Annotated in this window: 54 protein-coding genes and 1 pseudogene (1 of these 55 running past the window's edge); 18 read left to right on the top strand and 37 right to left on the bottom strand. The window is 68.7% G+C overall.

Annotated elements, in window-relative coordinates:
- Nucleotides 1-162: the 3' end of an enoyl-CoA hydratase-related protein gene (locus DK254_RS07200; protein WP_109933229.1), read on the top strand. 612 nt of this gene lie to the left of the window's left edge; only the last 162 of its 774 coding nucleotides appear in the window; the start codon falls outside the window, past its left edge; its stop codon occupies nt 160-162.
- Nucleotides 163-1001: 839 nt separating this feature from the next.
- On the opposite strand, the gene pyk is transcribed toward DK254_RS07200, so the two are convergent.
- The 3 genes from pyk to DK254_RS07185 all read right to left on the bottom strand — a co-directional run bounded on the left by pyk (nt 1002) and on the right by DK254_RS07185 (nt 4319).
- Entirely contained in the window at nt 1002-2453 is a 1452-nt protein-coding gene (gene pyk, locus DK254_RS07195) for a pyruvate kinase (RefSeq protein WP_109933228.1), read from the bottom strand.
- Nucleotides 2454-2518: 65 nt separating this feature from the next.
- Nucleotides 2519-3448, bottom strand: coding sequence for a universal stress protein (locus tag DK254_RS07190; RefSeq protein WP_109933227.1), 930 nt, complete (start codon nt 3446-3448; stop codon nt 2519-2521).
- Between the two features lie 64 nt (nt 3449-3512).
- On the bottom strand, nt 3513-4319 hold the full coding sequence (locus DK254_RS07185; RefSeq protein ID WP_109933226.1) for a lipopolysaccharide assembly protein LapB: 807 nt from the start codon (nt 4317-4319) through the stop codon (nt 3513-3515).
- Nucleotides 4320-4420: 101 nt separating this feature from the next.
- Between DK254_RS07185 and DK254_RS07180 the strand changes: the two genes are divergently transcribed.
- From DK254_RS07180 to DK254_RS07170, 3 genes are all read left to right on the top strand, one after another.
- Entirely contained in the window at nt 4421-4792 is a 372-nt protein-coding gene (locus DK254_RS07180) for a hypothetical protein (protein ID WP_109933225.1), read from the top strand.
- 76 nt (nt 4793-4868) lie between these two features.
- On the top strand, nt 4869-5294 hold the full coding sequence (locus DK254_RS07175) for a DUF4124 domain-containing protein (RefSeq protein ID WP_109933224.1): 426 nt from the start codon (nt 4869-4871) through the stop codon (nt 5292-5294).
- Nucleotides 5295-5353: 59 nt separating this feature from the next.
- Complete coding sequence (locus DK254_RS07170; RefSeq protein ID WP_109933223.1) at nt 5354-5713, top strand: PilZ domain-containing protein; 360 nt, start codon at nt 5354-5356, stop codon at nt 5711-5713.
- Nucleotides 5714-5972: 259 nt separating this feature from the next.
- Here the strand turns inward: DK254_RS07170 and DK254_RS07165 are convergent, their stop codons facing one another.
- From DK254_RS07165 to DK254_RS07135, 7 genes are all read right to left on the bottom strand, one after another.
- Nucleotides 5973-7304: a DUF58 domain-containing protein gene (locus DK254_RS07165; RefSeq protein WP_109933222.1), complete on the bottom strand. Its 1332-nt coding sequence runs from the start codon at nt 7302-7304 to the stop codon at nt 5973-5975.
- Complete coding sequence (locus DK254_RS07160) at nt 7301-8311, bottom strand: MoxR family ATPase (protein WP_109933221.1); 1011 nt, start codon at nt 8309-8311, stop codon at nt 7301-7303. The genes DK254_RS07165 and DK254_RS07160 overlap by 4 nt, the downstream gene beginning before the upstream one ends.
- Complete coding sequence (locus tag DK254_RS07155; protein WP_109933220.1) at nt 8308-9582, bottom strand: DUF4350 domain-containing protein; 1275 nt, start codon at nt 9580-9582, stop codon at nt 8308-8310. The genes DK254_RS07160 and DK254_RS07155 overlap by 4 nt, the downstream gene beginning before the upstream one ends.
- Entirely contained in the window at nt 9579-11150 is a 1572-nt protein-coding gene (locus DK254_RS07150) for a DUF4129 domain-containing protein (protein WP_109933219.1), read from the bottom strand. The genes DK254_RS07155 and DK254_RS07150 overlap by 4 nt, the downstream gene beginning before the upstream one ends.
- Entirely contained in the window at nt 11137-12120 is a 984-nt protein-coding gene (locus DK254_RS07145) for a stage II sporulation protein M (protein ID WP_109933940.1), read from the bottom strand. Before DK254_RS07145 ends, DK254_RS07150 begins: the two co-directional genes overlap by 14 nt.
- Complete coding sequence (locus DK254_RS07140) at nt 12117-12869, bottom strand: RDD family protein (RefSeq protein ID WP_371921124.1); 753 nt, start codon at nt 12867-12869, stop codon at nt 12117-12119. The genes DK254_RS07145 and DK254_RS07140 overlap by 4 nt, the downstream gene beginning before the upstream one ends.
- Before the next feature lie 106 nt (nt 12870-12975).
- The gene (locus tag DK254_RS07135; protein ID WP_109933218.1) at nt 12976-13731 is read right to left on the bottom strand and encodes a hypothetical protein; all 756 of its coding nucleotides are present in this window, start codon (nt 13729-13731) and stop codon (nt 12976-12978) included.
- Nucleotides 13732-13848: 117 nt separating this feature from the next.
- Between DK254_RS07135 and sbcB the strand changes: the two genes are divergently transcribed.
- On the top strand, nt 13849-15282 hold the full coding sequence (gene sbcB, locus DK254_RS07130) for an exodeoxyribonuclease I (protein WP_109933217.1): 1434 nt from the start codon (nt 13849-13851) through the stop codon (nt 15280-15282).
- 69 nt (nt 15283-15351) lie between these two features.
- On the opposite strand, the gene mvaT is transcribed toward sbcB, so the two are convergent.
- On the bottom strand, nt 15352-15726 hold the full coding sequence (mvaT, locus tag DK254_RS07125) for a histone-like nucleoid-structuring protein MvaT (RefSeq protein WP_074982273.1): 375 nt from the start codon (nt 15724-15726) through the stop codon (nt 15352-15354).
- A 251-nt stretch (nt 15727-15977) separates the two neighbouring features.
- Between mvaT and purU the strand changes: the two genes are divergently transcribed.
- From purU to DK254_RS07110, 3 genes are read left to right on the top strand one after another with little or no spacing between them, the layout of a single operon-like run.
- Nucleotides 15978-16829 (top strand): formyltetrahydrofolate deformylase, encoded by an 852-nt coding sequence (purU, locus tag DK254_RS07120; RefSeq protein ID WP_109933216.1) that lies wholly within the window; start codon nt 15978-15980, stop codon nt 16827-16829.
- Between the two features lie 41 nt (nt 16830-16870).
- Nucleotides 16871-17056: a hypothetical protein gene (locus DK254_RS07115; protein WP_109933215.1), complete on the top strand. Its 186-nt coding sequence runs from the start codon at nt 16871-16873 to the stop codon at nt 17054-17056.
- Between the two features lie 27 nt (nt 17057-17083).
- On the top strand, nt 17084-18067 hold the full coding sequence (locus DK254_RS07110) for a zinc-dependent alcohol dehydrogenase family protein (protein WP_109933214.1): 984 nt from the start codon (nt 17084-17086) through the stop codon (nt 18065-18067).
- A gap of 621 nt (nt 18068-18688) precedes the next feature.
- Here DK254_RS07110 and DK254_RS07105 read toward each other — a convergent pair.
- The 3 genes from DK254_RS07105 to upp form a co-directional block, all read right to left on the bottom strand.
- The gene (locus tag DK254_RS07105; protein ID WP_109933213.1) at nt 18689-19690 is read right to left on the bottom strand and encodes a lysylphosphatidylglycerol synthase transmembrane domain-containing protein; all 1002 of its coding nucleotides are present in this window, start codon (nt 19688-19690) and stop codon (nt 18689-18691) included.
- A gap of 210 nt (nt 19691-19900) precedes the next feature.
- The gene (locus DK254_RS07100; RefSeq protein WP_109933212.1) at nt 19901-21190 is read right to left on the bottom strand and encodes a uracil-xanthine permease family protein; all 1290 of its coding nucleotides are present in this window, start codon (nt 21188-21190) and stop codon (nt 19901-19903) included.
- 3 nt (nt 21191-21193) lie between these two features.
- Nucleotides 21194-21832, bottom strand: a complete 639-nt coding sequence (gene upp, locus DK254_RS07095; RefSeq protein ID WP_089389726.1) for a uracil phosphoribosyltransferase — start codon at nt 21830-21832, stop codon at nt 21194-21196.
- Between the two features lie 215 nt (nt 21833-22047).
- On the opposite strand from upp, the gene DK254_RS07090 reads away from it, so the two are divergent.
- Together DK254_RS07090 and DK254_RS07085 are read left to right on the top strand one after the other, a co-directional pair.
- Nucleotides 22048-22605, top strand: a complete 558-nt coding sequence (locus DK254_RS07090; protein ID WP_009615834.1) for a hypoxanthine-guanine phosphoribosyltransferase — start codon at nt 22048-22050, stop codon at nt 22603-22605.
- 3 nt (nt 22606-22608) lie between these two features.
- Nucleotides 22609-23085 (top strand): WbuC family cupin fold metalloprotein, encoded by a 477-nt coding sequence (locus DK254_RS07085; protein WP_089389725.1) that lies wholly within the window; start codon nt 22609-22611, stop codon nt 23083-23085.
- Between the two features lie 26 nt (nt 23086-23111).
- On the opposite strand, the gene DK254_RS07080 is transcribed toward DK254_RS07085, so the two are convergent.
- Both DK254_RS07080 and DK254_RS07075 read right to left on the bottom strand, forming a co-directional pair.
- On the bottom strand, nt 23112-24443 hold the full coding sequence (locus tag DK254_RS07080) for an IS4 family transposase (RefSeq protein ID WP_109932575.1): 1332 nt from the start codon (nt 24441-24443) through the stop codon (nt 23112-23114).
- A 122-nt stretch (nt 24444-24565) separates the two neighbouring features.
- Nucleotides 24566-25021, bottom strand: a complete 456-nt coding sequence (locus DK254_RS07075; RefSeq protein ID WP_109933211.1) for a MaoC family dehydratase — start codon at nt 25019-25021, stop codon at nt 24566-24568.
- A 152-nt stretch (nt 25022-25173) separates the two neighbouring features.
- On the opposite strand from DK254_RS07075, the gene DK254_RS07070 reads away from it, so the two are divergent.
- The 3 genes from DK254_RS07070 to DK254_RS07060 are packed head-to-tail and all read left to right on the top strand — an operon-like array spanning nt 25174 to nt 26857.
- Nucleotides 25174-25542 (top strand): CidA/LrgA family protein, encoded by a 369-nt coding sequence (locus DK254_RS07070; RefSeq protein WP_109933210.1) that lies wholly within the window; start codon nt 25174-25176, stop codon nt 25540-25542.
- Complete coding sequence (locus DK254_RS07065; protein ID WP_109933209.1) at nt 25535-26248, top strand: LrgB family protein; 714 nt, start codon at nt 25535-25537, stop codon at nt 26246-26248. Before DK254_RS07070 ends, DK254_RS07065 begins: the two co-directional genes overlap by 8 nt.
- Before the next feature lie 18 nt (nt 26249-26266).
- A complete protein-coding gene (locus DK254_RS07060) occupies nt 26267-26857 on the top strand; it encodes an LON peptidase substrate-binding domain-containing protein (RefSeq protein WP_089389676.1) in 591 nt (196 codons plus the stop codon).
- 166 nt (nt 26858-27023) lie between these two features.
- On the opposite strand, the gene prpD is transcribed toward DK254_RS07060, so the two are convergent.
- The 6 genes from prpD to DK254_RS07030 form a co-directional block, all read right to left on the bottom strand.
- Entirely contained in the window at nt 27024-28508 is a 1485-nt protein-coding gene (gene prpD / locus DK254_RS07055) for a 2-methylcitrate dehydratase (protein ID WP_109933208.1), read from the bottom strand.
- A 243-nt stretch (nt 28509-28751) separates the two neighbouring features.
- Nucleotides 28752-29939, bottom strand: a complete 1188-nt coding sequence (gene prpF / locus DK254_RS07050; protein WP_109933207.1) for a 2-methylaconitate cis-trans isomerase PrpF — start codon at nt 29937-29939, stop codon at nt 28752-28754.
- A 162-nt stretch (nt 29940-30101) separates the two neighbouring features.
- Nucleotides 30102-32711, bottom strand: a complete 2610-nt coding sequence (acnD, locus tag DK254_RS07045; RefSeq protein WP_109933939.1) for a Fe/S-dependent 2-methylisocitrate dehydratase AcnD — start codon at nt 32709-32711, stop codon at nt 30102-30104.
- 18 nt (nt 32712-32729) lie between these two features.
- Nucleotides 32730-33890: a 2-methylcitrate synthase gene (gene prpC / locus DK254_RS07040; protein WP_109933206.1), complete on the bottom strand. Its 1161-nt coding sequence runs from the start codon at nt 33888-33890 to the stop codon at nt 32730-32732.
- Nucleotides 33891-34062: 172 nt separating this feature from the next.
- A complete protein-coding gene (gene prpB / locus DK254_RS07035; protein ID WP_109933205.1) occupies nt 34063-34950 on the bottom strand; it encodes a methylisocitrate lyase in 888 nt (295 codons plus the stop codon).
- Nucleotides 34947-35669 carry a GntR family transcriptional regulator gene (locus DK254_RS07030; protein WP_089389670.1) on the bottom strand — a complete coding sequence of 241 codons (723 nt, stop codon included), beginning with the start codon at nt 35667-35669 and terminating at the stop codon, nt 34947-34949. Before DK254_RS07030 ends, prpB begins: the two co-directional genes overlap by 4 nt.
- A 196-nt stretch (nt 35670-35865) precedes the next feature.
- Here DK254_RS07030 and DK254_RS07025 point away from each other — a divergent pair, with 196 nt between their 5' ends.
- Entirely contained in the window at nt 35866-36477 is a 612-nt protein-coding gene (locus DK254_RS07025; RefSeq protein ID WP_109933204.1) for a class I SAM-dependent methyltransferase, read from the top strand.
- A gap of 7 nt (nt 36478-36484) precedes the next feature.
- On the opposite strand, the gene DK254_RS07020 is transcribed toward DK254_RS07025, so the two are convergent.
- From DK254_RS07020 to DK254_RS07010, 3 genes are all read right to left on the bottom strand, one after another.
- Nucleotides 36485-36724 carry a hypothetical protein gene (locus DK254_RS07020; RefSeq protein WP_009615991.1) on the bottom strand — a complete coding sequence of 80 codons (240 nt, stop codon included), beginning with the start codon at nt 36722-36724 and terminating at the stop codon, nt 36485-36487.
- A gap of 126 nt (nt 36725-36850) precedes the next feature.
- Complete coding sequence (locus DK254_RS07015) at nt 36851-37120, bottom strand: hypothetical protein (RefSeq protein ID WP_109933203.1); 270 nt, start codon at nt 37118-37120, stop codon at nt 36851-36853.
- Nucleotides 37121-37231: 111 nt separating this feature from the next.
- Nucleotides 37232-37684 (bottom strand): hypothetical protein, encoded by a 453-nt coding sequence (locus DK254_RS07010; RefSeq protein WP_109933202.1) that lies wholly within the window; start codon nt 37682-37684, stop codon nt 37232-37234.
- A 126-nt stretch (nt 37685-37810) separates the two neighbouring features.
- Here DK254_RS07010 and DK254_RS07005 point away from each other — a divergent pair.
- Nucleotides 37811-38096, top strand: a pseudogene (locus DK254_RS07005) (type II toxin-antitoxin system MqsR family toxin).
- 2 nt (nt 38097-38098) lie between these two features.
- Complete coding sequence (locus DK254_RS07000; protein ID WP_109933201.1) at nt 38099-38500, top strand: type II toxin-antitoxin system MqsA family antitoxin; 402 nt, start codon at nt 38099-38101, stop codon at nt 38498-38500.
- A 406-nt stretch (nt 38501-38906) separates the two neighbouring features.
- Here DK254_RS07000 and DK254_RS06995 read toward each other — a convergent pair whose 3' ends face one another.
- Together DK254_RS06995 and DK254_RS06990 are read right to left on the bottom strand one after the other, a co-directional pair.
- Nucleotides 38907-40442 (bottom strand): 3-hydroxyacyl-CoA dehydrogenase, encoded by a 1536-nt coding sequence (locus DK254_RS06995; protein WP_109933200.1) that lies wholly within the window; start codon nt 40440-40442, stop codon nt 38907-38909.
- Nucleotides 40443-40492: 50 nt separating this feature from the next.
- Nucleotides 40493-42124 (bottom strand): AMP-binding protein, encoded by a 1632-nt coding sequence (locus DK254_RS06990; protein WP_109933199.1) that lies wholly within the window; start codon nt 42122-42124, stop codon nt 40493-40495.
- A 182-nt stretch (nt 42125-42306) separates the two neighbouring features.
- Between DK254_RS06990 and DK254_RS06985 the strand changes: the two genes are divergently transcribed.
- Nucleotides 42307-43092 carry an IclR family transcriptional regulator gene (locus DK254_RS06985; protein ID WP_109933198.1) on the top strand — a complete coding sequence of 262 codons (786 nt, stop codon included), beginning with the start codon at nt 42307-42309 and terminating at the stop codon, nt 43090-43092.
- A 223-nt stretch (nt 43093-43315) separates the two neighbouring features.
- Here the strand turns inward: DK254_RS06985 and DK254_RS06980 are convergent, their stop codons facing one another.
- The 10 genes from DK254_RS06980 to zur all read right to left on the bottom strand — a co-directional run bounded on the left by DK254_RS06980 (nt 43316) and on the right by zur (nt 53503).
- Nucleotides 43316-44446, bottom strand: a complete 1131-nt coding sequence (locus DK254_RS06980) for an acyl-CoA dehydrogenase family protein (RefSeq protein ID WP_109933197.1) — start codon at nt 44444-44446, stop codon at nt 43316-43318.
- A 10-nt stretch (nt 44447-44456) separates the two neighbouring features.
- The gene (locus DK254_RS06975) at nt 44457-45647 is read right to left on the bottom strand and encodes an acyl-CoA dehydrogenase family protein (RefSeq protein ID WP_109933196.1); all 1191 of its coding nucleotides are present in this window, start codon (nt 45645-45647) and stop codon (nt 44457-44459) included.
- A 9-nt stretch (nt 45648-45656) separates the two neighbouring features.
- Nucleotides 45657-47738 carry a 3-hydroxyacyl-CoA dehydrogenase NAD-binding domain-containing protein gene (locus DK254_RS06970; RefSeq protein ID WP_109933195.1) on the bottom strand — a complete coding sequence of 694 codons (2082 nt, stop codon included), beginning with the start codon at nt 47736-47738 and terminating at the stop codon, nt 45657-45659.
- Between the two features lie 568 nt (nt 47739-48306).
- Nucleotides 48307-49089, bottom strand: a complete 783-nt coding sequence (locus DK254_RS06965) for a MetQ/NlpA family ABC transporter substrate-binding protein (RefSeq protein ID WP_089392767.1) — start codon at nt 49087-49089, stop codon at nt 48307-48309.
- Nucleotides 49090-49134: 45 nt separating this feature from the next.
- Nucleotides 49135-49800: a methionine ABC transporter permease gene (locus DK254_RS06960; protein ID WP_109933194.1), complete on the bottom strand. Its 666-nt coding sequence runs from the start codon at nt 49798-49800 to the stop codon at nt 49135-49137.
- Nucleotides 49797-50807 (bottom strand): methionine ABC transporter ATP-binding protein, encoded by a 1011-nt coding sequence (locus tag DK254_RS06955; protein WP_109933193.1) that lies wholly within the window; start codon nt 50805-50807, stop codon nt 49797-49799. The genes DK254_RS06960 and DK254_RS06955 overlap by 4 nt, the downstream gene beginning before the upstream one ends.
- A 178-nt stretch (nt 50808-50985) precedes the next feature.
- Entirely contained in the window at nt 50986-51360 is a 375-nt protein-coding gene (locus tag DK254_RS06950) for a hypothetical protein (RefSeq protein WP_109933192.1), read from the bottom strand.
- A 37-nt stretch (nt 51361-51397) separates the two neighbouring features.
- Nucleotides 51398-52186 carry a zinc ABC transporter permease subunit ZnuB gene (znuB, locus tag DK254_RS06945; protein ID WP_109933191.1) on the bottom strand — a complete coding sequence of 263 codons (789 nt, stop codon included), beginning with the start codon at nt 52184-52186 and terminating at the stop codon, nt 51398-51400.
- Nucleotides 52179-52997, bottom strand: a complete 819-nt coding sequence (znuC, locus tag DK254_RS06940; protein WP_109933190.1) for a zinc ABC transporter ATP-binding protein ZnuC — start codon at nt 52995-52997, stop codon at nt 52179-52181. Before znuC ends, znuB begins: the two co-directional genes overlap by 8 nt.
- Nucleotides 52997-53503: a zinc uptake transcriptional repressor Zur gene (gene zur / locus DK254_RS06935; RefSeq protein ID WP_089392773.1), complete on the bottom strand. Its 507-nt coding sequence runs from the start codon at nt 53501-53503 to the stop codon at nt 52997-52999. Before zur ends, znuC begins: the two co-directional genes overlap by 1 nt.
- A 70-nt stretch (nt 53504-53573) precedes the next feature.
- On the opposite strand from zur, the gene DK254_RS06930 reads away from it, so the two are divergent.
- Nucleotides 53574-54343, top strand: a 770-nt coding sequence (locus tag DK254_RS06930; RefSeq protein WP_109933938.1) for a zinc ABC transporter substrate-binding protein, incomplete at its 3' end; no start/stop codon positions are given.

Genomic DNA, 54343 nt, shown 5'->3' with positions numbered 1-54343 from the left:
CTGAGCAAGCGCCTGCTCAAGGCGCCATACATCGAGGAGCTGCGCAAGGTAGTGGCCCAGGAGGGCGAGCTGTTCGTCCAGCGCCTGAGCTCGCCGGAAGCCCTCGAGGCCCTGGGCGCCTTCACCCAGCGCCGCCAGCCGGACTTCTCGCGCTTCGCCTGAGCTGGCCAGCTGCCCACAGAAACTGTGGGCAGAGCTGTGCATAACCTTGGGGCCAACTGCCCGGGCGCCCGCTGCGCCTGGGTTGCGCGGCGTTGTGCGGTATTTGATCCATCGCCCGTTGCGCCGTCCTCCCGGTTCGTCGCAAGTGCCTGATTTCGTGGGATTGTCCGACAGCCGGGCAGCAGGCCGGGCTGTGCGATCAGCGCACGGTGCTTGCCCACAGTAACTGTGGGAAGGGCTGTGGATAAGCTTGGGGCGGAAGCGTTGGAGGCGCGTGGTTGCTGGGTTGCGCGGAGCTGTCCGGGTTTTGACCAGCGTGTGGGAGCCGTTGTCTTATAGGCTGCGCCGAGGTGCTCTTCGTAGGAGCGAGCTTGCTCGCGAATGAGCCTCGCAGTGAAGCCTGTTCGCGAGCAAGCTCGCTCCTACGAAAAGCCGTGCCCCCTGCAACGTAGGAAGCGGACGGTCTTGCCGACTGCGCCGAGGTGCTTTCGTAGGATGGGTTGAGTTTGCGAAACCCATGCGGTCGTGGCGGTGGAGGCGTGTGCCGGTTGGTCTTGGCGTGTGGCTTGGCCGCTGCCCTCTCCCTAACCCTCTCCCTGAAGGGAGAGGGGACCGTTGGGCAGACGCTGGTGCTCCTGAGTCAGCCGGCGACGCCGAAGGTTTCCGGCTGAAACCATTCCTTCTCTCGGCACGGACAAGCCCCCTCTCCCTTCAGGGCGGGGCGCGCAGCCGAGGGCTGGGGAGAGGGAGCGGAGTTGGGCGAAAGTAATGAACTACAGGTGACTTCCCCCAAAAACAAAGGCCGCCCAAAGGGCGGCCTCCGTCACTCACCATCCCACTCAGACCAACAGGTCCCCCACATGCAGCACCTTCATGGTGTTGGTGCCGCCCTGGGTGGTGTAGCTGTCGCCCTTGGTCAGGATCACCCAGTCGCCCTTGGTCACCACGCCGCGTTGCAGCAGCGCGTCCACGGCTTCCTGGCTGACGCGCTCCGGCGGCAGCGCGGCGGGGTCGAAGGGGATGGTCTCGACGCCGCGGAACAGCGCCACGCGGGCCTGGGTCTCGCGGTGCGGGGAGTAGGCGAAGATCGGCACCGAGGAGCGGATGCGCGACATGATCAGCGGGGTGTAGCCGCTCTCGGTGAGGCAGATGATCGCCTTGATGCCCGGGAAGTGGTTGGCGGTGTACATGGCCGCCAGGGCGATGCTCTCGTCGCAGCGCTCGAAGGTCTGGCCCAGGCGGTGGCTGGATTTCTTGGTGGTCGGGTGCTTTTCCGCGCCCTGGCAGATGCGCGCCATGGCCTGGACCGCTTCCACCGGGTATTCGCCGGCGGCGCTCTCGGCCGAGAGCATCACGGCGTCGGTGTAGTCGAGCACGGCGTTGGCCACGTCCGAGACTTCCGCGCGGGTCGGCATGGGGTTGTGGATCATCGACTCCATCATCTGCGTCGCGGTGATCACCGCCTTGTTGTAGCGGCGGGCGTGCAGGATGATTTTCTTCTGGATGCCGACCAGCTCGGCGTCGCCGATTTCCACGCCGAGGTCGCCGCGGGCCACCATCACCGCGTCGCTGGCGCGGATCAGGCCGTCCAGCGCCTCGTCGTCGGCCACCGCCTCGGCGCGTTCGATCTTGGCCACCAGCCAGGCCTTGCCGCCGGCCTCGAGGAGCAGGCTGCGGGCGTATTCCATGTCCTTGGCGTCACGCGGGAAGGACACGGCGACGTAGTCCAGGTCCATGCTCGCGGCCAGCTTGATGTCGGCCTTGTCCTTCTCGGTCAGGGCCGGCGCGGTCAGGCCGCCGCCGCGGCGGTTGATGCCCTTGTGGTCGGACAGCGGGCCGCCGATCAGCACTTCGCAGACCAGCTCGTCGGCCTTCACCTGCTTCACCACCATGACCACGCGGCCGTCGTCCAGCAGCAGCTCGTCGCCCACGCCGCAGTCCTTGACCAGGTCCGGGTAGTCGATGCCCACGACTTCCTGGGTACCGGCGTCGCGCGGGTGGCTGGTGGAGAAGCGGAAGCTGTCGCCCACGGCCAGTTCGATACGCTTGTTGGCGAACTTGGCGATGCGGATCTTCGGCCCCTGCAGGTCGCCGAGCAGGGCGACGAAGCGGCCATGCTTGGCGGCTAGGTCGCGCACCAGCTGGGCGCGGGCACGGTGCTCGTCGGGGGTGCCGTGGGAGAAGTTCAGGCGGGCGACGTCGATCCCGGCGAGGATCAGCTGCTCGAGGACTTCGGGGGACTGGCTGGCTGGGCCGAGGGTGGCGACTATCTTGGTGCGGCGGACGGACATGCGGGACTCCTTGGAAGACGAGCGTGCGGGCCGGCGGCGTGAGCCGGGCCGGCCCGGCGGCCATCTTACCCCTTTTCCGATGACGGTTCGCCTGCCGGCTTGAGCACCAGCAGGTCGCACTCGATTTCTTCCAGCACGCGCTCTGCGGTGTGGCCGATCAATGCGCTCTCCAGCTGGCCACGGGCCACCGCGCCCATCAGCAGCAGGTCGATGCCCTGGTTGCGGACGAACTCGGGGATCACCTCCTCGGGGAAGCCCTGCAGCAGGTGGGTGTCGCCGGCGGCCATGGCCGGGTGGGCGGCCATCAGCATGTGCAGGGCCTGGCGGTGGTGCGCCTCGGTGGCCTTCAGGTGCTCGTCGTAGCTGCCCAGCAACTGGGCGTCGAAGGCCAGGGTCTGCGGCAGCGCCACGTAGGCGTGCAGGTAGCTGGCGTGCAGGCCCAGGCGGCGGTTCAGCTCCAGCGCCGTGGCGATCAGTCGGCGGTCCAGCGCCGCCGGCTTGTCGCCCTCGTGCAGCGGGTCTAGGGCGGCGCACAGCTTGCGCCCCTCCCAGGCGCCGTGGTGGACCAGCCACAGCGGCGTCTCGCAGTGGCGGATCAGCTGCCAGTCGGTGTTGGTCAGGAACAGGCGCTTGAGCAGGCCGTGGCGGCTGCTGGACTTGAGCACCAGGTCGGGTTGGTGCTCGGCCACGGCGGCGAGTATCTCGCGGTACAACGGCTTGCCCCAGCGGGTGTGGCAGCGCGCGTCGATGCCGGCCTGGCGCAGCGGCGCGGCCAGCTTGTCGAGCCAGTCCAGGCGCTCGGTCTGCTGCAGGATGCGCACCCGCTCCAGCTCGTGCTGCGGGATCAGCAGGCCGTTGTCCAGCGCCGGGTTGTAGTCGCACACCAGCAGGGTCACGCTGGCGCCGCTGCGCTCGGCGATCCACTGGGCGCGGGTGAGGGCGGGCTGGTCGTCGCGGGTGGGGTCGATGACCACCAGCAGGTGCTGCAGTTTCATGGTCGGCTCCTCGCTTGGCTGCTGCCATTGCAGTGCAAGCGTAGCCGGCCCGGCTTGACCTGCGTCAGTCGCCGCCCTGGTTCAGCGCCTGGTCCAGGTGGCGCGCGGCCTTGTTCGCCAGCTCGCCGTCGGGGTAGTCCACCAGCAGGTGGCGCAGGTAGCCGATGGCCTTGGCGCGGCTGGGGTGCGGGTTGTCGGGGGCCATGTACATCAGGCCCAGCTGGTACAGCGCCTTCTGCTTGATGTCGGCGGGGATGGCCGGGTCGTTGACCGCCAGCAGGTACAGCTGCTCGGCCTCGGCGACGCGGTCCTTGAGCACGGCGCGGCGCGACAGCAGGGTCATGTCCGGGTCCAGGCTGGTCTTGTTCAGGTCCAGGTTCTGCTGCGGCTTCCAGGTGGCCAGCAGCTCGCGGGCGTTCTTCTGCACCGGTTCCCTGGCGCGCTGGCGGATCATCAGGATGCGCGCGTCGGCATGGCTGGCCGCGGCGGTGCCGGGGAACTCGCGGTCGATGCGCTGGAAGTAGTCCAGGGCCTTGGCGTCGTCGCGCTGGTCGTTGTAGCGGCTCATGTAGATCAGGCCGATCTGGTACAGGGCGATGGCGCGCACGTCGGGGCTGTAGCGGGTATTGTCGTAGCCGGTGAGGTAGAGCTTCTCGGCCTCGGCGCTCTTGCCGTCGCGGATGGCCTGGGCGCTGTAGGTGAGCAGGTCGCCTTCCTCTTCCACCGCGGCGGTCATGCGGTCGCTCTTGAGCTTCTTGTACTCGGCGACTTCGCCGGTGGTGACCTGGGCGACGAACAGCGGCGTGGTCGGCGAGCAGGCCGCCAGCAGGCCCAACAGGGCGACCAGGGGCAGGGCGGGGTGCAAGCGCATGGCATCTCCTTGGCGCCGGGGCGGGTTCCCTGCGCAGTCTAGTGATGCCCTTCAGCGCGGCCAAGGCGCGCCGATACAGTTCCCAACGGAGGATATGCCCCATGCGAATACTGTGCGTCCTGGCCCTGGCGGCGAGTGTTACCGGCTGCAACAGCTGGTCGACCAACAAGAACCTGGACAGCGCCTACCGCGCCTACGATCGCGGCGACTGCGAGCAGGTGATGCTCGACCTGTCGCGCACCGAGCGCAAGAGCCGCGCGCGGCCCTGGCTGCAGCCGGAGATCTCGATGCTCCGCGGCCTGTGCCTGGAGCGCCAGAAGTACTATGTCGACGCGGCGCAGACCTACGACTTCATCATCGCCCGCTACCCGAGCAGCGAATATGCCTACCGCGCCAAGGCGCGCCTGGAGACCCTGCGCCTCAACGGGCGGCTTGGCAGCGGGGCGGCACAACCGTTGCCGGCGCGTCCGTGACCGTCGGTCGTTGCCGGCTTGAGCGGGATGGGCCGCTCGCTAAGCTCAGGTAGCTGGCTTCAAGGAGGAGGTTGCGATGCGTTCGTTGCTGTGCCTGTGTATGGCCCTGGCCCCCTTGCTGGCAGCGGCCGACATCTATCGCTGGACCGATGCCCAGGGCAAGGTGCATTTCAGCGAAACCCCGCCGCCGGGGGCGCAGCGCGTCGAGGTCAGGCCGCAGGTGGTCGAGCGCGATGCCGCCACGCGCGAGCGCGAGGAGCGTACCCGCCAGTTCTACCAGGCGCGCAGCGAGGAACAGGCCGCCGCGCGCAGCCGCGCCGCCGAGCAGCAGGCCAAGGCGGGCGCCGAGTGCGATCGCCTGCGCGACCAGTTGGCGACATTGCAGCGCGGAGGTCGCTACTACTCCACAGATACCCGGGGCGAACGCCTCTACTATAGCGACGAGCAGATCGATGCCGCTCGTCGCTCGCTGGCCGCGCGGGTAGCCGAAGGCTGCCGTTAGTGCTGGCCGTGGCGGGGTTGCATCGTCATACTGGGTAAAAATCATAGCGAATAGCCATTATGCGTCATCAACGACACATAGAGCGCCATCAGCTGCCGTACTACCTGAAGGTGTTCAATAGCATCACCGACAAGCCCATGGGCTACCTGGGCAACGTATCGCTGGACGGCATGCTGCTGATCAGCCAGCTGCCGATGCTGGTGGGCGGGCGATTCGACATGCGCCTGAAGATCCCCGGGCAGGACGGCAAGGTCCAGCACATCGACTTCAGCGGCACCTGCCAGTGGTGCCACGAAGACGTCACCCCGGGCAGCTTCGATTCCGGCTTCAGCCTGGTGGCGCCGCCGCCGGAGTATGCCGAGCTGGTCGAAGCGCTGCGCCGTTATTTCAGTTTTCGCCGCCAGGTGGAGTCGGTCTGAGCAGCGGGATGCGCTGAACCGACCTGGGCGGTGGTGAAGGACAGGGAAACATCGGCGGTATGCGAATGATACGTGTAGGAGCGGGCCCTGCCCGCGATTCGCGCGCAGGGCGCGCTCCTACATGGGCGTGGCTTGTGGGGCGACCCGTAGGAGCGGATCTCATCCGCGAATCGCGCCGATACGCCAGGCTATCGCGGACAAGGTCCTACATCGATGCTTCCCTGGAACCTACGGGGTTTCCATCCACAATCGGTGCCCGTCACAGTGCTCCGGCGCGTTTCCAGCCCAGGTAGCGGCTGACCAGTTCCGGGCCCAGCTGGCTGGGGCGGGCGTCCAGCACCGGCACGCCGTTGGCCAGCAGCTTTTCGTGCAGGCCGGCGCGGGCGTTCAGGTAGTCCAGGGCGCCGCAATAGGTCAGGGCCTCGTCGTAGCCCTGCACCGGCGCCTGCCGCAACTGGTCGAGCACTTCCTCGCGCAGGCTGGCGACCAGCACGCGGTGCTGGCGGCCGAGGCGGCGCACCGCGCCCAGCAGTTCCTCGTCGTCCTCGTCGCGCAGGTTGGTCACCAGCACCACCAGGGCGCGGCGGCGCTGGCGCGTGAGCAGGGCCTGCACGGCGGCGGCGTAGTCCGCCGGGCGCTGGCTGCTGTCCAGGTCGTACACGGCGTTGAGCAGGGCGCCCAGCTGGGCGTTGCCCTTGGCCGGTGGCAGGTGCCGCGGGCGTTCGCCGGCGAAGGTCTGCAGGCCTACCGCGTCGCCCTGGCGCAGGGCCACGTAGGCCAGCAGCAGGCTGGCGTTGAGGGCGTGGTCGAAGTGCGAGAGGTCGCCGTCCTTGCTGCGCATGTGGCGGCCGCAGTCGAGCAGGAAGAGGATCTGCTGGTCGCGTTCGTCCTGGTATTCGCGGGCGATGGGCGTGCGCTTGCGCGCGGTGGCCTTCCAGTCGATCTGGCGCAGGGTGTCGCCGTCGCGGAACTCGCGCAACTGGTGGAATTCCAGGCCCAGGCCGCGGCGCTGCCCAGGGCGCACGCCGATGCGGCTGAGCCAGTGGTCCACGGCCATCAGCTCGGCGCCGTAGATGCGCGCGAAGTCGGGGTAGACGCGGGTTTCGTCGCGCACCTCGAGGAAGCGCCGGCCGCGCCACAGGTGCAGTGGGCTGGGCAGTTCCAGCTCGCAGCGGGGGAAGACGAAGTGGCCGCGCTGCAGCGGCCGCACGCGGTAGCCGACCTGGGTGGTCTCGCCCGGGTGCAGTTCCACGGCCAGGGGCAGGTGCTCGAAGTCCATGCCCGCGGGCAGGTGGTCGAACAGCGTCACCCGCAGGCGCTGGCGGAAGCCGTGCTGCAGTTGTAGGCGCACCTCGCTCCAGCGCCCCAGCGGCAGGTTGCCGGCCAGCTGGCGTTGCAGGCGCGGGCTGGGCAGGCGGCGCAGCCACAGGGCATCGCCCAGGGCCAGGCCGAGCAGGGCCAGCAGCAGGCCCCACCACAGCTCCTGCAGCCAGGCCGGCGCCGGGCTGCCCAGGGCCGTGGCGCTGCCCAGGCCGATGGCGGCCAGGGCCAGCGCGGCGAGCAGCGCGAGCAGGACGCGCGAGGGCTTCATAGGCGCGGCGCCGGTACCTGGTCGAGCAGCTGTTGCAGCACCTGGTCCACCGACAGGCCCTCGATGTCCAGCTCCGGCGACAGCCGCACGCGGTGGCGCAGCACCGCCAGGGCGCAGGCCTTGACGTCGTCGGGGAGGACGAAGTCGCCGCCGCGAAGCAGCGCGCGGGCGCGGGCGCAGCGCACCAGGGCGATGGAGGCGCGGGGGCCCGCGCCCAGGGCCAGGCCCGGCCAGCTGCGGGTGGTGCGGGCGATGCGCACGGCGTAGTCGAGCACCTGGTCGTCGATGGCCAGGTCGGCGGCGATCTTCTGCAGCGCCAGCACGTCCTTGTCCTTGAGCAGCGGGCGCAGCGGCGCCACCTCGAGCATGTCGCTGCGCGCCGAGCGCGTCACCTGGCGCACCAGGGTCTGTTCCTCGGCTTCCTGCGGGTAGTCCATGCGCAGCTTGAGCATGAAGCGGTCCAGCTCGGCCTCGGGCAGCGGGTAGGTGCCTTCCTGCTCGATGGGGTTCTGCGTGGCCAGCACCATGAACGGCTGCGGCACCGGCAGGGCGCGGCCCTCCAGGGTGACCTGGCGTTCCTGCATGACTTCCAGCAGCGCCGCCTGGGTCTTGGCCGGGGCGCGGTTGATCTCGTCGGCCAGCAGCAGGTTGGTGAAGGCCGGGCCCTTGCGCAGCTTGAACTGCTCGCTGGCCAGGTCGTACACGGCGTGGCCGGTGACGTCGCTGGGCATCAGGTCGGGGGTGAACTGGATGCGTGCGAAGGCGCCGTCGAAGCAACGGGCCAGGGCGCGCACCAGGAGGGTCTTGCCCAGCCCCGGCACGCCCTCGACCAGGATGTGGCCGCCGGCGAGCAGGGCGGTGAGCACGTCGTCGATCACCCCGGCCTGGCCGATCAGGGCCTTCTGCAGTTCGTGGCGCAGGGCCTGGGCCAGCTGGCTGGCGCGCTGGCGCTGGGCCGCCGGGTTGGCGGTCGGGGTGGCGCTGGGTTCGGGCGTCTGTTCGCTCATAGGGCATTCCTGAGGCTTTGCAGGTGGGCGACCTGGCGGGTGAATTCGGCGGCGCTCATGCGGGGCGCCGGGTAGGGCCGCATGGCCTGGCTGATGGCGCTGACCGGCAGGCGCGTCATGCGCCCGAGCAGTTGCCACTGTTCGGCGATCGGCAGGCGTTCGAAGCCCGGCTGGCGTTGCCGGGCGCGGCGCAGCACGTCGCGCTGCAGGCCTTGCACCAGGGCCACGTGGCCGCGCTGGCGGAGCAGGAAGTCGGCGCCGGCGCGCAGGTGCTCCACCAGTTGCCGGCGGGCGCGGCTGGGCACCGGTTGCAGCGGGCCCTGGCGCAGGCCGGCGCGCCACAGCAGCAGCGCCAGCAGCAGGGCGAGGGCCAGCAGCGCCTGGGGGTAGTTGCGCAGCAGCAGGTTCAGCAGGCTGTCGCCGTCGGCGCGGTAGACCAGGGTGACGGCGCTGTCCTGGGTCAGGTACCAGAGCAGCCAGGCGTTGTCGTAGGCGTCGAGGTTGGCGGTCTGCCAGATCCAGTTGTCGGTCAGCACCGTGACCAGGCCGTCGCCCAGCTGCAGTTGCAGCAGGTGGGTGGCGTCGTGGCTGTTGGCCCAGGCGTAGGCCAGGTTCTTCGAGTCGTAGAGGTGGTATTCGGTGTCGAAGCCGATGTAGGCCGGGGCCTGCTCGTTCTCCAGGTAGAGCTTGGTCAGGTCCGGGTAGGCGTCGGCGTCCTCTTCTTCCTCGGCCTTGGCCGGGTCCCCCGCGGGGGCAGCGGGCTGCTCGGCGCCCTTGGGCGGCGGCACCTTGCCCGGCGGCGCGGCCTCGCCGTCGGCTTCGGGCTTGTCGGCGCTGGCGCCCTTGTCCAGGTCCTCGGTCAGGTACTGCTGGATGCCCAGCGGGTCGAGCAGCAGGTCGCCGCTCTTGCCGTCCTTCTCGTCCCACAGGCGCTCGGCGGTGACGATCAGGTGGCCGCCGCGGCGCGTCCAGTCGAGCAGGGCGCGGTTCTGCGCGGGGGTGACGTTCTCGCGGCTGCCCAGCAGGACCAGGGTGCGGCCCCGGCTGGGCAGGCCGTCGAGCACTTCCAGGCCCTTGGCGCTGTCGACCTGCAGGCCGCGGCCGCGGAGGAAGCGTTCGGCGGCCAGGTAGGGGTTGGCGCGGGCCTCGGGGGAGGCGCCGTGCTCGATCTTCTCCGGGTAGGGCCGCAGGTGCTGGTACAGGTACCAGGCCACGGCGGCGCCGACCAGCAGCACCAGCACGCCGAGCAGCCAGCGGGTGGAGCGGCTCATGCCGGCGCTCCCGGGCCGAACAGCCGGCGCCAGCCGTCGCACAGCGCCTGGCGCAGCTCGCCGGGCGGCGGGCGGTGGCCATAGGCGAGGGCCTGCCAGTGCAGGGTCAGTTCCCGTGCGTAGCGGTCCAGCTCGGGCTGCTGCAGGCCTTCCACCTGGCCCAGCACCTCGCCTTCGGTGCTGGAGTCGCGCAGCGGCACCCGGTAGTCGTGCAGCAGGCGGCTGAGCAGGGCGCGGTAGAGCAGGCCCAGGGCCAGCCGGGGCTGTTCGTCCCAGAGCCGCTCGGCGGCGCTGGCGACGTCCTCGGGCAGGCTTTCGGGGGCCAGTTCCAGGCCGAACAGCACCGCCGGCGTCTCGCGCCGGGCCTTCTGCGGCAGGCCCAGGCGGGTGGCGAACAGGCGCAGCCATTCGCGGTAGCGCCACAGCAGCAGGACCACGGCGGCGACCAGCGCGGCCCACAGCAGCGTCTGCAGCGACTGCAGGACCAGGCCCAGCGGCCGCCAGTGGGCCAGGGCGTCGAAGAAGGCCTTGAGGTCGTCCTCGTTGCCCTTGCCGGCCTTCTCCTTGGGCGGCTCGCCCAGGCGCCAGCGGGTGACCGTCTCGCTGTTGCGGAAGGGCGGGGCGTCGAGCAGGGCGTCGACGGCCTGGCGCGACTGCTCGCTGGTCAGCTTCTGGTGCAGCAGGCGCGCGGCCTCGGGGCCGTTCGGGTCCTGGTTGGGGAGGGGGCAGCTGGTGGCGCTTTCCGCGGCCCAGGGCGCGCTGCCGGGCAGCAGGGCCAGGGCGCCGGCGCACACCAGCAGCAGGGCGTAGGCGCTGCCGACCAGGCGCTGGCGCAGGCGGCGGAACACCAGTTCGATGTCCCAGGCCTCCAGCTCGGTGCGGCGGTTGAGGTAGAGGGTGAAGCCGCAGGCCACGTAGACCGGTTCCCAGACCACCAGGACCAGGGCGTAGAGCAGGTTGGACAGGTGCTCCAGCCATTGCCAGTCGCCCTGCAGGGCATCCAGCAGGGCCTGCCATTTCCAGTCCGACAGCCACTGCTGCGGCAGCATCAGGTAGAGCAGCGCCATCAGCCCCAGGTACAGGGCCAGCTCGAAGTGCATGCCGACCACCGTCAGCCAGGTGGCGCCGCCGGCGTTGCGCTGGCCCAGCACCACCAGGCGCTGGCTGCGCGCCTGGCCGGCGAGGCCTTCGAGCTGCAGCACCGGCAGGTCGAAGCTGCGCGTCGGGCTGAAGCGCCGCCACAGCAGGCTGGGCAGCAGCTGGCGCCGGAGCAGGCCGGGGAAGGCGCGCAGGGCTTCGCGCAGCGTCGGGGTATCGGCGAACAGGGCGCGGGAGAGGATGTACAGCGGCAGGCGCTCGAAGGCCGGCTTCAGCCACCAGAAGACCAGGATGGCCAGGCTGGAGTAGTCCCAGAGCAGCAGGCTGAGCACGGCGAACACTGGCAGCGTGACCAGCGCCCAGCTGACCATCAGCAGCCCGGCGTGGCGCCGCGCCAGGAGCACGCCGAGGTCCAGCGCTTCCCAGGCGCTGCGCGGGCGGATCGCCACGCTGGCGTCAGTCAGGCGCATGGCGCTGGCGTCCGGCGAACAGGAAGTAGCTGCCCACCAGCAGCCAGAGCGCGGCGCCGACGCCGTACTTGACCGTGGCCGGGAAGCGCGTGAGCGAGGACCAGTAGCCCTCGACGAAGGCGGCGGCGAGCAGCAGCAGTATCACCCCGGCGACCAGCTGGATGGCCTTGGCCGCCGCCTGCCGCAGCGCCTCGCCGCGGCTCAGGCGCCCGGGGGCGAGCAGCGCCCAGCCGAGCTTGAGCCCGGCGGCGCCGGCGAAGGTGATGGCGGTCAGCTCGAAGGCGCCGTGGCCGATGACGAAGGACCAGAAGGTCTGCACGTAGCCGATCTGCGTCAGGTGGCCGGCCACCGCGCCTATCATCAGGCCGTTGAAGAACAGGAAGAACAGGCTGCCCAGGCCGAACAGCAGGCCGCTGGCGAAGGTCTGGAAGGCGATGCCGATGTTGTTCATCACGTAGAAGGCGAACATCTGCCAGTTGTCCCCGGCGCCGCGCTCGCCCAGCGGGCCCAGGCGCGCGGCGTCGGGGGCGTACATGCTTTCCATCTCCGCCACCCGCTCGGCGCTGAGCACGCTGTAGACCAGGTCGGGGAAGCAGTACACCAGCAGGCCCATGACCAGCAGGCTGCCGTAGAACAGCAGGCTGGCGACGGCGATGGCGCGCCACTGCTCGCGCACCAGGCGCGGGAAGCCGGCCAGCAGGAAGCCGATCAGCCGCGCGCCCAGGTGGCTGCGGTGGCGGTAGAACTGCTGGTGGCCGCGCATGGCCAGTTGCTGCAGGTGGTCGATCAGGTGGCTGCTGTAGCCGCGGTCCTGGGCCAGGGCCAGTTGCTGGCAGAGGCTGCGGTAGTCGCTGGCGAAGTCGCCGTCGCGGGTGGATTCCTCGCGCTTGCCGCCCTCCAGCTGTTCCAGGCGCTTGGCGAAGCGCTTCCAGTCGTTGCGGTGGCGTTGCTCGAACAGGCTCTGCTTCATGGCGCCAGGCCTCCGCCGAGCAGGCCGCTGGCGATGCCGGCCAGGCGCGCCTCGGCCTGTTCCGCGGGCACGCCCAGGGGCTCGGCGAGAATCCCCGCCAGTTCCTCGCGGCGCGCCGCCGACAGGCCCGCGGCGCGCTCGCTGAAACCGGTGACGGCGCGCTGCTCGGCCAGGCTCAGCGGGCACGGCGGCAGCAGCGGCGGCACCTGCGGGACCTGCGGCCGGCTTGGCGGCGGGTCGCGGTAGATCACCAGGGTGCCGGCGGCCAGGTCGCCCAGGCGCTTGAACGCCGGGTTGGACAGGCAGGCCAGCAGGCCCAGGGTGTAGCCGAAGGGCAGGATGTCGGCGAAGCGCAGCAGGTTGCGCAGCAGCGAGGCGGACCAGCCGACCGGCGTGCCGTCGTCGTGGACCACGCGTAGGCCCATGACCTGCTTGCCGGGCGAACGCCCCTGGTTGAGCACTTCGAACAGGACCATGTACCACCAGGTGACGAGGAAGGTGAGCAGCAGGCCGAGGCCGGTGCCGAGCTGGCCGAGGAAGGCCAGCAGGATGTACATCACCAGCATCAGCAGCACGCGGATGCCCAGGTCGATCAGGTAGGCCAGGGCGCGGGCCACCGGCCCGGCCGGGCGCAGCAAAAGGTCGATGCCTTCCGGGGTTTCCACCTGGTAGCGGGTGTCCAGCGGCGGGCTGGCGGGGCGTGGTGGCGCGGCGGCGATCAAGGGCGTTGGCAGTCGCTGAAGGGAAATCCAGATGCTAGGGGCTGTTGGCGTTCCTGCGCAACCCGCTGCGTGTCGAAACGCCAAGCGCTCCGAAAAGCGCCGCGCCGGCGAGGTCGCCGGGGCGGCGCGGGGCTCAGTTGGCCGGCGGCAGCACGCCGAAGATGGTGCGGTAGAGCACGCCGATGGCGATGAAGGCCAGCGGCAGCGTCCACACCAGGCCGATCAGCAGCGGGATGGCGCTGAGCATCATGATCAGGCCGAGCGCCAGGAACAGGCCGAAGACCTTGAACCAGTGCTGGCCGACGGCCTTGCGCGAGGCCTCCATGGCCTGCCAGGGCGACAGCCCGCGTTCCACCACCAGCGGGATGGCCAGGGCATAGGAGACGCCCAGGTAGATGCCCGGCAGCACCAGCAGGATCAGGCCCAGGTAGGTCAGCACGGTGATCGCAAGGCCGGTGACTAGCAGCGGGACGAACAGGCCGAAGTAGGCGAACAGCTCGTTGATGGTCGCCGGCTGGTCGGCGGCGCGGCGGATGCCGATCATGTTCAGCCCGGCCAGCAGCGGGTAGCAGAGCGCGCCGGCGAGGACGCTGACGATGATTTGCAGCGCGCCGGGTTCGGAGTCGTGGATCAGGCCCAGCAGGCCGAGGACGAAGGCGATGACGAAGCTCAGCAGGTTGACCGCCACGGCGTAGATGATGGCCGCGACCACCAGCGTGCCCTTCATGCCCTTGACCTTGCGCCAGGCTTCGCCCAGCACGTCGCCGATGCGGAAGTCATAGCCGCGGGCGAGGGCTTCCTCGATGCTGGGCGCGCCCGCGCCCGTGGGGTTCTGTTGCAGCTGGCTGGCCGGCGTGGCGTAGGGGTTCTGTTCGAATTCCTGGTTCATATGAGCCAATCCTTGGTGATGGTGAAAGAAACCGCGCCTACACCATAACCGATAGCGAGCTTCCGGGCAGCCCTTGGCGGGGTGGTAGACTGCCCGGCCAGGCCAAGGGAGAGCGCCATGACCGCCAGCATCTTCTGGTACGACTACGAGACCACCGGCATCGATCCACGCCGCGACCGCCCGTTGCAGGTCGCCGGCATCCGCACCGACGAGGCGCTCAACGAGATCGAGGCGCCGCTGAACTTCTACTGCCGCCCCAGCGACGACATTCTGCCGCACCCGGCGGCCTGCCTGATCACCGGCATCACCCCGCAGCGCCTGGAAGAGCAGGGCCTGGGCGAGGCCGAGTTCATGACCCGCCTGCACGCCGAGCTGTCGCGCCCGGGCACCTGCGTGGCCGGCTACAACACCCTGCGCTTCGACGACGAGGTCACCCGCTACAGCCTCTACCGCAACTTCTTCGACCCCTACGCCCGCGAATGGCAGGGCGGCAACAGCCGCTGGGACCTGATCGACCTGGTGCGCACCGCCTACGCGCTGCGCCCGGAAGGCATCCAGTGGCCGCTGAACGAGGAAGGGATGGTCACCCTGAAGCTGGAGCGCCTCACCGAGGCCAACGGCCTGGAGCACGGCCAGGCCCACGACGCCCTGTCCGACGTGCGCGCGACCATCGCCATGGCCCGGCTGGTCCGCCAGCGCCAGCCCAAGCTCTACGACTTCCTCTACCGCCTGCGCGGCAAGCACGCGGTGCTCGACCAGGTGCAACTGCTCAAGCCGCTGGTGCATGTGTCCGGGCGTTTCTCGGCGGCGCGCAGCTTCCTGTCGCTGGTGCTGCCCCTGGCCTGGCACCCGCGCAACCGCAATGCCCTGATCGTCTGCGACCTGGGGCTGGACCCGGCGCCGCTGCTGGAGCTGGATGCAGAGGCCCTGCGCCAGCGCCTGTACACCCGTCGCGAGGAACTGGGCGAGGGCGAGCTGCCGGTGCCGCTGAAGCTGGTGCACGTCAACCGCTGCCCGGTGCTGGCGCCGCTGGCGGTGCTGCGCGAGCAGGACCAGGCGCGCCTGGGCATCGACCTGGCGGCCTGGCGCGAACGCGAACGGCTGCTGGTCGAAGGTAAACCGCTGTGGCAGGACAAGCTGGCCGCGATATATGCGCAGGAGAACTTCGCCGGCAGCGAGGATCCGGAACAGCAGCTATATGACGGTTTTATCGGCGACCGTGACCGGCGGCTCTGCGAACAGGTACGCCAGGCGGACCCGGTGCGCCTCGGGCGAGAACAATGGCCATTCGACGATCCGCGCCTGGTGGAACTTCTGTTCCGTTATCGCGCGCGGAATTTTCCGGAAACTTTGTCTGCGGCCGAGCAGGAACAATGGCGGGAGTTCTGTCGTTGCCGACTGATGCTCGACGAGTACGGCGCGCCCAATACCCTCGCGAACTTCGAAGTGGCTTTGGCTGAACAGCTCGAAAATACTGGGCTGCAGGGCAGGGCATTGCTGCAGGAGTGGCAGGCATATGCCGCTGTCTTGCGTCAGCGTTATTGCCTTTAGTGTTCCGCGAGTTGTTCGCGGGCAATAAAAAACGCCAGCCGAAGCTGGCGTTTTCGCCTGGCGCGGGGTTCAGCCCAGCAGGGTGGCCCAGCTCTCGACGGTGTCGGCGCCCCACTTGGCCTTCCATTCCTTGAGCGTCTTGTGGTTGCCGCCCTTGGTTTCGATGACTTCGCCGTTGTGCGGGTTCTTGTATTGCTTGACCTTGCGCGCGCGCTTGCTGCCGGTGGCCTTGGCGGCACGCGGGGCCTTGCTCAGTTTGGCGTCCGGATCGAGCAGCGCGAGGATGTCACGCAGGGACTTGCCATAGCCACCCATGAGCGTGCGGAGTTTCTCTTCGAACTCCAGTTCCTTCTTCAGCTTGTCGTCCTTCTCCAGGGACTTGAGGCGCTCTTGAAGTTCCTTGATGGCTTCTTCGGTGGCGCGGTACTCATTGATCAGTGACATGTCGGGGTACCTTGTCTTGAGGTCAAGCGTGGCTGGAATATTAGTATTCCCAATAATAGTCAGGCGATTTGTTTGAGTAAACCATCAAGTAAAGTTTTCTCACTACTTAACGTAATATTTAAGTTGCCCGGATAGACGCATTGTCCCCGCAGTTAAATCCGGACGCGTCCGAATGTCCCCCGCCGGCGGTCGCGGTTTTCCCGGGCAGCCGCTAGAATGGCGGCCTTCGCGAAGTATCTGGAGCTACACCCATGCGCACTTTCCGACTGGTGATCGCCTGCCCCGACGGGGTCGGCATCGTCGCCAAGGTGAGTAATTTCCTGGCCACTTACAACGGCTGGATCACCGAGGCCAGTCATCACTCCGACAACGACAACGGCTGGTTCTTCATGCGTCACGAGATTCGTGCCGACTCCCTGCCGTTCGACCTCGACGGGTTCCGCCAGGCCTTCGCCCCCATCGCCCGCGAGTTCAACATGGCCTGGCGCATCACCGACTCGGCGGTGAAGAAGCGCGTGGTGCTGATGGCCAGCCGCGAGTCGCACTGCCTGGCCGACCTGCTGCACCGCTGGCACAGCGGCGAGCTGGACTGCGAGATCCCCTGCGTGATCGCCAACCACGACGACCTGCGCAGCATGGTCGAGTGGCACGGCATCCCGTACTTCCACGTGCCGGTGGACCCGAAGAACAAGCAGCCGGCCTTCGACGAGGTGTCGCGGCTGATCGACGAGCACCAGGCCGACAACGTGGTGCTGGCGCGCTACATGCAGATCCTGCCGCCGGACCTGTGCCAGAAATACCGCCACCAGGTGATCAACATCCACCACAGCTTCCTGCCCTCGTTCATCGGCGCCAAGCCCTACCACCAGGCCTCGCTGCGCGGCGTGAAGCTGATCGGCGCGACCTGCCACTACGTCACCGAGGAACTGGACGCCGGCCCGATCATCGAGCAGGACGTGGTGCGCGTCAGCCACCGCGACAACGTCGAGGAGATGGTGCGCCTGGGCAAGGACGTGGAAAAGATGGTGCTGGCGCGCGGTTTGCGCTATCACCTGGAAGACCGCGTGCTGGTGCACGACAACAAGACCGTGGTGTTCGACTGAGCCACGCTGGCCGGGCGAGCCTGCGATAGGAGAGCCCGGCCATGGCCGACGAAAAAGCCCCCGGTACCGCCACCCCGCCGCCCACCCTGGGCGAGGGCTGTACCAGCCGTTACGACCTCGACGCCCTGAGCGAGGAGGACGGCACCGAGTTCCCCGGTGCCGCCGAGCTCTGGCGCGAGCTGCAGGACGACCGGCCGCGCCCCGAGGCGCCGCCGAAGAAACCCTGATCGACTAGCCGTATGCGGAGGTGAGCCATGCGCGCCATGTTGCTCGAACAGGTGGGCCAGCCGCTGCGACTGCGCGAGCTGCCCGTGCCGCAACCCGGCCCCGGCGAGCTGCGCGTGCGCGTGGCGGCCTGCGGAGTGTGCCGCACCGACCTGCACGTGGTCGACGGCGAGCTGCCGGCGGTGCCCCTGCCGGTGATCCCCGGGCACGAGATCGTCGGCTACGTCGATGCCCTGGGCGAAGGCGTCGAGGGTTTCGCCCCGGGCCAGCGGGTCGGCGTGCCCTGGCTGGGGCATACCTGCGGCCACTGCCCGCCCTGCACCCATGACAGGGAAAACCTCTGCGACGCGCCGCAATTCACCGGCTACACCCGGCCGGGCGGCTATGCCGAATACGTGGTGGCCGACGCGCGCTTCACCTTCGCCCTGGGCGAGGCGGGCGACGACGCCGAGCTGGCGCCACTGCTGTGCGCCGGGCTGATCGGCTGGCGCTCGCTGGTCAAGGCCGGCGACGGCCGGCGCCTGGGCCTCTATGGCTTCGGCGCGGCGGCGCACATCGTGCTGCAGGTGGCGCGCTGGCAGGGGCGCGAGGTCTACGCCTTCAGCCGGCCCGGCGACCACGCCGCCGAGGCCTTCGCCCGTTCCCTGGGCGCCGCCTGGGCCGGCCCGTCCGACCAGGCGCCGCCGCAGATGCTGGACGCGGCGATCATCTACGCCCCGGCCGGCGAACTGGTGCCCGCCGCGCTGCGCGCCGTGCGCAAGGGCGGCCGGGTGGTCTGCGCCGGCATCCACATGAGCGACATCCCCAGCTTCCCCTATTCGATCCTGTGGGGCGAGCGCGAGCTGGTCTCGGTGGCCAACCTGACCCGCCGCGACGGCCTGGAGTTCTTCCCCGTGGCCGTCCGCGCCGGGGTGCGCACCGAGGTGCAGCGCTACCCGCTGGAGCAGGCCAACCAGGCCCTGGACGACCTGCGCCACGGGCGCTTCCAGGGCGCGGCGGTGCTGGTGCCGTAAGAGTAGCGGCATGGTGTGGATGCCTGGCCATCGCGGACGGCACCACCGCTGCCCCACCTGTAGGAGCGCGCCCTGCGCGCGAAATCGCGGGCAGGGCCCTACGACCATGCTCGACCGTAGGGCGAATAACCGCTCGCGGTTATCCGCCGCCGGCCGGAACGCCGGTGCCCGACGGCGGCGGATAACGCCGTAGGCGTTATGCGCCCTACGGGTTGCAAGGGGGCGGCATAGGAGGGGTTGGGCTTGCAATACCCAACTGCCCCACCCGCGCCATTCCCCTGTAGGAGCGCGCCCTGCGCGCGAAATCGCGGGCAGGGCCCTACGACCATGCTCGACCGTAGGGCGAATAACCGTTCGCGGTTATCCGCCGCCGGCCGGAACGCCGGTGCCCGACGGCGGCGGCGGATAACGCCTTAGGCGTTATGCGCCCTACGGGTTGCAAGGGGGCGGCATAGGAGGGGTTGAGCTTGCGATACCCAGCTGCCCCACCCGCGCCATTCCCCTGTAGGAGCGCGCCCTGCGCGCGAAATCGCGGGCAGGGCCCGCTCCTACGGTTGTCGTGAGGCATTGAGTTTCCTCGCAGGAGGACTCCGTCCGCGATACCGCCGGCAGGGCCGGCGCCTAAGCGTCGCGGTTGCGCAGGCCGACCAGGCGGCGCAGCAGCGGGCGGCCGGCCATGATGGCGAACACCGGCGCGCCCGCCACCAGGTAGAAGTAGTAGGTCACCACCCGCCAGACCAGGATGGCCGCGGCCGCGGTCGGCTTGCCCACCAGCGGGCTGAGCAGCGCCAGCGAGGTCAGCTCGGTGCCGCCGGCGCCGCCCGGCAGCAGGGTGGCCAGGCCGGCGGCCAGGGACAGCAGCTGGATCAGGAAGGTCCAGGCCCAGTGCAGTTCCACGCCCATGGCCTGGAGGATCAGGTAGAGCACCGAGAAGCGCAGCAGCCAGTGGCAGCTGGTGAGCAGGAACACCAGGGCCAGGCGCCGGCGTGGCTGCTTGAGGCTGGTGACGATGCTGTCGCGGAAGTGCAGCAGCTTGCGCGCCAGGTGCAGGCGCCGTCGCGGCCCGACGTGCAGGCGCGCCAGCAGGCGGCCGTTGGCGCGGATCACCCGGCGCTGGAAGCGCGCCAGCAGCACCACGCCGGCGAGGATGCCGCCCAGCAGCACGGCGCTGACCAGCAGCGAGGATTCCAGGTTCGGGCTCAGGCTGTGGGACAGCGTGTAGCACAGCACCACCAGCAGGGCGCTGAGGAAGAACAGCAGGTCGCTGAGCTGGTCGACGGCGAAGATCGCGCTGCTCTGTGCCGGGCGCAGGCCTCGGCGGGCCAGCAGGGCCATCAGCGTCAGCGGCGCGCCGCTGCCGCCGGGGGTGGCGTAGAAGGCGAACTCCGAGGCCATGATGATGCCGATCGACTGCCGCTGGCTCAGCGGCCCGGCGCGGCCGGCCAGCAGCACGCGCAGCTTCTGGGCATTGATCAGCCAGCACAGCAGGATCATGCCGAGCAACAGCAGCAGGCTGTCCAGCGGGAAGCGCGCCAGTTGCTCGAGCATCGGCCGGCCGCCCAGCACCAGCGGCACCAGCGAGGCGCCGAGCAGGGCGATCAGCAGCCACCAGGCACGGCTCATGGCCGGGCCTGCGGGCGGGTGGGGCGCGCTCCGTTCAGGGCGGGGCGCAGGGCGTTACGGCAGACGGAAATGACATTTACCTCCGGGACTGTGCGCTTCCCTCTTCTGTGGACTACCAGCTCTGGCAGGCGTTCGCAGTCGCCGAGGGGAGTCTACGGCAGCCTCGGCAGCGGCGCCCCGGTCCTTTCGTCGGTCCGGGGCGCCCGGGGCTCACGGGTGTTCGCTCTCTTTGGCGCCTTCCTCCAGCGCCTTGTTCTGCCAGCCTTCCTCGCCGGGCAGGATCAGGTTCAGGAGGATGGCGACGATGGCGCACAGGGCGATGCCCTTCAGGCCGAAGTCGTCCGGGCCCGTGCCCGAGCCGATCAGCACGCCGCCGATGCCGAACACCAGGGTCACCGAGACGATGCACAGGTTGCGCGCCTGGGACAGGTCGACCTTGTGGCGGATCAGGGTGTTCATGCCCACCGAGGCGATGGTGCCGAACAGCAGGCAGAGGATGCCGCCCATCACCGGCACCGGGATGCTCTGCAGGATGGCGCCGAACTTGCCGACGAAGGCCAGGCCGATGGCGAACGCCGCCGCCCAGGTCATGATCTTCGGGTTGTAGTTCTTGGTCAGCATCACCGCGCCGGTGACCTCGGCGTAGGTGGTGTTCGGCGGGCCGCCGAACAGGCCGGCGGCGGAGGTGGCGATGCCGTCGCCCAGCAGGGTGCGGTGCAGGCCCGGGGTCTTCAGGTAGTTCTTGCCGGTCACCCCGCCCACGGCGATCACCCCGCCGATGTGCTCGATGGCCGGGGCCAGGGCCACCGGGACGATGAACAGGATGGCCTGCCAGTTGAATTCCGGCGCGGTGAACTTCGGCAGTTCCAGCCAGGGCGCGGCAACGATCTTGGCCACGTCGACCACGCCGAACACGAAGGACAGCGCGTAGCCCACCAGCACGCCGCTGATGATCGGCACCAGGCGCAGCATGCCCTTGCCGAACACGGCGACGATCAGGGTGGTGACCAGCGCCGGCATGGAAATCAGCATGGCGGTGCGGTAGGGGATCAGCTCGGTGCCGTCGCCGGCCTTGCCCATGGCCATGTTGGCGGCGATCGGCGCCATGGCCAGGCCGATGGAGATGATCACCGGGCCGATCACCACCGGCGGCAGCAGGCGGTCGATGAAGCCGGTGCCCTTGATCTTCACCGCCAGGCCCAGGAAGGTGTAGACGAAACCGGCGGCGACCACCCCGCCCATGGTCGCGGCCAGGCCGAACTGGCCCTTGGCGAGGATGATCGGAGTGATGAAGGCGAAGCTGGAGGCCAGGAACACCGGCACCTGGCGCCCGGTCACCAACTGGAACATGAGGGTGCCGAAGCCGGCGGTGAACAGCGCCACGTTCGGGTCCAGGCCGGTGATCAGCGGCATCAGCACCAGGGCGCCGAAGGCCACGAAGAGCATCTGCGCGCCGGAAATGACCTGGCGCCACAGCGGGTCATTGAATTCGTCGGCCATGGATCAGGTGTCCTTCTGCTTGGTGCCGAAGATCTTGTCGCCGGCATCGCCCAGGCCGGGGATGATGTAGCCGTTCTCGTTCAGCCCCTGGTCGATCGAGGCGGTATAGATGATGACGTCCGGGTGCGCGTCGGCCACCGCCTTGATGCCCTCGGGCGCGGCCACCAGCACCATGGCGCGGATTTCCTTGCAGCCGGCCTTCTTCAGCAGGTCGATGGTGGCGACCATGGAGCCGCCGGTGGCCAGCATCGGGTCGATGATCAGCGCGCGGCGCTCGGCGATGTCCGGCGCCAGCTTCTCCAGGTAGGTGTGCGCCTGCAGGGTCTGTTCGTTGCGCGCCACGCCCACGGCGCTGACCTTGGCCCCGGGGATCAGGCTGAGCACGCCGTCGAGCATGCCGATGCCGGCGCGCAGGATGGGCACCACGGTGATCTTCTTGCCGGCGATCTTCTCCACCTGCACCGAGCCGGCCCAGCCGGGGATCTCGTAGTTCTCCAGCGGCAGGTCGGCGGTCGCTTCGTAGGTCAGCAGGGCGCCCACTTCCTGGGCCAGCTCGCGGAAATTCTTGGTGCTGATATCGTGGCGGCGCATCAGTCCGATCTTGTGGCGGATCAGGGGATGGCGAATCTCGTGCACGGGCATGGACGGGTCTCCGGGAGGGGGCTGGCAAAAAATTGCGGTAGCGTAAAGCATCTTAGGGGCAGTTGGCAGTCGGTGCGCGACAAATAGCCGCCGGCTACCGGCTGCGGGAACCCGCCTGGCCTGGCGCGGGATTGTCGGCGACTTTCGTCCGCCGGTACTTGCTCCAGGGCAGAGGGATGGGTACCTTTGCGCACTTTTTCCGGGAGAGCCCGCCAATGTCCGTCGATCTCGCGCACATCCGCCAAGTCATGGCCGAAGCCGATTGCCTGTACAACGACGCCGAAGTGGACGCCGCCATCGGCCGCGTCGCCCAGGCGATCAACGCGGACCTGGCCGAGCGCAACCCGGTGGTGTTCTGCGTGATGAACGGCGGGCTGATCTTCTCCGGCAAGCTGCTGCCGAAGCTGGACTTCCCCCTGGAGCTGTCCTACCTGCACGCCACCCGCTACCGCAACGAGACCACCGGCGGCGAGCTGTTCTGGAAGGCCAAGCCGGAAATCTCCTTCATCGACCGCGACGTGCTGATCGTCGACGACATCCTCGACGAAGGGCACACCCTCTCGGCGATCATCGACTTCTGCCGCCACGCCGGCGCCCGCGAGGTGCACACCGCGGTGCTGATCGACAAGGACCACGACCGCAAGGCGCGCCCGGACCTGAAGGCCAACTACGTCGGCCTGTCCTGCGTGGACCGCTACATCTTCGGCTACGGCATGGACTACAAGGGCTACTGGCGCAACGCCCCGGGCATCTTCGCCGTCAAGGGCCTCTGAGCCGTGGCCGGGCCGCGTTTCCTCGACCAGGCCCTGTTCGCCGAATTGGCCGGGCAGGCGGCCGCCAACCCGCGCCGCCGCCAGCACCACAACCTGCACGCGATGGACGAGCCCTGCCACCGGCTGCTCAATGCGCTGCAGCCGGACACCTACGTGCAGCCGCACTGCCACCGCAGCCCCGACAAGGCCGAGAGCATCATCGTGCTCAGGGGGCGCCTGGGCCTGCTGGTCTTCTCCGAGGCCGGCGAGCTGCTCGCCACCCGCGAGCTGTCGCCCGAGGGCGACTGCCCCGGCGTGGACCTGCCGCCGGGCACCTTCCATGCCCTGGTGGCGCTGGCGCCGGACAGCCTGATCTTCGAATGCAAGGCCGGCCCCTACCAGGCCCTGGCCGACGACGAGCGCGGCGCCTGGGCCCCGCGCGAGGGCGAGCCCGGCGCGGCCGGGTACCTGGCCTGGATGCGGGCGCAGTTTTCGGCCTGACACCCGCGTCATGCGGGTAATGCTGTTCACTTAAGCGGAGCAGCATTGCGGTTCACCGGATAGCGGGTCTTCGAAATCTTCACCGCCCTTGGTCTTGCCGGCCTTGGGCGGCGATCCAGGAATAGCCCGCCGATCCCGGCCCGCAACTCCGCCAGGCGCCTTCCAGTGGCGGAAATCGGATTGGCTGCTGCCATCACGATCAGTTGAACGGCGATGTAATGAGCCACCGGCTTGAAGCGTATCTCGGATGCGGAACGGCCGAACGCTACCGCCGCCTGGCTCGCCTCACGGCGAATGACGTTGTAGCTCAGCAGCAACCCCCAGACTTCCTGATAGATCAGCTCAACCTTCTTGCTGCGCAGGGTGACCGCGTTCTGTTGCAGGGAACTCTTGATATCTCGGAAGCCCAGTTCGATCTCCCAGCGCTCCTGGTACAGATCGGCAACGGCCTTGGCGCTGTAGCGCTCGGCTGGCAGAGAGGTCAGCACGGTTTTCAGCTTGCCCTGACGTTCGTAGCTGACTTCACGTACCTCCCAGTAGGCCGGCAGCGCCGGGTTACGCTTTCGAGCCTGTGCCGACACCTTCATGCGCAGCAGGCGATCACGCTTGCCGTAACGGACCAGTTCTTCACCGACCAGGCCCTTGCGAGCCGGGATCAACCAGTGGCGGTTCGCCCCCGTCGTGGCGACGCCCAACAGCAAATCGGCACTCCAGAAGCCCTTGTCGAACAGGGTTACCGAGTGATCGGGGATTTGCTGAAGAAACTCGTCGGCCAAACGCATTTCACTGCGCCGGTAGGGGCTCAACTGGGCATCCAGGATCACGTGCGAGCGTACGTTCATCAACGCAACCAGGCGCATCATGGGAAACGGCGTCTGGCGGTCGGTGGCGGTGTTGCCGGAACCGAAATGCTTGCGCAGTTCAGTGCTGTCCGGGGTGCGCAGGAGTGCGCCATCCACCGCCAGGACCCGCAGATCCTGCCAGTTGTCTCCGTCATAGCGTTCGCACCCCCACTGCTTGCCGGTTTTGCGGAACAACCACTCGACCGGATCGGCGCCGAGCCGCTTACGGGCTTGGCTGATACCACTTCTCGCCAGCAGGTGGTCGGAAGCCAGGCCCTGAGCGCAGATATTCAGGCGCCTGGCCACTTCATGGACGGGCTCATCGCGGAACAACGCCATGCCCAGTACCAGCCAGAGCACCTGATCGGTAGGCAGACGCCGCCGCCGAATGCTGGCCTGTGAGGAAAGATGCAGTGCCGACTCCACCCACTCGATTGGAATGTTCTGGGTGAAGGTGCTCAGGTCGGAGAAGTTGAACAGGTCGCCCAGATCGAGCAGGTGCTGTTGGAAAGACATAAAAAATCCGATGCCAGAAGTCTGGCACCGGATTCTTGGGGAACACCTGCCGTGGCTCAAATGCTTAAGTGAACAGCATTACCGCGGGCGCGGGCTTTTTTGTGGGAGGCCGGGGGCCGGCGTCAGACGAAGGCCAGGCTCAGGGATTCGGCGATGTAGGCCGGCTTGGGCAGGCCCTCGATCTCCAGGGTGCAGCGCGCCTTGATCAGCCACTGCCCGGGGTTCTTCTCGTTGACGTCGAGGATGGTCACCTGCAGGCGCACCCGCGAGTCCACCGGCACCGGCTGGATGAAGCGCACGCTGTCCAGGCCGTAGTTGACCACCATCTTCGGGTTTTCCGGGAGCACCAGCAGGCCTTCGCAGAGCTTGGGAATCAGCGACAGGGAGAGGAAGCCGTGGGCGATGGTGCCGCCGAACGGGGTCTTCTTCGCCTTCTCCGGGTCCACGTGGATGAACTGGTGGTCCTCGGTGCATTCGGCGAACTGGTTGATGCGGTTCTGGTCGACGGTGAGCCAGTCGGAATGGCCCAGGTCCTTGCCAATGTAGTCCTTGAGGGTGCTGACGGGAACGAAAGGCATGTTTTCCTCCGCGAACGCGTGTTGTTGTTTTGGGCGTGCGATGCAGCATGGCACAGGTCGATGACGGCTGCGCACCTATGCTTGAAGCGAATGCCGTGCCATAGGCCGGGCGTACTTGGGCATAATGTCGGGCTTTTTCACAGGAGGTTGCCATGCTGCTTCGCGGCCTGACCTGGCTGGTGCTGTTCCAACTGCTGGGCACCGGCCTGAATGTTCTCATCCTGCCGATGATCCCCGGCCCCATCATTGGGCTGGTGCTGCTGCTGGCGTTCCTGCTGGTGCGTGGCGAGGTGGGCGAGCCGATCACCGAGGCGGCGTCCTCGCTGCTGCGCTACCTGCCGCTGCTGCTGGTGCCGCCGGCGGTGGGGGTGATGGTCTACGGCCGCCAGCTGCTGGCGGACTTCTGGCCGCTGGCCGGGGCCCTGGCGCTGTCGCTGCTGGGCTCGTTCCTGTTCGCCGGCTGGCTGATGCAGAAGCTGATCGACCGCCAGCGCGGCCACAAGGAGGCCCGCGATGCTTGACTGGCAAGGCGCCTGGCAGGCGGTCATCCACCACCCGCTGTTCTGCATCGGCATCACCCTGGCGGCCTACCAGCTGGCGCTGGCCGGCTACGAGCGCACGCGCTGGGTGTTCCTGCAGCCGGTGCTGGTGTCCATGGCGATGGTGATCCTGGTGCTGCTGGGCACCGGCATCGACTACCAGACCTACAGCGCCGGGGTCAGCGTGCTGACCGTGCTGCTCGGCCCGGCCACCGTGGCCCTGGCGGTGCCGTTGTTCCTCAACCTCAGGCGCATCCGCCAGCTGTTCTGGCCGACCCTGGCGACCCTGCTGGTGGCCGGCCTGCTGGCCACCGTGGCCGGCATCGGCCTGGGCTGGCTGTTCGGCCTGCGCGGCGAGCTGCTGATGAGCCTGGCGCCGAAGTCGGTGACCTCGCCCATCGCCATGCTGGTGGCCAACCAGATCGGCGGCGTGGCGGCGCTGGCGGCGGTGTTCGTGCTGATCACCGGGGTGCTCGGCGCCATCCTCGGCCCGGAGCTGCTGCGCCGCATCGGCGTGCGCCACCCGGCCGCCCAGGGCATGGCGCTGGGCATGACCGCCCATGCCGTGGGCACTTCCCGGGCCCTGCAGGAGGGCGAGGAATGTGGCGCCTTCGCCGCCCTGGCGATGAGCCTGATGGGCGTGGCCACCGCAGTGCTGCTACCGTTGGCGGTAGCCTTGATCGCCTGAAGCAGGAAGATTCACATCATGAAGTTGCCGCTCTTCCCCCTCAACACCGTGCTGTTCCCCGGCTGCCGCCTGGACCTGCAGATCTTCGAGGCGCGCTACCTGGACATGATCGGCCGCTGCATGAAGCAGGGCGGCGGCTTCGGCGTGGTGTCCATCGTCGAAGGCCGCGAGGTGGGCGAGGCCCCCGAGGCGTTCGGCAAGGTCGGCTGCGAGGCGCTGATCCGCGACTGGCAGCAGCTGCCCAACGGCCTGCTGGGCATCCGCGTCGAGGGTGGCCGGCGCTTCCGCGTGCTGGATACGCAGGTGCAGCCGGACCAGCTGCTGGTAGCCGACGTGGCCTGGCTGGAGGAGCTGCCCGACCAGCCGCTGACCGAGGAGCACGACGACCTGGCGGCGCTGCTCGGCGCCTTGTCGCTGCACCCGATGGTCGCCACCCTGGAGATGGGCGGCGAGGTCAGTGGCCAGCAGGAGCTGGCCTGCCAACTGGCCTACCTGCTGCCCTTCGAGCCGGAGCAGAAGCAGGTGCTGCTGGAGATGGACGACCCCACGGTGCGCCTGGCGCGCATCCAGGTGCTGCTGGAGCAGTTGCAGGGGGATCTGCTGGCCTGAGCGTTGTGGCCGCCCTGTAGGAGCGGATCTCATCCGCGAATCGCGCCGTTGGTTCCGGCTATCGCGGACAAGGTCCTACGGGGAGAGAATGCCATGCCTCACGGCAACCTGTAGGAGCGGGCCCTGCCCGCGATTCGCGCGCAGGGCGCGCTCCTACAAGAGCGCTTCAGATCACCAGCAAGTCCATGAACCTATGCACCGGCGTGGCCTCCAGCTGCGCCGGGTCGTTGCACAGCGCGGCTATCCGCGCGCAGCGCTGCGGGGCGAAGCGGGTGGCCAGGGCGTTGCGGAACTTGGCTTCCAGCAGCGGAATGCCTTCGGCGCGCCGGCGGCGGTGGCCCACCGGGTATTCCACCTCGATCTTCGGCGTGCTGCTGCCGTCGCTGAAGAACACCTGCACGGCGTTGGCGATGCTGCGCTTGTCCGCCTCCAGGTACTCGCGGGTGTAGCGCGCATCCTCCACCACTTCCATCTTCTCGCGCAGGCGGTCGATCAGCGGGTGCGCGGCGTGGAAGGCGTCCTCGTAGTGTTCCGCTTCCAGGGTGCCGTAGATCAGCGGCACGGCGACCATGTACTGGATGCAGTGGTCGCGGTCGGCGGCGTTGGCCAGCGGGCCGGTCTTGGAGATGATGCGGATCGCCGATTCCTGGGTGGCGATGACGATGCGGGTGATCTCGCTGATGCGGTTGCGCACCAGCGGGTGCAACTGCACCGCGGCTTCCACGGCGGTCTGCGCGTGGAACTCGGCGGGGAAGCTGATCTTGAATAGCACGTTCTCCATCACGTAGCTGGCGAAGGGCTGCGGCAGGCGGAACCGGCGCTGGTCGTCGGGCTTGAGCGCCAGGTCCTTGTTGGTATGGCTGAACAGCACGTCGTAGAAGCCCCATTGCGGCGCGCTGAGCACGCCGGGGATGCCCATCTCGCCGCGCAGGGCGATGTCCGCCAGGCGCAGGCCGCGGCTGCTGGCGTCGCCGGCGGCCCAGGACTTGCGCGAACCGGCGTTGGGCGCGTGGCGGTAGGTGCGCAACGCCTGGCCGTCGACGCAGGCGTGGGAGAGGGCGGAAAGCAGCTGCTCGCGGTCGGCGCCGAGCAATCGTGCGCTCACGGCCGTGGAGGCGAGCTTGACCAGGAACACGTGGTCCAGGCCGACGCGGTTGAAGGCGTTCTCCAGGGCGAACACGCCCTGGATCTCGTGGGCCAGGACCATGGACTCCAGCACGTCGCCCATGCTCGGCGGCGGCTCGCCCCTGGCCTGGGCCAGCTGCGCCAGGTGGTCGGCGATGGCGAGGATGGCGCCGAGGTTGTCCGACGGGTGGCCCCATTCGGCGGCCAGCCAGGTGTCGTTGTAGTCCAGCCAGCGCACCAGCGCGCCTATGTCCCAGGCTGCCTTGACCGGGTCCAGGCAGAAGCGCGTGCCCGGCACCCGGGAGCCGTGGGGCACCACAGTGCCGTCCACCTGGGGGCCGAGCAGCTTGGTGCATTCGGGGAAGCGTAGCGCCAGCAGGGCGCAGGCCAGGCTGTCCATCAGGCACAGCCGCGCGGTGTCACGGGCCTCGGCGGAGTCGACGCGGTAGGTCAGGACGTAGTCGGCGATCTGCTGCAGGACGACGTCGTAGTCGGGGCGGGTGTTCGGATCGGCGTTGGTGCTCATGGCGTGCTCCTTCGCGGTAATCCGGGAGAGTCTAGACGCTGGAGGCGGATACCCTTGGCAACGGAGCCATCACGGACGTAGGGCGTATAACCGTTCGCGGTTATACGCCGCTACACCGACCTCGTGCCCGGCTCCTCGGCCGAGCCCGGAGTGCCTTGAAACAGGCGCTCCGTGGCCAAACCCGGTACGCGCCTGAAACCAAGGTCAAACGGCGGATAACGTGGAACGTTATCCGCCCTACGCTCAGAAGGCGTCGCCCGGCACCCGCACCCAGCCTTCCATGAGGATGCGCGCGCTGCGGCTCATGATGGCCTTGGTCACCGTCCATTCGCCGTCCACCCGTTTGGCCTCGGCGCCCACGCGCAGGGTGCCGGAGGGGTGGCCGAAGCGTACGGCGGTGCGCTCGCCGCCACCGGCGGCCAGGTTCACCAGGGTGCCCGGCACGGCGGCGGCGGTGCCGATGGCCACGGCGGCGGTGCCCATCATGGCGTGGTGCAGCTTGCCCATGGACAGCGCGCGCACCAGCAGGTCGACGTCGCCGGCCTGCACCTGCTTGCCGCTGGAGGTGCGGTAGTCCTTGGGCGGGGAGACGAAGGCGATCTTCGGCGTGTGCTGGCGGGTGGCCGCTTCTTCCGGGGTCTTGATCAGGCCCATGCGCAGGGCGCCGGCGATGCGGATCTTTTCGAAGCGCGCCAGTTGCTCGGGATCGGAGTTGATGTCCTCGCGCAGCTCGGTGCCCTTGTAGCCGATGTCCTCGGCGTTGACGAACACGGTGGGGATGCCGGCGCTGATCATGGTCGCCTTGAAGGTGCCGACGCCGGGCACTTCCAGGTCGTCCACCAGGTTGCCGGTGGGGAACATGGAGCCGCCTTCCTCGCCGTCGTCGGACGGGTCGAGGAACTCCAGCACGATCTCGGCGGCGGGGAAGGTCACCCCGTCCAGCTCGAAGTCGCCGGTCTCCTGGACCTGGCCGTTGGTCACCGGCACGTGGGCGATGATGGTCTTGTTGATGTTGGCCTGCCAGATGCGCACCACGCAGGTGCCGTTGTCCGGGATGCGCGCCGGGTCGACCAGGCCGGCGTGGATGGCGAAGGCGCCGGCGGCGGTGGAGAGGTTGCCGCAGTTGCCGCTCCAGTCGACGAAGGCCTTGTCGATGGAAATCTGCCCGTAGAGGTAGTCGACGTCGTGGTCGGGCTGGCTGCTCTTGGACAGGATCACGCACTTGCTGGTGCTGGAGGTGGCGCCGCCCATGCCGTCGATGTGCGCCGAGTACGGGTCGGGGCTGCCGATCACGCGCATGAACAGCTTGTCGCGCGCCGCGCCCGGCACCTGGCAACGCTCGGGCAGGTCCTGCAGGCGGAAGAACACGCCCTTGCTGGTGCCGCCGCGGATGTAGGTGGCGGGGATTTTCACTTGGGGTACGTGGGGCATGGGGTCGCTACCTGAAAGTTCGAGGGGGGCAACCCTCTTCCCCCGCCCTCTCCCTGAAGGGAGAGGGAGCCGTCCGTGCCGGCTGACGCATTGGTTTCATCCTGCGCCGAACGGTCCCCTCTCCCTTCAGGGAGAGGGTCAGGGAGAGGGGCTCTTGTTACATCACGCCGCGGACGACTCGAGGAAGTCCTTGGCGAAGCGCTGCAGCACGCCGCCGGCCTTGTACACGCTGACGTCGGCGGCGGTGTCCAGGCGGCAGGTCACCGGTACCCGGACCACTTCACCGTTGCGCCGGTTGACCACCAGGGTCAGGTCGCAGCGCGGCGACAGTTCGCCCTCGATGTCGTAGGTCTCGGTGCCGTCCAGGCCCAGTGTCAGGCGCGTGGTGCCCGGCTTGAACTCCACCGGCAGCACGCCCATGCCCACCAGGTTGGTGCGGTGGATGCGCTCGAAGCCCTCGGCCACGATCACCTCGACGCCTGCCAGGCGCACGCCCTTGGCCGCCCAGTCGCGGGACGAGCCCTGGCCGTAGTCGGCGCCGGCGACGATGATCAGGTTCTGCTTGCGGTTCATGTAGGTTTCGATGGCTTCCCACATGCGCATCACCTTGCCTTCCGGCTCCACGCGGGCCAGCGAACCCTTCTTCACCGCGCCATCCACGACCGCCATCTCGTTGACCAGCTGCGGGTTGGCGAAGGTGGCGCGCTGCGCGGTCAGGTGGTCGCCGCGGTGGGTGGCGTAGGAGTTGAAGTCCTCCTCCGGCAGGCCCATCTTGTGCAGGTACTCACCAGCGGCCGAGTTCATCAGGATGGCGTTGGACGGCGACAGGTGATCGGTGGTGATGTTGTCCGGCAGGATCGCCAGCGGCAGCATGCCCTTGAGCGTGCGCTCGCCGGCCAGCGCGCCTTCCCAGTACGGCGGGCGGCGGATGTAGGTGGACATCGGGCGCCAGTCGTACAGCGGGCTGTCGGCTTCCTTCACGCTGCCCAGGTCGAACATCGGGATGTACACCTGGCGGAACTGTTCCGGCTTCACGCTGCTGGCGACGATGGCATCGATCTCTTCGTCGGACGGCCACAGGTCCTTCAGGGTGATGGGGTTGCCGTTGGCGTCGGTGCCCAGCGGGTCCTGCTCGATGTCGAAGCGCACGGTGCCGGCGATGGCGTAGGCCACCACCAGCGGCGGCGAGGCGAGGAAAGCCTGCTTGGCGTAGGGGTGGATGCGCCCGTCGAAGTTGCGGTTGCCCGAGAGCACGGCGGTGGCATACAGGTCGCGGTCGATGATTTCCTGCTGGATCTTCGGCTCCAGCGCCCCGGACATGCCGTTGCAGGTGGTGCAGGCGTAGGCGACGATGCCGAAGCCGAGTTTCTCCAGCTCGGTCAGCAGGCCGGCCTCTTCCAGGTACAGCCTGGCGACTTTCGAGCCTGGGGCAAAGGAAGTCTTCACCCAGGGCTTGCGCACCAGGCCCAGCGCGTTGGCCTTCTTCGCCAGCAGGCCGGCGGCCACCACGTTGCGCGGGTTGGAGGTATTGGTGCAACTGGTGATGGCGGCGATGATCACCGCGCCGTCGGGCATCAGGCCGTGGGCCTCTTCGTCGCGGCCGGATTCCAGCTTGGCCTCGTCGGCGATGCCGCGCTCGGCCAGCGCCGAGGTCGGCAGGCGGCGGTGCGGGTTGGACGGGCCTGCCATGTTGCGCACCACGCTGCCCAGGTCGAAGGTCAGCACGCGCTCGTACTCGGCGGTCTTCAGGGCGTCGCCCCACAGGCCGAGGGTCTTCGCGTAGTTCTCCACCAGCGCTACCTGCTCGGGCTCGCGGCCGGTGAGCTTGAGGTAGTCGATGGTCTGCTGGTCGATGTAGAACATCGAGGCGGTGGCGCCGTATTCCGGGCACATGTTGGAGATGGTCGCGCGGTCGCCGACCGACAGGCTGTCGGCCCCTTCGCCGAAGAACTCGACGTAGGCACCGACCACGCGTTCCTTGCGCAGGAACTCGGTCAGCGCCAGGACGATGTCGGTGGCGGTGATGCCCGGCTGGCGCTTGCCGGTCAGCTCGACGCCGACGATGTCGGGCAGGCGCATCATCGACGGGTGGCCGAGCATCACGGTTTCCGCTTCCAGGCCGCCGACGCCGATGGCGATCACGCCCAGGGCGTCCACGTGCGGGGTGTGCGAGTCGGTGCCGACGCAGGTGTCGGGGAAGGCCACGCCGCCGCGCGCCTGGATCACCGGGCTCATCTTCTCCAGGTTGATCTGGTGCATGATGCCGTTGCCGGCGGGGATCACGTCGACGTTCTTGAACGCGGTCTTGGTCCACTCGATGAAGTGGAAGCGGTCCTCGTTGCGACGGTCCTCGATGGCGCGGTTCTTCTCGAAGGCCTCGGGGTCGAAGCCGGGGGCTTCCACGGCCAGGGAATGGTCGACGATCAGTTGCGTCGGCACCACCGGGTTGACCTTGGACGGGTCGCCGCCCTGGTCGGCGATGGCGTCGCGCAGGCCGGCCAGGTCGACCAGCGCGGTCTGCCCGAGGATGTCGTGGCAGACCACGCGCGCCGGGTACCAGGGGAAGTCGAGGTCGCGCTTGCGGTAGATCAGTTGTTCCAGCGCGGCAGTCAGCAGTTCCGGCTCGCAGCGGCGCACCAGCTGCTCGGCCAGCACGCGCGAGGTGTACGGGAGTTTGTCCCAGGCACCAGCCTGGATCTCTTCGACGGCCGCACGGGCGTCGAAGTAGTCCAGTTGTGTGCCGGGCAGGCTTTTACGGTATTTGCTGTTCATCAGGCTATTCACCATTGTTCAGGGGCGGTCCTTGAGCGGAACGAACTTCAGGTCCTCGGGACCGGTGTAGTTGGCGCTCGGGCGGATGATCTTGCCGTCGATGCGCTGCTCGATGACGTGGGCGGACCAGCCGGCGGTACGGGCGATCACGAACAGCGGGGTGAACATGGCGGTGGGCACGCCCATCATGTGGTAGCTGACGGCGCTGAACCAGTCGAGGTTGGGGAACATCTTCTTGATTTCCCACATCACGCTTTCCAGGCGCTCGGCGATGTCGTACATCTTGCTGTTGCCCTGCTCGGCGGACAGCTCGCGGGCGACTTCCTTGATCACCTTGTTGCGCGGGTCGGACACGGTGTAGACCGGGTGGCCGAAGCCGATCACCACTTCCTTCTTCTCGACGCGGGCGCGGATGTCGGCTTCCGCCTCGTCCGGGTTGTCGTAGCGCTTCTGGATCTCGAAGGCCACCTCGTTGGCGCCGCCGTGTTTCGGGCCGCGCAGGGCGCCGATGGCGCCGGCGATGCAGGAGTACATGTCGGAGCCGGTGCCGGCGATGACGCGCGAGGTGAAGGTGGAGGCGTTGAACTCGTGCTCGGCGTACAGGTTCAGCGAGGTGTGCATGGCGCGCACCCAGGACTCGCGCGGCTTCTCGCCGTGCAGCAGGTGCAGGAAGTGGCCGCCGATGGAGTCGTCGTCGGTCTCCACGTCGATGCGCTTGCCGTTGTGGCTGTAGTGGTACCAGTACAGCAGGGCGGAGCCGAGGGAGGCCATCAGCTTGTCGGCGATGTCGCGGGCGCCGGGGTGGTTGTGGTCGTCCTTCTCGGGCGACAGGCAGCCGAGCACGGACACGGCGGTGCGCATCACGTCCATCGGGTGGGCCGACGGCGGCAGGGTTTCCAGGGCGGCCTTGACGCCCGCCGGCAGGCCGCGCAGGGCCTTCAGCTTGGCCTTGTAGCCGGCCAGTTCGGCGGCGTTGGGCAGCTTGCCGTGGACCAGCAGGTGGGCGATTTCCTCGAATTCGCAGCGGTTGGCGAAATCGAGCACGTCATAGCCACGGTAGTGCAGGTCGTTGCCGGTGCGGCCGACGGTGCACAGGGCGGTGTTGCCGGCGGCGGTGCCGCTCAGGGCCACGGATTTCTTCGGCTTGAAGCCGGTGGTGGTTTCGGCGGTAGCGCTCATCGCGTCTCTCCTCATCAAATCCGGTTGCTTGTTCTTGTTGCGCCAGTGTGGGCCGGGCGCTCGGTTCGAGTCTGGTCGGCGGATAATGCCTGTGGCGTTATGCGCCCTACGGTCTTTCAGGTTTGGGCGTAGGGCGAATAACGCGCAGCGTTATCCGCCGTTGTCGCCCGGGTTACTTCTTGCCGGCAGCGAACAGCGCGTCGAGCTTCTGCTCGAAGGCGTGGTAGCCGATGCGGTCGTACAGCTCCGCACGAGTCTGCATCAGGTCGATGACGTCTTTCTGATGGCCCTGCTGGCGGATCGCGGTGTACACCGCCTCGGCGGCCTTGTTGGCGGCACGGAAGGCCGACAGCGGGTAGAGCTGGATGGCCACGCCGACCGAGGCCAGCTCGTCGCGGGTGAACAGCGGGGTGGCGCCGAACTCGGTGATGTTGGCCAGCACCGGCACGCCCAGGGCCTCGACGAAGCGCTGGTAGGTCGGCAGGTCGTAGGCGGCCTCGGCGAAGATGCCGTCGGCACCGGCTTCCACGTAGCGCAGGCAGCGCTCGATGGCGGCGTCCACACCCTCGGCCTGGATGGCGTCGGTACGGGCGATGAGGAAGAAGTTCGGATCGGTCCTGGCGTCGGCGGCGGCCTTCACGCGGTCGGCCATTTCCTCGGTGGAGACGATTTCCTTGCCCGGACGGTGGCCGCAGCGCTTGGCGCCGACCTGGTCCTCGATGTGCGCGGCGGCGGCGCCGGCCTTGATCAGGCTCTTGACCGTGCGCTCGATGTTGAAGGCGCTGGGGCCGAAGCCGGTGTCGATGTCCACCAGCAGCGGCAGGTCGCAGACGTCGGTGATGCGGCGCACGTCGGTGAGCACGTCGTCCAGGGTGTTGATGCCCAGGTCCGGCAGGCCCAGGGAGCCGGCGGCGACACCGCCGCCGGAGAGGTAGATGGCCTTGAAGCCGGCGCGCTTGGCGAGCAGGGCGTGGTTGGCGTTGATCGCACCGATCACCTGCAGCGGTTTCTCTTCGGCAAGGGCGGTACGGAAACGCTGGCCGGGGGAAAGCAGACTCATGACTCACCTCGTTCGTTGGCTGTCTTGGCTTGGGCGTCCAGGTAGTGACGCTCGATGTTGCGCTTGGAAGCGCCGATGTGACGGCGCATCAGCAGTTCGGCCAGTTCGCCGTCACGGTCGGCGATGGCATCGAGAATGCGGTGGTGCTCGGCGAAGGCCTGGCGCGGCCGGTTCGGCGTGGCGGAGAACTGCAGCCGGTACATGCGTACCAGCTGGTACAGCTCGCCGCAGAGCATGCGGGTGAGGGTGCGGTTGCCGCTGCCCTGGATTATCCGGTAGTGGAAGTCGTAGTCGCCTTCCTGCTGGTAGTAGCCGCGCCCGGCCTGGAAGGCCTCGTCGCGCTCGTGGGTGTCGAGCACCCGGCGCAGTTCGTCGATCTCGGCCTGGCTCATGCGTTCGGCGGCCAGGCGGCAGGCCATGCCTTCCAGGGATTCGCGGATCTCGTACAGCTCGATCAGCTCGGCATGGCTCAGCGACACCACCCGCGCGCCGACGTGGGGCACGCGCACCAGCAGCTTCTGCCCTTCCAGGCGGTGGATCGCCTCGCGCAGCGGGCCGCGGCTGATGCCGTAGGTGCGCGCCAGCTCCGGCTCGGAGATCTTGCTGCCCGGGGCGATATCGCCCTTGACGATGGCCGACTGGATCTTGCGGAACACGTGTTCCGACAGGGTCTCGCCGTCGCCTTCGACGTCGCTGGGCAGGAGCAGGGATTCGTTCATGGTGTCGACAATCCACATCAGGTGCGGCGGAAATTAACCTCGAATATTTGTCCGGTCAAGTGGATTGTCGACAATCGTCTAATAGGCGGCCGGGTTATGCGCAAAGCGTCCAGGGAATCCTGCGGATGGCCGAAAAGCCCCGCGCGGCGCGACCTGCACTGCGCTAGGCTGGGCGAAACCGCAAGGGGGGAAGACGATGGGCGTCTACGACCGCTACCTGCTGCCATGGCTGATCGACTGCGCCTGCGGCATGGGCCAGGTGATGAAGCAGCGCTCGCTGCTGGTGCCGCGGGCCCGCGGCCGGGTGCTGGAGATCGGCATCGGCACCGGGCTGAACCTGGGTTTCTACGATGCGGGGAAAGTGTCGACAATCGTCGGCGTCGACCCGGCGGCGCAGATGCAGGGCCTGGCGCGCAAGCGCGCGGCGGGCATCGGCATCCCGGTGGAGATGGTGGCGCTGGAACTGGGGCAGATTCGCGCCGATGCCGGCAGCTTCGACTCCGTCGTCTGCACCTTCACCCTCTGCACCATCCCGGACGTGCTGGCGGCGCTGCGGGAGATGCGCCGGGTGCTCAAGCCGGGCGGCGAGTTCCTCTTCTGCGAGCACGGCCTGGCGCCGGACGCCGGCGTGCGCGCCTGGCAGCACCGCCTGACGCCGATCTGGAAGCCCCTGGCCGGCGGCTGCCACCTGGACCGCGACATCCCGGCGCTGATCGCGGCCGGCGGCTTCCAGGTGCGCGAGCTGAGCCGCGAGTACCTGCCGGGGCCGCGGCCGATGACCTATGTCTACAAGGGGATGGCCGACTGAGGTGGCCTCAGGCCGGCACCGGGCCCAGGGCCATGACCCGCAGGATGTGCACGCTGCGGATGAACAGGTCGGCCACCGGGCCGCGGCGGTCGGCGCGGCAGTCGTCCAGGCGCACCAGGCTGGGGGCGCAGCCGGCCAGCAGGTCGAAGTAGTCGCGCAGTTGCATGCGCCCGCGCAGGCGGTGCGGGCGCTGGGCGTTGTCCAGGGTTTCCAGTTCGACCCAGAGGGTGTCTTGATCCGGTTGCATGGTGGGCTCTCGCACGGCGCTGCTGCCGAAGGCTGCGTAGGAAGTTGCCGAAGATTCCTCTGTGACTGACGCCATGGCGCCCGGTTCCCCGGGCGCTTGTGAATCGTGGCGATATTCAGCTTCGGTTCAGCCAGGCCCGCGCCCGGGCACGTTTCGGCGCGGCGCCCAGGCGGCTGCGTCGCTGTCGTCGGTGCGGACCACCCAGCGGATGTTCACCCCGCGGATGAACAGGTCGCTCTGGCCATGCAGGTCTGTCAGGCGGACCAAGGCGGGCGTGTCGCCCAGCAGCAGGTCGTGGTAGTCGTTCAGGCTGATGCGCCCGCGCAGGATGCGCGGGGCGTGGTTGGGCAGGTGGGTTTCGAGTTCCACCGGCAGGCTGTCGTGATCGTGAGGCATGGCGGGCGCCGCTGGGTGCAATGAGCCCGCAACTGTAGGTTCGGCCCGGCGCCCGGCCTAGTGGAGATTCACCGCTGCTTCTGTAGGAAAAAGCCTGGGTTGCTTGTCGGCTCAGAGACCTTCGTCATCACGCACCAGCACGCAATGGCAGCCATCTTCCTCTTCGTGCCAGTCGTGCAGGAAGTACATCTGTACCTTGTCCGGGCTCGGCATCACGGCGACGAAATCACCGATCTCCGGGACGAAGAAGGCCTTGCTGCCGGGCTCGGCCTCGCATTCCACCAGGGCGCTGAAGAAGGCCGCCGGGTCGGCATCCTCGAAGAACGCCTCGCGCTCGGCGGCGTCCCAGTCGGCGGGCGCCTCGAAGGGGCCGAGAATGAGCACCCTGGCGTCGCCCAGGTCCAGTTCCTCGGCGTCCGGGTCGTTGTCGTCGGGGCGGTAGAAGCAGGCATCCACCGCCTTCGCATTGGCCAGCACGGCCTGGCGCGCGGCCAGGCGCCGCTGCGGATCGACGCCGGCGTCGGCGCAGAGCTGGTTCCAGAAGGCTTCGGATTTGGCGGACATGGGGTGGCTCCGGCGGGGCGGCGATGGGGAAGGCGGCTAGTGTCCCGGAGCTTGCGTGGGAGTGCAATGCGGCAGGCTGGAATTAACCAAGTTGCTAAATGGCCAGGGTTTGTCTAGCCTTGCTCGATGGAGAAATCGACGCCTCATTGCCGTCTCGACCGAGTCAAGTCGCTGCTTGCCCAGGGCAGGGTTCGCGCGACCTATTCCGCGCTCTCCGGCGGCGCGGCGCTTCGCCGACATGCTGGCGGTCATCGAGGCCCTGGCGCCCCGTGATTTCCACAAGAGCATGACGACTCACGCCGATCATCGTGTCTGGCAGGACGTCTACCGACCTTCGACCGCCGTGGGTCGGATCTATCTGAAGTTGACCGTCATAGACGATGTGCTTGTCGTGTCCTTCAAGGAGCTATGAGCATGAAATGTCCCCTCTGCGGTGGAGCCGAACTGCTCCACGAGACCCGCGACCTTCCCTATGCCTACAAGGGGGAGAGCACCCTGATAACGGCTGTGCGCGGTGAGTTCTGCCCGGCCTGTGGCGAGGCGGTGCTGGACGCCGACGAGTCGGCGCGGGTGAGTGCCCAGATGCTGGCCTTCAACAAGCAGGTGAACGCTTCGATGGTCGATCCGGGGTTCATTGCCGCCGTGCGCAAGAAGCTGGCGCTGGACCAGCGCGAGGCCGCGGAGATCTTCGGTGGCGGCGTGAACGCGTTCTCCCGCTACGAGAATGGCAAGACGCGCCCGCCGTTGGCGCTGGTCAAGCTGTTCAAGGTGCTCGACCGCCATCCCGAATTGCTGGAAGAGGTGCGCTCGGGGTAAGGGGCCTCTCCTACACCTTCCGGCAAATATGACACCCCGTAGGATGGGTTGTGCCGATGGGCGGTTCGGTGCGATGGGGCGGGCAATCGCGGACAGAGTCCGCTCCTACGTTGCAGGCGAGCATGGCTTCTCGTAGGAGCGAGCTTGCTCGCGAACAAAGACGGTGCCATGCGGTTCGCGAGCAAGCTCGCTCCTACAAAGAGCATCTCGGCGCGGGCCACAAGACAGTTGCTCCTACGTCCGTGCTCGACCGTAGGGCGAATAACCGTTCGCGGTTATCCGCCGCCGGCCGGAACGCCGGTGCCCGACGGCCGCGGCGGATAACGCCGTAGGCGTTATGCGCCCTACGGGTTGGAAAGAGGCGGCGCAGCCTGCAAGACAGTTGCTCCTACAAGGGGCTCCGGGGTCAGTCCGCGGCATCCGGGGCGTGCAGCGGCAGGTCCAGTTGCACGCGACGGCGCAGCCAGGGGCTGGGGCGGTAGCGCGGTTCGCCGTAGCAGGCCTGCAGGCCCTGGAGGATGGTGAGGATGCGCGCGGCGCCGTAGTGCTCGCCGAAGGCCAGCGGGCCGAAGGGGTAGCCCAGGGCCAGTTGCACCGCGCGGTCGAGTGTCACCGGGGTGGCGATGCCGCGCTGGGCGATCTCGCAGCCCAGGTTGACGACGCTGGCGATCACCCGCTGGGTGACGAAGCCGGCGGAGTCGTTGATCACCTCCACCGGCACGCCGTCGGCGCCCAGGGCCTGGCGCGCCTGGGCCTCCAGCTGCGGGTCGAGGGCCGGCTGGCGCATCAGCACGCGGCGCTTGTCGAGGTCGCCGAAGCTTTCCAGGGCCAGGCTGCGCTCCGGCGGCAGGCCGAGGGCATCGATGCGGGTGCTGGCATCCTCGCCCAGCGGGGTGACCAGGCAGATGGCCCGGGCCGAGGGCGCCTCGGCGCTCTCCAGCACAAGGCCGGCCTGGATCAGCAGCTGGCCGACGTGGTGGCGCAGTTCCGGGTCCTGGCTGTCGAGCCAGAACGGGCGGTCCAGCAGCACCGGTTCGGCTTGCGGCTCGGCCTCGCGGATCGGCTGGCCATCCTGGTAGCGGTAGAAGCCCTCGCCGCTCTTGCGCCCCAGCAGGCCGGCGGCCACCCGCTGCGCCGCCAGGGGCGAGGGCAGGTAGCGCGGGTCCTGGTAGAACTGCTGGTACAGCGATTCCATCACCGCCTGGGAAACGTCCAGCCCGGTCAGGTCGAACAGCTCGAAGGGGCCCATGCGGAAGCCCGCGCCGTCGCGCAGGATGCGGTCGATCTGCGCGGCGCTGGCGATGCCCTCGCCGAGGATGCGCAGGGCCTCGGTGCTGTAGGCGCGGCCGGCGTGGTTGACGATGAAGCCGGGGCTGTCCGGGCTCACCGCCGGGAAGTGCCCGGCCTGCTCGGCGAGGCGTGAGAGGCGCGTCACCACCGCCTCGGCGGTGCGCTGGCCGCGCACCACCTCGACGATGCGCATCAGCGGCGCCGGGTTGAAGAAGTGGAAGCCGGCGACCCGCTCGGGGTGGCGGCAGCGCGCGGCGATGCGGGTGATCGACAGCGACGAGGTGTTGCTGGCCAGCACCGCGTCCTCGGCCACCCGCGCCTCCAGTTCGGCGAACAGCGCCTGCTTGGCGCCCAGGTCCTCGACTATGGCCTCGATCAGCAGGTCGCAGCCGGCCAGCTCGTCCAGGCCGTGGGCCGGGCGCAGGCGCTGCAGGGTGGCGGCCAGGGCATCGGCGTCGAGCCTGCCCTTGGCGGCGGCGCGTTCGAGCAGCTCGCGGTTGAACGCCAGGGCCTGCTGGATGCTCTCGGCGCGGCTGTCGTAGAGCTGCACCGGCACCCCGGCGCTGGCGAACAGCTGGGCGATGCCGCGGCCCATGGCGCCGGCGCCGATCACGCCGATGCGCCGGAACGCGGGAAGGTTGCTCTCTGGCATGGGCTGGTGGCCCCCGTCTGACTGGCTTGTCTTCACCTTAGTCGCTGGGGTCACGCCGTGGGGTTCCGTTGTTTTTCCAGGTCGCGCAGCTGGCGGCGGAGCATCTTGCCCACCGAGGTCTTGGGCAGCTCGTCGAGAATCTCGACGAAGCTCGGCACCTTGTAGCCGGTGAGGTGCTCGCGGCAGTGGGCGATGATGGCGGCGGCGTCCAGGGCCGGGTCGCGCAGGCTGACGAACAGCTTCACCGACTCGCCCTTGCGCAGGTCCGGCACGCCGATGGCGATGCACTCGCGCACGCCGGGGTGGCGCATCACCGCGTCCTCCACCTCGTTGGGGAAGACGTTGAAGCCCGACACCAGGATCATGTCCTTCTTGCGGTCGACGATCTTCAGCAGGCCGTTGGCGTCCTGCAGGGCGATGTCGCCGGTGCGCAGCCAGCCGTCGGCGTCCAGCACCTGGGCGGTCTCCTCCGGGCGCTGCCAGTAGCCGAGCATCACCTGCGGGCCGCGCAGGCACAGTTCGCCGGGCACCTCGGGCGGGCAGTCGTTGCCTTCCTCGTCGAGGATGCGCACCTGGGTATCGATCAGCGGCTGGCCGACGAAGCCTTCGCGGTAGGGCGTCAGCCGGGTGTTGGTGCACACCACGGGCGATGCCTCGGTCAGGCCGAAACCCTCCAGCACCGGGGCGCCGGTGAGCGCCTGCCAGCGCCGGCCGACTTCCAGGTTCAGCGGCGCGCCGCCGCTGGTCACCCACTTCAGGTGGCTGAAGTCGAGGCTTTCGAAGGCCGGGTGGTTCATCAGCCCGACGAACAGGCTGTTCAGCCCGCTGAGCAGGCTGAAGGGGTAGCGGCGCATGGCCTCGATGATCTCGTCGAGGTTGCGGCCGTCGCGGATCACCACGGTGTGCAGGCCCATGGCCACGGAGCTCAGGCAGTTCGTGGAGAAGGCCATGATGTGGTACAGCGGCAGCGGCGCGATGCGCACGTCGGTGGCCGGGTCGAGCAGGCCCGGGCGCATGAACAGCTCCAGGGTCTGGATGACGTTGGCCAGCAGGTTGTAGTGGGTCAGCATGGCGCCCTTGGAGAGGCCGGTGGTGCCGCCGGTGTACTGCAGCAGGGCCAGGCGCTCCAGGCCCGGCTCGGCGTCCAGCGGCGGGGCCTCGGCGCCCAGGCGCAGGGCCTGCATGAAGCGGCTGGCGTCGGGTTCGTCGCAGGCGTACTGCGGGGCTTCCAGGTCCTCCACCGAGGTCAGCAGCACCTGGCGCACCGCGCTTTCGCCCTGGACCTTGCGCAGCAGCGGCAGCAGGCGGTCGAGCAGCAGGATGGCCACGGCGCCCGAGTCGCGCAGCTGGTGGCTCAGCTCGCCGGCGGTGTACTGCGGGTTGGTGTTGACCAGCACCAGCCCGGCCTTGAGCGCGCCGAAGGCGGCGATGGGGTATTGCAGGGAATTGGGCAGCATCAGCGCCAGGCGCTCGCCGGGCTGCAGGCCGGCGCAGTGGCGCAGGTAGCGGGCGAAGGCGTCGGCCTGGCGTTCCAGCCCGGCGAAGTCCAGGCTGCCGCCGGCGCAGGAGAAGGCCGGGCGCCCGGGGTGTTCGCGGCTGGCGTCGCGCAGCAGGTCGTGGACGTTGCGGTAACCGCGCGCGGCGAATTGCGCGGCGACATGACTTTCGGCAGTGACGGGCATCGGCGCCCTCCATCAGTGAATTGTTGTTCTGCTCTGCGAAACATGATGTCGAAATCGATGGTATGCGATAGCCTTTGGGCATGCAATGGCGTGTCGCCCCTGCTGTCCGCGGCATGCCGATCTGCTATCGTTCGCCCGCGCCGGACGCCGCTCCGGCCCCCATTTCCCGATGCCGAGGCAGCATGAGCGACGATTTCGAAGACTCCAGCGCACCCAAGGACCGCAAGTTCGTCGAGGCCCTGGCCCGCGGCCTGGACGTGCTGCGCGCCTTCACCCACGGCTCGGTGGTGCTGGGCAACCAGGAGATCGCGCGGATCACCGGGCTGCCCAAGCCGACCGTGTCGCGCATGACGTACACGCTGACCAGGCTCGGCTACCTCAGCTACTCGCAGCAGCACGAGAAGTACCAGCTGGATTCCGGCGTGCTCGCCCTGGGCTACGCCTACGTGTCGAACCTGCGCGTGCGCCAGCTGGCCAAGCCGTACATGGAGGCCTTCGCCCGCCGCACCAACACCACCGTGGGCCTGACCTGCCGCGACTGGCTGTCGATGATCTACGTGGAGAACTGCCGCCCGCCGGAAGCCACCTCCCTGCGCATGGACGCCGGCGTGCGCCTGCCGCTGGCCACCACCGCCGCCGGCCGCGCCTACCTGGCGGCGACCCCGGAGCAGGAGCGCGAGCACTTGCTGCAGGCCCTGGAGGCCCGCCACGAGGGCGACTGGGCGACGCTGCGCACGTCGCTGGAGCACTCCTTCGAGGAATACCGCGAGCACGGCTTCTGCCTCTCCCTCGGCGACTGGGACCGCAACGTGCGCGCCGCCGGCGTGCCGTTGCGCCTGGCCGACGGCGGGCTGATGGCGCTGACCTGCGGCGCGCCCTCGTTCCAGCTCAGCGAGGAGACGCTCAAGGGCACCCTGGCCCACGAGCTGGAGATGCTGGCGCGGGATATCGAGAGCCTCGGCGCCTGATTCGCTTCGTGAGCATGTCGTAGGGCGTATAACGCGGAGCGTTATACGCCGCCTGGCCAGGGTTTCAGGGCGTTGCGAGTTCGACCTCGGCGTCGGCCTTCAGGCGCGGTGTAGCGGCGTATAACCGCGAACGGTTATACGCCCTACGTCACTTCGTGAGCACGCCGCTTCCCCCACCCCAACCCTCTCCTGGAGGGTTGGGGTGGGGGGCCGTAGGCCTACCTCAGGCCACCTCCATCAACCCCGCATAGGCCTTCAGGTGATGGTCGTCGTCGCCCAGCTGGTGGCCGAGCATCACCAGGCGCTTGGCGTGGTGCGCCAGCACGTATTCCCAGGTCATGCCGATGCCGCCGTGCAGCTGGATCGCCTGTTCGGCGATGTAGCGCCCGGCGCGGGTGACGATGAACTTGGCCGCCGCCAGGGTGCGGCTGCGCTCGGCGCCGTCTTCCTGGTCGGCCACGCAGGCGGCGAGGATGGCCATGGACGTGGCCTGTTCCAGCTCGCTGCGCATGTCCACCATGCGGTGCTGCAGCACCTGGAACTTGCCGATGGGCACGCCGAACTGCTTGCGCGTCTTCAGGTAGTCGAGGGTCAGGGCGCAGGCTTCCTGCATGCTGCCCAGGGCCTCGGCGCACTGCGCGGCGATGGCGCGGCCCTGCTGGTAGCGCAGCGCCGGCAAGGCTTCGCCGGGCGTGCCGACGGCTTCGGCGACGGCGCCGTCGAGGAACAGCTCGCAGGCCTTCTGCCCGTCGAGTGTCGGGTAGGCGCGGCGCTGCACGCCGCTCTGCTGCGGGTCGAGCAGGAACAGGCCGATGCCCGCCTCGTCCCGCGCGTTGCCCGAGACCCGCGCCGAGACCAGCAGCGCCGTGGCGCTCTGCCCGCCGATCACCACGGCCTTGCGGCCGCCGAGCTTCCAGCCGTCGCCGGCCTTTTCCGCGCGGGTCTGCACGTCGTGCAGCTGGTAGTGGCTCTGCGGCTCTTCCAGGGCCACGGCCAACTGCGCCTCGGCGCTGGCGATGCGCGGCAGCCAGCTTGCCTTCTGCGCCTCGCTGCCCAGCTGGGCGAGCAGCCCGCCGGCGTGCACCACCGATTGCAGGTAGGGCTCCAGGCACAGGCCGCGGCCCAGTTCGGTGAGCACCAGCATGCTGTCCACGCCGCCGCCGAAGCCGCCGTAGGCCTCGGGCAGCGACACCGAGGTCAGCCCCAGTTCGCCCAGCTGGCGCCAGAACCCGGCGCTGTAGCCCGGCTCGCTGGCGGCGAAGCCCTCGCGCTTGTCGAAGGCGTATTCGTCGCGCACCAGGCGCGCCGCGGTGTCCTGCAGCATCTGCTGCTCTTCGCTGAGTTTGAAGTCCATGCTCACGCCCTCACAGCTCGAGAATCATCTTCGAGACGATGTTCTTCTGGATTTCGTTGGAGCCGCCGAAGATCGACAGCTTGCGCAGGTTGAAGTACTGGCTGGCCGGCGCCGCCGCGTAGTCGGCGTGCAGCGGCTCGGCGCCCAGCTCGAACTCTTCCTCGATGAAGGGCAGCGCGTAGGGGCCGATGACCTTGCGCAGCAGGTGGCTGATGGCCTGGCGGATCTCGGTGCCCTTGACCTTGAGGATCGAGCTTTCCGCCCCCGGCACGCCGCCTTCGCGGGCCGCGGCGAGGATGCGCAGGGTGCTCATCTCGATGGCCATCAGCTGCATCTCCACCTCGGCCACCTGGGCGCGGAACAGCGGGTCTTCCAGCATCGGCTTGCCGTCGCATAGCTCGCGGCTGGCCACGCGTTTCAGGTGTGCCAGCACCGCCTTGGATGCGCCTATGCCGGCCAGGCCGGTGCGCTCGTAGGTGAGCAGGTACTTGGCGCAGGTCCAGCCTTCGTTCTCGCGGCCCACCAGGTTCTGCACCGGCACTTTCACGTTGTCGAAGAAGACTTCGTTGACCTCGTGCTCGCCGTCCAGGGTGATGATCGGCCGCACGGTGATGCCCGGCGACTGCATGTCGATCAGCAGGAAGCTGATGCCGCGCTGCTGCTGGGCCTCGGGGTCGGTGCGGACCAGGCAGAAGATCCAGTCGGCGTGCTGGCCGAGGGTGGTCCAGGTCTTCTGGCCGTTGACGATGTAGTGGTCGCCCTCGCGCACCGCGCGGGTCTTGAGGCTGGCCAGGTCGGAGCCGGCGCCCGGCTCGGAATAGCCCTGGCACCACCAGTCGCTGCCGTCGAGGATGCGCGGCAGGTAGTGGGCCTGCTGCTCGGGCGTGCCGAATTTGATGATCACCGGGGCCACCATGTTCACGCCGAAGGGGATGGTGCGCGGCGCGCCGAAGGCGGCGCATTCCTCCTCGAAGATGTGCTTCTGCACGGCATTCCAGCCGGTGCCGCCGAACTCCACCGGCCAGTGGGTGGCGTACCAGCCCTGTTCGCTGAGCAGGCGCTGCCAGCGCTGGTGGTCCTGCTTGGTCAGGTGCTTGCCCAGGCGCACCTTGCTGGCGATGTCCGCGGGCAGCCTGGCGCGCAGGAAGGCGCGCACCTCGTCGCGGAAGGCCAGTTCGTCGGGGGTGAAGTGGATGTCCATGGCGGGTCCTCAGAGGTCGGCGAAGCGGCGGCCTTCGGCCACCAGGCGTTCGAGCAGGGGGGCCGGCTCCCACCAGGCGCCGAAGCGCTGGTGGAACTCGCGGATGCGTTGCAGTACCTGGTCCAGCCCCAGGCTGTCGGCGTGGAACAGCGGGCCGCCGCGCCAGGCCGGGAAGCCGTAGCCGTTGAGGAAGATCAGGTCGATGTCGCTGGCGCGCTGGGCGATGCCCTCGTCGAGGATGCGCGCGGCCTCGTTGACCAGGGCGAAGATGCAGCGCTCGACGATGTGTTCGGCGCTCACCGGCTGGCGGGCGATGCCGCGCGCGGCGGCGGCCTGCTCCAGCATGGCCGGCAGCGCCGGGTTGTCCTGCGGGGTGCGCGAGCCTTGCGGGTAGAGGTAGAAGCCGGCGCCGCTCTTCTGCCCGAGCATGCCGGCGGCGTACAGGTGGTCGAGCACCGTGGGCAGGGTCTGCCCGGGCTTCAGGCCGGGGCGCTGGCGCTCGCGGATGGCGTGGCTGATGTCCAGCCCGGAGAGGTCGCGCACCGCCAGCGGGCCCATGGCCATGCCGAAGTCGCGCAGGGCACTGTCCACCTGCGCCGGGCTGGCGCCCTCTTCCAGCAGGAACTCGGCCTGGCGGCCGTACTGGAAGATCATGCGGTTGCCGACGAAACCGTCGCACACGCCCACCGCCACTGCGACCTTCTTCAGCCGCTTGCCCAGCTGCATGGCGCTGGCCAGCACCGCGGCGCTGGTCTCGCGGCCGCGCACCACTTCCAGCAGGCGCATGACGTTGGCCGGGCTGAAGAAATGCAGGCCGACCACGTCCTGCGGGCGCCGGGTGAAGGCGGCGATGGCATCGAGGTCCAGCGACGAGGTGTTGCTGGCGAGGATGGCGCCGGGCTTGCACACGGCGTCCAGGCGTTCGAACACCTGGCGTTTCACGTCCAGGCTTTCGAATACCGCCTCGATCACCAGGTCCACTTCGGCGAGCGCGGCGTAGTCGAGCACGCCCTGGATCAGGCCGAGGCGCTTCTCCATGGCTTCGACGGTGAGACTACCGCGCTCGACGCTGGCCTGGCAGGTGGCGCGGGCGCGCTGCAGGGCGCGGTCGAGGGCGGCGCCGTCGACTTCCAGCAGCTTCACCGGGATGCCGACGTTGGCGAAGCACAGGGCGATACCCACGCCCATGGTGCCGCCGCCGATCACCGCCGCCATGCGCACTTCGCGCACCGGGGTGTCGGTGGGCAGGCCGGCGATCTTCGCCGCTTCGCGCTCGGCGAAGAAGGCATGGATGAGGGCGGCGCGCTGGGGCGACGCCAGGCATTCCTGGAACAGCTCGCGCTCGCGCTTCAGGCCCTCGGCCAGGGGCAGGCGGGTGGCGGCCTCCACCGCGGCGACGCAGCGCAGCGGGGAGAACAGGCCGGGCGTGCGCTTCTGTACCTCGGCGTGCCTGGCGGCGATCAGCGCGGCGTCGCCTTCCACCTGGCGCTCGCCGGTGCGGCGCGGGCCTCGGCCTTCGTCGAGCAGGCGGCGGGCATAGGCCAGGCCGGCCTCGGCCAGGTCGCCTTCGACGATCGCATCGAGGATGCCGTATTCCAGGGCCTGCGGGGCCTTGACCGGGTTGCCGGAGACGATCATGTCCAGCGCCCGCCCCACGCCGACCAGGCGCGGCAGGCGCTGGGTGCCGCCGGCGCCGGGAAGCAGGCCGATCTTCACTTCCGGCAGGCCGACCTGGGCGTCGGCCCTGGCGATGCGGTAGTGGCAGGCCAGCGCCACTTCCAGGCCACCGCCCAAAGCCGTGCCGTGGATCACCGCCACGCTGGGCTTGGCGGACGCCTCGATGGCCTCGACCACCTCGGGCAGCGAGGGCGCCTGCGGCGGCTTGCCGAACTCCTTGATGTCGGCCCCGGCCATGAAGGTGCGCCCTGCGCAGACCAGCACCACCGCCCGCACCGCGGCATCCGCCTCGGCCTCGTGCAAGGCCCGCAGCAACCCGGCGCGCACGGCCAGGCCCAGGGCGTTGACCGGGGGATTGTCGACCTTGATCAGGGCCACGTCGCCATGACGTTCGACCTGCACTACCTCGGACATGCTCAGCGTCTCCGTTGTAATTGTGGTTTTTAACGGAATTATGTTTCGCTGTGCAGAATATAAAGATCACTGGGGGTTGTCGAGGGGGCTTTTGTGGGGGCGAGCTTGCTCGCGAACGGTGCCTCCCGGCTGCTTCGGCGCCATGGCTTGACTCCGTTCCCTCTCCCTAACCCTCTCCCTGAAGGGAGAGGGGACCGTTCGGTGTGCGCTGATGTTTCGGCGTTAGCCGGCTTGTACCGAGCACCCGGCTAACACCAAATTCTTTCTCGGCACGGACAAGCCCCCTCTCCCTTCAGGGAGAGGGCTGGGGAGAGGGCGCTCTTCGGACAAACACCATAGGCCCGCCTGGAAATCCGTTCGCGAGCAAGCTCGCTCCCACGAAAGCGGCGGGCGAAGCGCAGGCAAAAAAAGACCGCTCTCCCCTGCCTGAATCTGGAAAAGCGGTCTGTTAAGCGAAAAAGAAGTCGTGGAAAGGTCGTTATAGGCCCCCGCCGTTGCAGCTTGTTTACAGGCAAGAAAAAAGCCGCGCCCTTGCGGGGCGCGGCTTCTTCAAAGGTGCAGTCGGCTATCAGAAGGCCGGGACCACGGCGCCCTTGTACTTCTCCAGGATGAACTGCTTCACCTCGGGGCTGTGCAGGGCGGCGGCCAGTTTCTTCATGGCGTCGCTGTCCTTATTGTCCGGGCGGGCGACCAGGATGTTCACGTAGGGCGAGTCGGAACCCTCGATGGCCAGGGCGTCCTTGGTCGGGTTCAGCTTGGCTTCCAGGGCGTAGTTGGTGTTGATCAGGGCCAGGTCGACCTGGTTCAGCACGCGCGGCAGGGTCGCGGCTTCCAGTTCACGCACCTTGATGTTCTTCGGGTTGTCGGTGATGTCCTTCGGGGTGGCGGTGATGCTCTTCTCGTCCTTGAGCTTGATCAGGCCGGTCTTGGCCAGCAGCAGCAGGGCGCGGCCGCCGTTGGTGGCGTCGTTGGGGATCACCACGGTGGCGCCGGAGGGCAGCTCGTCGAGCTTCTTGTACTTGCTGGAGTAGGCGCCCAGCGGTTCGATGTGGACGCCGGTGACGGCCACCAGGCTGGTGCCCTTGGACTTGTTGAACTCGTCCAGGTACGGCTGGTGCTGGAAGAAGTTGGCGTCCAGGCGCTTCTCGGCGACCTGGGTGTTGGGCTGCACGTAGTCGGTGAATTCCTTGACCTTCAGCTCCACCCCTTCCTTGGCCAGGATGGGTTTGACGAAGTTGAGGATTTCCGCGTGCGGCACCGGGGTGGCGGCCACGCTGAGGGTTTCGGCCGCGTGGGCGCCAGTGATCGACAGCGCCGCGGTGGCGGCGAAGGCGGCAAGCAGTTTCTTCATGGATCGCTCCTTTTGGGATTTTCCTGTGGCCCGCGGGCCTTGTGGTTATTTGCGCGAGAAGTGGACCACCAGCTTGTCGCCGACGGTCTGCAGGATCTGCACCAGCACCAGCAGCATGATCACGGTGACCACCATGACGTCGGTCTGGAAGCGCTGGTAGCCGAAGCGGATGGCCAGGTCGCCGAGGCCGCCGGCGCCGACCACGCCGGCCATGGCGGTGTAGGACACCAGGGTGATGGCGGTGACCGTGACGGCGGCGATGATGCCCGGGCGGGCTTCGGGCAGCAGGGCGTTCCAGATGATCTGCCGGGTGCTGGCGCCCATGGCCTGGGTGGCCTCGATGATGCCCTTGTCCACCTCGCGCAGGGCGGTTTCCACCAGGCGCGCGAAGAACGGCGTGGCGCCCACCACCAGCGGCGGGATGGCCCCGGCGACGCCCAGCGAGGTGCCGGTGACCAGCACGGTGAAGGGGATCATCACGATCAGCAGGATGATGAACGGCAGCGAGCGCAGCACGTTGACCACGAAGGACAGCAGGGCGTAGACCGCGCGGTTCTGGAACATCTGCCGGGGCCCGGTGAGGAACAGCAGCACGCCCAGGGGCAGGCCGAGGATGACGGTGAACAGCAGCGAGCCGCCGAGCATCCAGAAGGTGTCGATGCTGGCCTGGAGGATCTCCGACCAGTCAATGTTTACAAAGAAGTCGCTCATGCGCGCAGCACCTCCACATGCACCTCGGCGGCGTTCAGCTGGGCCATCGCCGCCTCCATGTCACCGCCCACCAGGGCCAGGGTCAGCTGGCCGTAGGGCTGGTCCTTGATGCGGTCGATGCGCCCGGCGAGGATGCTGTAGTCCACCCCGGTCTGCCGCGCCACGGTGCCCAGCAGCGGGGCGTAGGTGGCCTCGCCGCGGAAGGTCAGGCGCAGGATGCGCCCCGGCACGTGGGCGAAGTCGTCGTGCCGCTCGCCCTCGTCCACGCGCTCGGCCTCGAAGACGAAGCGGCGGGTGGTCTCGTGCTGCGGGTGGAGGAAGACGTCGGCCACCTCGCCCTGCTCGACGATGCGCCCGGCGTCCATCACCGCCACTCGGTCGCAGACGCGGCGGATCACGTCCATCTCGTGGGTGATCAGCACGATGGTCAGGTTCAGCTCGCGGTTGATTTCCGCCAGCAGCTGCAGGACCTGGCCGGTGGTCTGCGGGTCGAGGGCGCTGGTGGCCTCGTCGCACAGCAGCAGCTTGGGCCCGCAGGCCAGGGCGCGGGCGATGCCGACGCGCTGCTTCTGGCCGCCGGAAAGCTGCGCCGGGTACTTGCGGGCGTGGTCCTGCAGGCCCACGCGCTTGAGCAGTTCGTCCACCCGCGCGGCGATCTGCGCGGCGCTGAAGCTACCGGCCAGCTTCATCGGCATGGCGATGTTCTCGGCCACAGTCCTGGAGGCCAGCAGGTTGAAGTGCTGGAAGATCATCCCGACGCGCTGGCGGAAGCGCCGCAGGCCGTCGGCGTCGAGGGCGGTGACGTCCTCGCCGTCGATGACGATGCGCCCGCCGCTGGGCTCTTCCAGGCGGTTGATCAGGCGCAGCAGGGTGCTCTTGCCGGCCCCGGAGTGGCCGATCAGGCCGAACACCTGGCCGGCGCCGATGCTCAGGCGCGTCGGCTGCAGGGCCGGGATGTCGCGGCCGGCGACGCGGTAGGTCTTGTGGACGTCGTGGAATTCGATCACGTGGCGAACCTTGTGGGTACGGCGAAGTGTGGGAATGGCACGCTCTGCCGGGGTGTCCTGGCAAACGAGCGTAGGCGCTCGGCAAAAACCGCGCATTTTACCCTGCTTTCCTATAGCCGATTAATCCTTGTTCGGATAAGGGCCAAGCGAAAGGGAATAAGACGGGCGGACGCGGTTTTCAGGGCTCGCACTTGACCGGGGCGGCGGCCTTGGGCTGGCCGATGTCCTTGACGTCGGCGGCCAGCGCCGGGGCGCGCGGCATCAGCGAGCGGGCGCGGGCCAGGGCGTTGCTGGCGCCGTTGACGTCGCCGGCCTGCAGGGCTTCGCGGCTGCGTTGCAGGTAGGCGTCGGCCAGGCGCTGGCGGCGTTCGGCCAGTTGCGCGCTGTCCTCGTGCTCCTGGCCCAGCTGCAGCTGCGCGGCTTCCAACTGGCCGGCGGCCAGGCGGGCCTCGAAGCCGGAACCGCCCGGCGCCTGGCCGGGCAGGCTCTGGCAGGCGCCCAGCAGCAGGGCGAGGGAGAGGACGGAAAGCAGACGGAGGGCAAGGGACTTCATGCCAGTCATTCTCGATTGATCAAAAAATCGACAAATTCTACACCGTCCGCCGCGGCAGGACAAAACTCAGCAGGAACAGCGCCGCCGCGCTGACCACGATGGACGGCCCGGCCGGGGTGTCCTTGAACCAGGACAGCGCAAGCCCCGCGCACACCGCCACCAGGCCCACCAGGGTGGCGCCGGCGGCCATCTGCTCGGGGCTGCGGGCGTGGCGCTGGGCCGCGGCGGCGGGGATGATCAGCAGCGAGGTGATCAGCAGCACGCCGACGATCTTCATGGCCACGGCGATGACGATGGCGATCAGCAGCATCAGCGCCAGGCGGATGGCGGTGACCGGCAGGCCCTCGACCCGCGCCAGCTCCTCGTGCACGGTGATCGCCAGCAGCGGCCGCCACAGCCAGCAGATCAGCCCCAGCACCAGGGCGCTGCCGGTGACTATCCACAGCAGGTCGGTCTGGCTCACCGCCAGCAGGTCGCCGAACAGGTAGGCCATCAGGTCCACCCGCACTTCCTTCATGAAGCTCAGGGTCACCAGGCCCAGGGACAGGGTGCTGTGCGCGAGTATGCCCAGCAGGGTGTCGGCGGCCAGCGGCTGGCGCTGCTGCAGGGTCACCAGCAGCACGGCCAGCAGCACGCAGCCGACGGTCACCGCGAGGGTCGGGCTGACGTCCAGCAGGAAGCCCAGGGCCACGCCGAGCAGCGCGGCGTGGGACAGGGTGTCGCCGAAATAGGCCATGCGCCGCCAGACCACGAAGGAGCCCAGGGGGCCGGCGACCAGCGCCAGGGACAGCCCGGCCAGCAGCGCGTAGAGAAGGAAATCAGCCATGGTTGCAGTCGGGGCCGTGCTTGTGGACCTGCCCTTGTAGAGGGCGCAGCTTGCCCTGGATGGCCAGGCCGGTGCGCTGCGGCACCACCTCGCCATGCAGGTCGTGGGAATGGTCGTGGTGGTGGTGGTAGACCGCCAGGCTGCGGGCGTCCTGGCCGAACAGCTCGACGAAGGCCGGGTCGCCGCTGACCTGCTCGGGGTGGCCGTGGCAGCACACGTGGCGGTTCAGGCAGACCACCTGGTCGGTGGTGCTCATCACCAGGTGCAGGTCGTGGGAGACCATCAGCACGCCGCAACCCAGGCGGTCGCGCAGGCGGGTGATCAGCCGGTACAGCTCGGCCTGGCCGGCCACGTCGACGCCCTGCACGGGTTCGTCCAGCACCAGCAGTTGCGGCTTGCGCAGCAGCGCCCGGGCCAGCAGCACGCGCTGCAGTTCGCCGCCGGAGACGGTTTGCAGCGGGCTTTCCAGCACGTGCGCGGCGCCCACTTCCTTGAGCGCAGCCAGGGCCTGCTCGCGGCCCACGCCCGGCACCAGGCGCAGGAAGCGCAGCACCGAGAGCGGCAGGGTGGGGTCGACGTGGAGCTTCTGCGGCATGTAGCCGATGGTCAGCTTCGGCTGGCGCCACACCGTGCCTCTGTCGGGCCTGAGCAGGCCCAGCACGCTGCGCACCAGGGTGGTCTTGCCGGCGCCGTTGGGGCCGATCAGGGTGACGATCTCGCCGGCAGCGATGCTCAGGCTGACGTTCTGCAGCACCGCCTGGCCGGCATAGCGCACGCCCACCCCTTCGAGGCGGACCAGGGGCTGGCTCATCAGGCCTCCCGCTGCTTCGGCGCGCAGGCGGCGCAGAGCCCGACCACTTCGACGGTCTGCGTCTCCACCACGAAGCCGACGCCCTCGGCGCCGGCGACTATCGCCTGGCTGATGGCCGGCTGCTCCAGCTCGATGGCGGTGTGGCAGGCGCGGCAGATGAGGAACTGGCCCTCGTGGGCGTGCTCGGGGTTGTTGCAGCCGACGAAGGCGTTGAGCGAGGCGATGCGGTGCACCAGGCCGTTTTCCAGGAGGAAGTCCAGCGCCCGGTAGACGGTGGGCGGCGCGGCGCGGCGGCCATCCGCCTCGCTGAGCACGGCGAGGATGTCGTAGGCGCCCAGCGGCTTGTGGCTCTGCCAGACCAGCTCCAGCACGCGCCGGCGCAGCTCGGTCAGGCGCACGCCCTGGCGCGCGCAGAGCGCGTCGGCCTCGGCCAGGGCGCCGGCCACGCAGTTGGCGTGGTCATGCGGGCGGCAGGCTAGCGGGGTGGTGGGCATCAACTTGTACATGCGGCGACGACGCTCGGGTACGGAGACGTTATTATATTACCCTTTACCTCCCTTCCCGTGTGAGTCCGCCGTGTCCCTGCGCCCTTCCGCCCTGCTCCTCGCCTGCTGCACCCTGCTCCTCAGCCTCGGCGCCAGCGCCGAGGTCAAGGTGCTGACCAGCATCAAGCCGCTGCAACTGATCGCCGCCGCCGTCCAGGACGGCGAAGGCAGCCCCGACGTGCTGCTGCCGCCCGGCGCCTCGCCGCACAGCTACGCCCTGCGCCCCTCGGACGTGCGCCGCCTGCGCGAGGCCCAGCTGTTCTACTGGATAGGCCCGGACATGGAGGTGTTCCTCGACAAGCCGCTGCAGGCCCGCCAGGCGCCCAGCGTGGCGGTGCAGGAGCTGCCGGGCATGCACCTGCGCAAGTTCGTCAACTTCGAGAACATGGGCCACGCCGACTACGAGGACCACGATCACGACCACCGCCCCGGCACCGTGGACGCGCACCTCTGGCTGCTGCCGGCCAACGCCCAGGCCATCGCCGCGCGCATGGCCGAGGACCTGGCCATCGCCGACCCGCTCAACGCCGGGCGCTACCAGGCCAACCTCAAGGCCTTCGACGAGCGCATGGAGCAGCTCGACGCGCGCCTGAAGCAGCGCCTGGCGCCGCTGGTGGGCAAGCCCTACTTCGTCTTCCACGAGGCCTTCGACTACTTCGAGGAAGCCTACGGCCTGCGCCACACCGGGGTCTTCGCCCTGTCCGCGGACGTGCAGCCGGGCGCTCGCCACGTCGCCGCCATGCGCGCGCAACTGCAGAAGGCCGGCCCGTCGTGCATCTTCAGCGAACCGCCGATCCGCCC

It is taken from the genome of Pseudomonas sp. RW407, assembly GCF_003176655.1.
Lineage (GTDB): Bacteria > Pseudomonadota > Gammaproteobacteria > Pseudomonadales > Pseudomonadaceae > Pseudomonas > Pseudomonas delhiensis.
Note: the sequence above shows the minus strand (reverse complement) of the source record. Positions and strands in the feature narration are given on the sequence as shown.

What these genes read in the sequence shown, in the direction of transcription:
- DK254_RS07110 (WP_109933214.1), top strand. Translation starts at nt 17,084, where the DNA reads ATGCGCGCCATGTTGCTCGAACAGGTGGGCCAGCCGCTGCGACTGCGC.
- prpC (WP_109933206.1), bottom strand. Translation starts at nt 33,890, where the DNA reads ATGAGCGCTACCGCCGAAACCACCACCGGCTTCAAGCCGAAGAAATCC.
- acnD (WP_109933939.1), bottom strand. Translation starts at nt 32,711, where the DNA reads ATGAACAGCAAATACCGTAAAAGCCTGCCCGGCACACAACTGGACTAC.
- purU (WP_109933216.1), top strand. Translation starts at nt 15,978, where the DNA reads ATGCGCACTTTCCGACTGGTGATCGCCTGCCCCGACGGGGTCGGCATC.
- DK254_RS07105 (WP_109933213.1), bottom strand. Translation starts at nt 19,690, where the DNA reads ATGAGCCGTGCCTGGTGGCTGCTGATCGCCCTGCTCGGCGCCTCGCTG.
- mvaT (WP_074982273.1), bottom strand. Translation starts at nt 15,726, where the DNA reads ATGTCACTGATCAATGAGTACCGCGCCACCGAAGAAGCCATCAAGGAA.
- DK254_RS07000 (WP_109933201.1), top strand. Translation starts at nt 38,099, where the DNA reads ATGAAATGTCCCCTCTGCGGTGGAGCCGAACTGCTCCACGAGACCCGC.
- DK254_RS07170 (WP_109933223.1), top strand. Translation starts at nt 5,354, where the DNA reads ATGCGTCATCAACGACACATAGAGCGCCATCAGCTGCCGTACTACCTG.
- upp (WP_089389726.1), bottom strand. Translation starts at nt 21,832, where the DNA reads ATGCCCGTGCACGAGATTCGCCATCCCCTGATCCGCCACAAGATCGGA.
- DK254_RS06995 (WP_109933200.1), bottom strand. Translation starts at nt 40,442, where the DNA reads ATGCCAGAGAGCAACCTTCCCGCGTTCCGGCGCATCGGCGTGATCGGC.
- DK254_RS07100 (WP_109933212.1), bottom strand. Translation starts at nt 21,190, where the DNA reads ATGGCCGACGAATTCAATGACCCGCTGTGGCGCCAGGTCATTTCCGGC.
- DK254_RS07185 (WP_109933226.1), bottom strand. Translation starts at nt 4,319, where the DNA reads ATGCGCTTGCACCCCGCCCTGCCCCTGGTCGCCCTGTTGGGCCTGCTG.
- DK254_RS07090 (WP_009615834.1), top strand. Translation starts at nt 22,048, where the DNA reads ATGTCCGTCGATCTCGCGCACATCCGCCAAGTCATGGCCGAAGCCGAT.
- DK254_RS07190 (WP_109933227.1), bottom strand. Translation starts at nt 3,448, where the DNA reads ATGAAACTGCAGCACCTGCTGGTGGTCATCGACCCCACCCGCGACGAC.
- DK254_RS06975 (WP_109933196.1), bottom strand. Translation starts at nt 45,647, where the DNA reads ATGGACATCCACTTCACCCCCGACGAACTGGCCTTCCGCGACGAGGTG.
- DK254_RS07165 (WP_109933222.1), bottom strand. Translation starts at nt 7,304, where the DNA reads ATGAAGCCCTCGCGCGTCCTGCTCGCGCTGCTCGCCGCGCTGGCCCTG.
- DK254_RS07145 (WP_109933940.1), bottom strand. Translation starts at nt 12,120, where the DNA reads ATGAAGCAGAGCCTGTTCGAGCAACGCCACCGCAACGACTGGAAGCGC.
- DK254_RS06985 (WP_109933198.1), top strand. Translation starts at nt 42,307, where the DNA reads ATGAGCGACGATTTCGAAGACTCCAGCGCACCCAAGGACCGCAAGTTC.
- DK254_RS06960 (WP_109933194.1), bottom strand. Translation starts at nt 49,800, where the DNA reads ATGAGCGACTTCTTTGTAAACATTGACTGGTCGGAGATCCTCCAGGCC.
- DK254_RS07065 (WP_109933209.1), top strand. Translation starts at nt 25,535, where the DNA reads ATGCTTGACTGGCAAGGCGCCTGGCAGGCGGTCATCCACCACCCGCTG.
- pyk (WP_109933228.1), bottom strand. Translation starts at nt 2,453, where the DNA reads ATGTCCGTCCGCCGCACCAAGATAGTCGCCACCCTCGGCCCAGCCAGC.
- DK254_RS07075 (WP_109933211.1), bottom strand. Translation starts at nt 25,021, where the DNA reads ATGCCTTTCGTTCCCGTCAGCACCCTCAAGGACTACATTGGCAAGGAC.
- DK254_RS06970 (WP_109933195.1), bottom strand. Translation starts at nt 47,738, where the DNA reads ATGTCCGAGGTAGTGCAGGTCGAACGTCATGGCGACGTGGCCCTGATC.
- DK254_RS07175 (WP_109933224.1), top strand. Translation starts at nt 4,869, where the DNA reads ATGCGTTCGTTGCTGTGCCTGTGTATGGCCCTGGCCCCCTTGCTGGCA.
- DK254_RS06950 (WP_109933192.1), bottom strand. Translation starts at nt 51,360, where the DNA reads ATGAAGTCCCTTGCCCTCCGTCTGCTTTCCGTCCTCTCCCTCGCCCTG.
- DK254_RS06965 (WP_089392767.1), bottom strand. Translation starts at nt 49,089, where the DNA reads ATGAAGAAACTGCTTGCCGCCTTCGCCGCCACCGCGGCGCTGTCGATC.
- prpF (WP_109933207.1), bottom strand. Translation starts at nt 29,939, where the DNA reads ATGCCCCACGTACCCCAAGTGAAAATCCCCGCCACCTACATCCGCGGC.
- DK254_RS07020 (WP_009615991.1), bottom strand. Translation starts at nt 36,724, where the DNA reads ATGCAACCGGATCAAGACACCCTCTGGGTCGAACTGGAAACCCTGGAC.
- prpB (WP_109933205.1), bottom strand. Translation starts at nt 34,950, where the DNA reads ATGAGTCTGCTTTCCCCCGGCCAGCGTTTCCGTACCGCCCTTGCCGAA.
- DK254_RS07030 (WP_089389670.1), bottom strand. Translation starts at nt 35,669, where the DNA reads ATGAACGAATCCCTGCTCCTGCCCAGCGACGTCGAAGGCGACGGCGAG.
- DK254_RS07150 (WP_109933219.1), bottom strand. Translation starts at nt 11,150, where the DNA reads ATGCGCCTGACTGACGCCAGCGTGGCGATCCGCCCGCGCAGCGCCTGG.
- DK254_RS06990 (WP_109933199.1), bottom strand. Translation starts at nt 42,124, where the DNA reads ATGCCCGTCACTGCCGAAAGTCATGTCGCCGCGCAATTCGCCGCGCGC.
- DK254_RS07080 (WP_109932575.1), bottom strand. Translation starts at nt 24,443, where the DNA reads ATGTCTTTCCAACAGCACCTGCTCGATCTGGGCGACCTGTTCAACTTC.
- DK254_RS07135 (WP_109933218.1), bottom strand. Translation starts at nt 13,731, where the DNA reads ATGAACCAGGAATTCGAACAGAACCCCTACGCCACGCCGGCCAGCCAG.
- DK254_RS07025 (WP_109933204.1), top strand. Translation starts at nt 35,866, where the DNA reads ATGGGCGTCTACGACCGCTACCTGCTGCCATGGCTGATCGACTGCGCC.
- DK254_RS07115 (WP_109933215.1), top strand. Translation starts at nt 16,871, where the DNA reads ATGGCCGACGAAAAAGCCCCCGGTACCGCCACCCCGCCGCCCACCCTG.
- sbcB (WP_109933217.1), top strand. Translation starts at nt 13,849, where the DNA reads ATGACCGCCAGCATCTTCTGGTACGACTACGAGACCACCGGCATCGAT.
- DK254_RS07180 (WP_109933225.1), top strand. Translation starts at nt 4,421, where the DNA reads ATGCGAATACTGTGCGTCCTGGCCCTGGCGGCGAGTGTTACCGGCTGC.
- DK254_RS07070 (WP_109933210.1), top strand. Translation starts at nt 25,174, where the DNA reads ATGCTGCTTCGCGGCCTGACCTGGCTGGTGCTGTTCCAACTGCTGGGC.
- DK254_RS07155 (WP_109933220.1), bottom strand. Translation starts at nt 9,582, where the DNA reads ATGAGCCGCTCCACCCGCTGGCTGCTCGGCGTGCTGGTGCTGCTGGTC.
- DK254_RS06980 (WP_109933197.1), bottom strand. Translation starts at nt 44,446, where the DNA reads ATGGACTTCAAACTCAGCGAAGAGCAGCAGATGCTGCAGGACACCGCG.
- znuB (WP_109933191.1), bottom strand. Translation starts at nt 52,186, where the DNA reads ATGGCTGATTTCCTTCTCTACGCGCTGCTGGCCGGGCTGTCCCTGGCG.
- DK254_RS07060 (WP_089389676.1), top strand. Translation starts at nt 26,267, where the DNA reads ATGAAGTTGCCGCTCTTCCCCCTCAACACCGTGCTGTTCCCCGGCTGC.
- zur (WP_089392773.1), bottom strand. Translation starts at nt 53,503, where the DNA reads ATGTACAAGTTGATGCCCACCACCCCGCTAGCCTGCCGCCCGCATGAC.
- DK254_RS07010 (WP_109933202.1), bottom strand. Translation starts at nt 37,684, where the DNA reads ATGTCCGCCAAATCCGAAGCCTTCTGGAACCAGCTCTGCGCCGACGCC.
- DK254_RS07160 (WP_109933221.1), bottom strand. Translation starts at nt 8,311, where the DNA reads ATGAGCGAACAGACGCCCGAACCCAGCGCCACCCCGACCGCCAACCCG.
- prpD (WP_109933208.1), bottom strand. Translation starts at nt 28,508, where the DNA reads ATGAGCACCAACGCCGATCCGAACACCCGCCCCGACTACGACGTCGTC.
- znuC (WP_109933190.1), bottom strand. Translation starts at nt 52,997, where the DNA reads ATGAGCCAGCCCCTGGTCCGCCTCGAAGGGGTGGGCGTGCGCTATGCC.
- DK254_RS07015 (WP_109933203.1), bottom strand. Translation starts at nt 37,120, where the DNA reads ATGCCTCACGATCACGACAGCCTGCCGGTGGAACTCGAAACCCACCTG.